This is a genomic window from Arsenicicoccus sp. UBA7492, from assembly GCF_002479615.1.
Taxonomy (GTDB): Bacteria; Actinomycetota; Actinomycetes; order Actinomycetales; family Dermatophilaceae; genus Arsenicicoccus; species Arsenicicoccus bolidensis.
This window is the reverse complement of the sequence record NZ_DLOE01000012.1, coordinates 1-56,379: the sequence shown is the minus strand read 5'-3', so window position 1 is coordinate 56,379 and position 56,379 is coordinate 1. Positions and strand designations below refer to the sequence as shown.

Annotated in this window: 50 protein-coding genes and 1 riboswitch (1 of these 51 only partly in view); of the genes, 31 read left to right on the top strand and 19 right to left on the bottom strand. The window is 72.5% G+C overall.

Features of this window, described 5'->3' with window-relative positions; all coding sequences use genetic code 11:
- From B4E97_RS03640 to B4E97_RS03620, 5 genes are all read left to right on the top strand, one after another.
- On the top strand, window positions 1–1,019 hold the 3' portion of the coding sequence (locus B4E97_RS03640) for a cysteine desulfurase (RefSeq protein ID WP_286958731.1). It extends 307 nt beyond the left edge of the window; only the last 1,019 of its 1,326 coding nucleotides appear in the window; the start codon falls outside the window, past its left edge; it ends in the stop codon at window positions 1,017–1,019.
- Window positions 1,019–1,507, top strand: coding sequence for a Fe-S cluster assembly sulfur transfer protein SufU (sufU, locus tag B4E97_RS03635; protein ID WP_019284803.1), 489 nt, complete (start codon window positions 1,019–1,021; stop codon window positions 1,505–1,507). Before B4E97_RS03640 ends, sufU begins: the two co-directional genes overlap by 1 nt.
- Window positions 1,504–1,836 carry a metal-sulfur cluster assembly factor gene (locus tag B4E97_RS03630; RefSeq protein ID WP_019284804.1) on the top strand — a complete coding sequence of 111 codons (333 nt, stop codon included), beginning with the start codon at window positions 1,504–1,506 and terminating at the stop codon, window positions 1,834–1,836. Before sufU ends, B4E97_RS03630 begins: the two co-directional genes overlap by 4 nt.
- Before the next feature lie 72 nt (window positions 1,837–1,908).
- Window positions 1,909–2,397 carry a phosphoribosyltransferase gene (locus B4E97_RS03625; RefSeq protein WP_019284805.1) on the top strand — a complete coding sequence of 163 codons (489 nt, stop codon included), beginning with the start codon at window positions 1,909–1,911 and terminating at the stop codon, window positions 2,395–2,397.
- Window positions 2,398–2,425: 28 nt separating this feature from the next.
- On the top strand, window positions 2,426–3,844 hold the full coding sequence (locus B4E97_RS03620) for an acVLRF1 family peptidyl-tRNA hydrolase (RefSeq protein ID WP_286958730.1): 1,419 nt from the start codon (window positions 2,426–2,428) through the stop codon (window positions 3,842–3,844).
- A 28-nt stretch (window positions 3,845–3,872) separates the two neighbouring features.
- Here B4E97_RS03620 and ribH read toward each other — a convergent pair whose 3' ends face one another.
- Genes ribH through ribD form a run of 3 tightly spaced genes read right to left on the bottom strand, consistent with a single transcriptional unit; the run spans window position 3,873 to window position 6,800 of the window.
- The gene (gene ribH, locus B4E97_RS03615) at window positions 3,873–4,364 is read right to left on the bottom strand and encodes a 6,7-dimethyl-8-ribityllumazine synthase (RefSeq protein ID WP_286958729.1); all 492 of its coding nucleotides are present in this window, start codon (window positions 4,362–4,364) and stop codon (window positions 3,873–3,875) included.
- Window position 4,365: 1 nt separating this feature from the next.
- Window positions 4,366–5,625, bottom strand: coding sequence for a 3,4-dihydroxy-2-butanone-4-phosphate synthase (gene ribB / locus B4E97_RS03610; RefSeq protein ID WP_286958728.1), 1,260 nt, complete (start codon window positions 5,623–5,625; stop codon window positions 4,366–4,368).
- Window positions 5,625–6,800: a bifunctional diaminohydroxyphosphoribosylaminopyrimidine deaminase/5-amino-6-(5-phosphoribosylamino)uracil reductase RibD gene (gene ribD / locus B4E97_RS03605; protein ID WP_239264820.1), complete on the bottom strand. Its 1,176-nt coding sequence runs from the start codon at window positions 6,798–6,800 to the stop codon at window positions 5,625–5,627. The genes ribB and ribD overlap by 1 nt, the downstream gene beginning before the upstream one ends.
- A 126-nt stretch (window positions 6,801–6,926) precedes the next feature.
- Window positions 6,927–7,060: riboswitch (FMN riboswitch) on the bottom strand.
- A 248-nt stretch (window positions 7,061–7,308) separates the two neighbouring features.
- Here ribD and B4E97_RS03600 point away from each other — a divergent pair.
- Window positions 7,309–9,225, top strand: coding sequence for an HNH endonuclease signature motif containing protein (locus B4E97_RS03600; RefSeq protein ID WP_286958727.1), 1,917 nt, complete (start codon window positions 7,309–7,311; stop codon window positions 9,223–9,225).
- Between the two features lie 109 nt (window positions 9,226–9,334).
- Window positions 9,335–11,071 carry a hypothetical protein gene (locus B4E97_RS03595; RefSeq protein WP_286958726.1) on the top strand — a complete coding sequence of 579 codons (1,737 nt, stop codon included), beginning with the start codon at window positions 9,335–9,337 and terminating at the stop codon, window positions 11,069–11,071.
- A gap of 96 nt (window positions 11,072–11,167) precedes the next feature.
- Here B4E97_RS03595 and B4E97_RS03590 read toward each other — a convergent pair whose 3' ends face one another.
- A complete protein-coding gene (locus tag B4E97_RS03590) occupies window positions 11,168–11,785 on the bottom strand; it encodes an HAD family hydrolase (RefSeq protein WP_019284814.1) in 618 nt (205 codons plus the stop codon).
- A gap of 36 nt (window positions 11,786–11,821) precedes the next feature.
- Between B4E97_RS03590 and B4E97_RS03585 the strand changes: the two genes are divergently transcribed.
- Window positions 11,822–13,528 carry an alpha-glucosidase gene (locus tag B4E97_RS03585; protein ID WP_286958725.1) on the top strand — a complete coding sequence of 569 codons (1,707 nt, stop codon included), beginning with the start codon at window positions 11,822–11,824 and terminating at the stop codon, window positions 13,526–13,528.
- Between the two features lie 11 nt (window positions 13,529–13,539).
- On the opposite strand, the gene ypfJ is transcribed toward B4E97_RS03585, so the two are convergent.
- Entirely contained in the window at window positions 13,540–14,466 is a 927-nt protein-coding gene (gene ypfJ / locus B4E97_RS03580) for a KPN_02809 family neutral zinc metallopeptidase (protein ID WP_029210061.1), read from the bottom strand.
- A gap of 175 nt (window positions 14,467–14,641) precedes the next feature.
- Here ypfJ and B4E97_RS03575 point away from each other — a divergent pair, with 175 nt between their 5' ends.
- From B4E97_RS03575 to B4E97_RS03550, 6 genes are all read left to right on the top strand, one after another.
- Complete coding sequence (locus B4E97_RS03575) at window positions 14,642–16,240, top strand: ABC-F family ATP-binding cassette domain-containing protein (protein ID WP_286955560.1); 1,599 nt, start codon at window positions 14,642–14,644, stop codon at window positions 16,238–16,240.
- Between the two features lie 69 nt (window positions 16,241–16,309).
- Window positions 16,310–17,488, top strand: coding sequence for an NYN domain-containing protein (locus tag B4E97_RS03570; RefSeq protein ID WP_286958724.1), 1,179 nt, complete (start codon window positions 16,310–16,312; stop codon window positions 17,486–17,488).
- On the top strand, window positions 17,485–18,750 hold the full coding sequence (locus B4E97_RS03565) for a DUF480 domain-containing protein (protein WP_286958723.1): 1,266 nt from the start codon (window positions 17,485–17,487) through the stop codon (window positions 18,748–18,750). The genes B4E97_RS03570 and B4E97_RS03565 overlap by 4 nt, the downstream gene beginning before the upstream one ends.
- A 34-nt stretch (window positions 18,751–18,784) precedes the next feature.
- Window positions 18,785–19,069 (top strand): hypothetical protein, encoded by a 285-nt coding sequence (locus tag B4E97_RS03560; protein ID WP_286958722.1) that lies wholly within the window; start codon window positions 18,785–18,787, stop codon window positions 19,067–19,069.
- 57 nt (window positions 19,070–19,126) lie between these two features.
- Window positions 19,127–19,906: an enoyl-CoA hydratase/isomerase family protein gene (locus B4E97_RS03555; RefSeq protein ID WP_286955564.1), complete on the top strand. Its 780-nt coding sequence runs from the start codon at window positions 19,127–19,129 to the stop codon at window positions 19,904–19,906.
- Window positions 19,907–20,020: 114 nt separating this feature from the next.
- The gene (locus B4E97_RS03550) at window positions 20,021–21,889 is read left to right on the top strand and encodes an ABC transporter ATP-binding protein (protein ID WP_286955565.1); all 1,869 of its coding nucleotides are present in this window, start codon (window positions 20,021–20,023) and stop codon (window positions 21,887–21,889) included.
- Window positions 21,890–21,920: 31 nt separating this feature from the next.
- Here B4E97_RS03550 and B4E97_RS03545 read toward each other — a convergent pair whose 3' ends face one another.
- Together B4E97_RS03545 and B4E97_RS03540 are read right to left on the bottom strand one after the other, a co-directional pair.
- Window positions 21,921–22,754: a class I SAM-dependent methyltransferase gene (locus B4E97_RS03545; RefSeq protein ID WP_286958721.1), complete on the bottom strand. Its 834-nt coding sequence runs from the start codon at window positions 22,752–22,754 to the stop codon at window positions 21,921–21,923.
- On the bottom strand, window positions 22,751–23,680 hold the full coding sequence (locus B4E97_RS03540; RefSeq protein ID WP_286958720.1) for an SURF1 family protein: 930 nt from the start codon (window positions 23,678–23,680) through the stop codon (window positions 22,751–22,753). Before B4E97_RS03540 ends, B4E97_RS03545 begins: the two co-directional genes overlap by 4 nt.
- Before the next feature lie 56 nt (window positions 23,681–23,736).
- Here B4E97_RS03540 and moaA point away from each other — a divergent pair, with 56 nt between their 5' ends.
- A complete protein-coding gene (gene moaA, locus B4E97_RS03535) occupies window positions 23,737–24,774 on the top strand; it encodes a GTP 3',8-cyclase MoaA (protein ID WP_051273946.1) in 1,038 nt (345 codons plus the stop codon).
- 43 nt (window positions 24,775–24,817) lie between these two features.
- On the opposite strand, the gene B4E97_RS03530 is transcribed toward moaA, so the two are convergent.
- Both B4E97_RS03530 and B4E97_RS03525 read right to left on the bottom strand, forming a co-directional pair.
- Complete coding sequence (locus B4E97_RS03530; protein WP_029210071.1) at window positions 24,818–25,018, bottom strand: hypothetical protein; 201 nt, start codon at window positions 25,016–25,018, stop codon at window positions 24,818–24,820.
- Window positions 25,015–25,446 (bottom strand): DUF3099 domain-containing protein, encoded by a 432-nt coding sequence (locus B4E97_RS03525; protein WP_084412305.1) that lies wholly within the window; start codon window positions 25,444–25,446, stop codon window positions 25,015–25,017. Before B4E97_RS03525 ends, B4E97_RS03530 begins: the two co-directional genes overlap by 4 nt.
- A gap of 120 nt (window positions 25,447–25,566) precedes the next feature.
- Between B4E97_RS03525 and fabG the strand changes: the two genes are divergently transcribed.
- Both fabG and fabI read left to right on the top strand, forming a co-directional pair.
- A complete protein-coding gene (fabG, locus tag B4E97_RS03520; protein WP_286958719.1) occupies window positions 25,567–26,292 on the top strand; it encodes a 3-oxoacyl-ACP reductase FabG in 726 nt (241 codons plus the stop codon).
- A 76-nt stretch (window positions 26,293–26,368) separates the two neighbouring features.
- On the top strand, window positions 26,369–27,130 hold the full coding sequence (fabI, locus tag B4E97_RS03515) for an enoyl-ACP reductase FabI (RefSeq protein ID WP_029210074.1): 762 nt from the start codon (window positions 26,369–26,371) through the stop codon (window positions 27,128–27,130).
- 81 nt (window positions 27,131–27,211) lie between these two features.
- Here the strand turns inward: fabI and B4E97_RS03510 are convergent, their stop codons facing one another.
- The gene (locus tag B4E97_RS03510; protein WP_286958718.1) at window positions 27,212–28,990 is read right to left on the bottom strand and encodes an ABC-F family ATP-binding cassette domain-containing protein; all 1,779 of its coding nucleotides are present in this window, start codon (window positions 28,988–28,990) and stop codon (window positions 27,212–27,214) included.
- A gap of 238 nt (window positions 28,991–29,228) precedes the next feature.
- Between B4E97_RS03510 and B4E97_RS03505 the strand changes: the two genes are divergently transcribed.
- Window positions 29,229–31,481, top strand: coding sequence for a tetratricopeptide repeat protein (locus B4E97_RS03505; protein ID WP_286958716.1), 2,253 nt, complete (start codon window positions 29,229–29,231; stop codon window positions 31,479–31,481).
- Window positions 31,482–31,943: 462 nt separating this feature from the next.
- Here B4E97_RS03505 and cphA read toward each other — a convergent pair whose 3' ends face one another.
- From cphA to glgC, 4 genes are all read right to left on the bottom strand, one after another.
- Window positions 31,944–34,757 carry a cyanophycin synthetase gene (cphA, locus tag B4E97_RS03500; RefSeq protein WP_286955572.1) on the bottom strand — a complete coding sequence of 938 codons (2,814 nt, stop codon included), beginning with the start codon at window positions 34,755–34,757 and terminating at the stop codon, window positions 31,944–31,946.
- Between the two features lie 184 nt (window positions 34,758–34,941).
- Window positions 34,942–35,838 carry a cyanophycinase gene (locus B4E97_RS03495; RefSeq protein WP_019284835.1) on the bottom strand — a complete coding sequence of 299 codons (897 nt, stop codon included), beginning with the start codon at window positions 35,836–35,838 and terminating at the stop codon, window positions 34,942–34,944.
- Between the two features lie 194 nt (window positions 35,839–36,032).
- Window positions 36,033–36,800 (bottom strand): phosphoserine phosphatase SerB, encoded by a 768-nt coding sequence (serB, locus tag B4E97_RS03490; protein ID WP_286958715.1) that lies wholly within the window; start codon window positions 36,798–36,800, stop codon window positions 36,033–36,035.
- A 26-nt stretch (window positions 36,801–36,826) separates the two neighbouring features.
- Window positions 36,827–38,080 carry a glucose-1-phosphate adenylyltransferase gene (gene glgC, locus B4E97_RS03485; RefSeq protein ID WP_029210079.1) on the bottom strand — a complete coding sequence of 418 codons (1,254 nt, stop codon included), beginning with the start codon at window positions 38,078–38,080 and terminating at the stop codon, window positions 36,827–36,829.
- A gap of 171 nt (window positions 38,081–38,251) precedes the next feature.
- Here glgC and glgA point away from each other — a divergent pair, with 171 nt between their 5' ends.
- Window positions 38,252–39,445: a glycogen synthase gene (gene glgA / locus B4E97_RS03480; RefSeq protein ID WP_019284838.1), complete on the top strand. Its 1,194-nt coding sequence runs from the start codon at window positions 38,252–38,254 to the stop codon at window positions 39,443–39,445.
- A 238-nt stretch (window positions 39,446–39,683) separates the two neighbouring features.
- On the opposite strand, the gene B4E97_RS03475 is transcribed toward glgA, so the two are convergent.
- Window positions 39,684–40,658 (bottom strand): MerR family transcriptional regulator, encoded by a 975-nt coding sequence (locus B4E97_RS03475; protein ID WP_029210082.1) that lies wholly within the window; start codon window positions 40,656–40,658, stop codon window positions 39,684–39,686.
- A gap of 155 nt (window positions 40,659–40,813) precedes the next feature.
- Window positions 40,814–41,575, bottom strand: coding sequence for a hypothetical protein (locus tag B4E97_RS03470; RefSeq protein WP_286958714.1), 762 nt, complete (start codon window positions 41,573–41,575; stop codon window positions 40,814–40,816).
- Between the two features lie 41 nt (window positions 41,576–41,616).
- Here B4E97_RS03470 and B4E97_RS03465 point away from each other — a divergent pair, with 41 nt between their 5' ends.
- The 7 genes from B4E97_RS03465 to B4E97_RS03435 all read left to right on the top strand — a co-directional run bounded on the left by B4E97_RS03465 (window position 41,617) and on the right by B4E97_RS03435 (window position 48,156).
- Window positions 41,617–42,411, top strand: a complete 795-nt coding sequence (locus tag B4E97_RS03465) for an ABC transporter ATP-binding protein (protein WP_029210084.1) — start codon at window positions 41,617–41,619, stop codon at window positions 42,409–42,411.
- A gap of 138 nt (window positions 42,412–42,549) precedes the next feature.
- The gene (locus B4E97_RS03460) at window positions 42,550–43,014 is read left to right on the top strand and encodes an NfeD family protein (RefSeq protein ID WP_019284843.1); all 465 of its coding nucleotides are present in this window, start codon (window positions 42,550–42,552) and stop codon (window positions 43,012–43,014) included.
- 3 nt (window positions 43,015–43,017) lie between these two features.
- Complete coding sequence (locus tag B4E97_RS03455) at window positions 43,018–44,286, top strand: SPFH domain-containing protein (protein WP_286958712.1); 1,269 nt, start codon at window positions 43,018–43,020, stop codon at window positions 44,284–44,286.
- Window positions 44,287–44,366: 80 nt separating this feature from the next.
- The gene (locus B4E97_RS03450; protein ID WP_286955578.1) at window positions 44,367–45,134 is read left to right on the top strand and encodes a sulfite exporter TauE/SafE family protein; all 768 of its coding nucleotides are present in this window, start codon (window positions 44,367–44,369) and stop codon (window positions 45,132–45,134) included.
- Between the two features lie 13 nt (window positions 45,135–45,147).
- Window positions 45,148–45,960 (top strand): TrmH family RNA methyltransferase, encoded by an 813-nt coding sequence (locus tag B4E97_RS03445; RefSeq protein WP_286955579.1) that lies wholly within the window; start codon window positions 45,148–45,150, stop codon window positions 45,958–45,960.
- Window positions 45,961–46,084: 124 nt separating this feature from the next.
- Window positions 46,085–47,494: a sugar porter family MFS transporter gene (locus B4E97_RS03440; protein ID WP_286958711.1), complete on the top strand. Its 1,410-nt coding sequence runs from the start codon at window positions 46,085–46,087 to the stop codon at window positions 47,492–47,494.
- Window positions 47,495–47,613: 119 nt separating this feature from the next.
- Window positions 47,614–48,156 (top strand): isochorismatase family protein, encoded by a 543-nt coding sequence (locus tag B4E97_RS03435; RefSeq protein ID WP_286958710.1) that lies wholly within the window; start codon window positions 47,614–47,616, stop codon window positions 48,154–48,156.
- 24 nt (window positions 48,157–48,180) lie between these two features.
- On the opposite strand, the gene B4E97_RS03430 is transcribed toward B4E97_RS03435, so the two are convergent.
- Window positions 48,181–49,617, bottom strand: coding sequence for a GuaB1 family IMP dehydrogenase-related protein (locus B4E97_RS03430; RefSeq protein ID WP_286958709.1), 1,437 nt, complete (start codon window positions 49,615–49,617; stop codon window positions 48,181–48,183).
- A gap of 111 nt (window positions 49,618–49,728) precedes the next feature.
- The gene (locus tag B4E97_RS03425) at window positions 49,729–50,292 is read right to left on the bottom strand and encodes a YbhB/YbcL family Raf kinase inhibitor-like protein (protein WP_239266004.1); all 564 of its coding nucleotides are present in this window, start codon (window positions 50,290–50,292) and stop codon (window positions 49,729–49,731) included.
- 140 nt (window positions 50,293–50,432) lie between these two features.
- Between B4E97_RS03425 and B4E97_RS03420 the strand changes: the two genes are divergently transcribed.
- The 4 genes from B4E97_RS03420 (at window position 50,433) to B4E97_RS03405 (ending at window position 55,418) form a co-directional block, all read left to right on the top strand.
- Window positions 50,433–53,903, top strand: coding sequence for an ATP-binding cassette domain-containing protein (locus B4E97_RS03420; RefSeq protein ID WP_286958708.1), 3,471 nt, complete (start codon window positions 50,433–50,435; stop codon window positions 53,901–53,903).
- A gap of 400 nt (window positions 53,904–54,303) precedes the next feature.
- On the top strand, window positions 54,304–54,483 hold the full coding sequence (locus B4E97_RS03415) for a hypothetical protein (RefSeq protein ID WP_286955585.1): 180 nt from the start codon (window positions 54,304–54,306) through the stop codon (window positions 54,481–54,483).
- 405 nt (window positions 54,484–54,888) lie between these two features.
- The gene (locus B4E97_RS03410; RefSeq protein WP_029210098.1) at window positions 54,889–55,095 is read left to right on the top strand and encodes an antitoxin MazE-like protein; all 207 of its coding nucleotides are present in this window, start codon (window positions 54,889–54,891) and stop codon (window positions 55,093–55,095) included.
- Window positions 55,092–55,418, top strand: a complete 327-nt coding sequence (locus B4E97_RS03405) for a type II toxin-antitoxin system PemK/MazF family toxin (protein ID WP_286958707.1) — start codon at window positions 55,092–55,094, stop codon at window positions 55,416–55,418. Before B4E97_RS03410 ends, B4E97_RS03405 begins: the two co-directional genes overlap by 4 nt.
- 56 nt (window positions 55,419–55,474) lie before the next feature.
- On the opposite strand, the gene B4E97_RS03400 is transcribed toward B4E97_RS03405, so the two are convergent.
- Window positions 55,475–55,600 (bottom strand): hypothetical protein, encoded by a 126-nt coding sequence (locus tag B4E97_RS03400; RefSeq protein ID WP_286958706.1) that lies wholly within the window; start codon window positions 55,598–55,600, stop codon window positions 55,475–55,477.
- An 86-nt stretch (window positions 55,601–55,686) separates the two neighbouring features.
- Here B4E97_RS03400 and B4E97_RS03395 point away from each other — a divergent pair, with 86 nt between their 5' ends.
- Window positions 55,687–56,250, top strand: coding sequence for a nucleotidyltransferase family protein (locus tag B4E97_RS03395; RefSeq protein ID WP_286958704.1), 564 nt, complete (start codon window positions 55,687–55,689; stop codon window positions 56,248–56,250).
- The last annotated feature ends 129 nt before the right edge of the window (window positions 56,251–56,379 follow it).

Below are 56,379 nucleotides of genomic sequence, written 5' to 3'. Positions count from 1 at the left end.
CGCTCAACCTCGTGGCCTACGCCTTCAGCAACGCCGGCTTCGACGGCGCGATGGACGGCGCGGACCCCGCTGTGGCGCAGCGGTTCTCGATGGGTCCCGGAGACGAGATCTGCATCACCGAGATGGAGCACCACGCCAACCTCGTGCCCTGGCAGGAGCTGGCCCGACGCACCGGCGCCACCCTGCGCTGGCTCGGCGTGACGGACGACGGCCGGCTCGACCTGAGCAACCTCGACGAGGTCGTCAACGAGCGCACCAAGGTGCTGGCGTTCACCCACGTGTCCAACGTCCTCGGCACCATCAACCCGGTGCACACCCTCGTGGCCCGCGCCCGCGAGGTCGGCGCGATCACCGTGCTCGACGCCTGCCAGAGCGTCCCGCACCTGGGCGTCGACGTGCAGGAGCTCGGGGTCGACCTGGCCGCGTTCAGCGGTCACAAGATGCTCGGCCCCACCGGGGTCGGTGTCCTGTGGGGACGCACCGAGCTACTCGCCGCGATGCCGCCCTTCATCACCGGTGGCTCGATGATCGCCGTGGTGCGCATGGAGCAGACCACGTATGCCGCTCCGCCGCTGCGCTTCGAGGCCGGCTCGATGAACGTCGCGCAGGTCGTCGGCCTGGCCGCGGCGTGCGACTACCTCGACGAGCTCGGCATCGGCCGCGTCCACGCCCACGAGACGATGCTCGCCGAGCGGCTCCTCGCCGGTCTCGCGCAGCGTCCGTGGGTGCGGGTCGTCGGCCCCACGACCCTGGAGGACCGCGGCTCCACCGTGGCCTTCGTCGTCGACGGCGCCCACGCCCACGACGTCGGTCAGGTCCTGGACGACCAGGGCGTCGAGGTGCGGGTCGGTCACCACTGTGCCTGGCCGCTGCACCGGCGGATGCGCGTGGCGGCGACCACGCGGGCGAGCTTCGCGCCATACAACACCGTGGACGAGGTCGACGCGCTGCTGTCGGCCCTCGACAGGGTCCCCGCGATCTTCGGGCTCGACGTCGCGCAGGAGCAGGAGGCGAGCTGATGGACCTGTACCAGGAGCTCATCCTCGACCACTCCAAGCGCCCCCGGCACCCGGGGCTGCGCGAGCCCTACGAGGCCGAGGTGCACCACGTCAACCCGACCTGCGGCGACGAGGTGACGCTGCGCGTCCACGTCGACCGCACCGCGGGCTCGCCGGACCAGATCACCCTCGAGGACGTGTCCTACGACGCGCTCGGGTGCTCGATCTCGATGGCGTCGACGTCGGTCCTTGCCGAGGAGTGCATCGGCCGCCCGCTGTCCGAGGTCTTCGAGACCTTCGGGGCGATGCGGCACATGCTCACCAGCAAGGGTGCCGACCACGGGGACGAGGAGGTCATCGGCGACGGCGTGGCCTTCGCCGGCGTCGCGCAGTACCCCGCCCGCGTCAAGTGCGCCCTCCTCGGATGGACCGCCATGGTCGACGCCCTCGCCCAGGCCGGCGTCGACATCTCCAGCACCAGCCAGACCAGCAAGGAGTCACGAGCATGAGCGACCAGACCACCACCCTGCCGCCCAACGTCGCGGACGTCGAGGAGGCCATGCGCGACGTCGTCGACCCCGAGCTCGGCATCAACGTCGTCGACCTCGGCCTCGTCTACGGCATCACCGTCGACCCGCAGTCCAACGCGGTCATCGACATGACGCTGACGTCGGCGGCCTGCCCACTGACGGACGTCATCGAGGACCAGACCGCGCAGGCCCTCGAGGGCCTCGTCGCCGACCACCGCATCAACTGGGTGTGGATGCCGCCGTGGGGCCCGGACAAGATCACCCCCGACGGCCGCGAGCAGCTGCGCGCCCTCGGCTTCAACGTCTGACCGTCGACGCACCGCACGAGGCCCCCTCGCTCGACTCGGAGCGAGGGGGCCTCGTGCGGTTCAATGGGCCGTATGACGACGCCCCCCGCCGACCGCGAGATCCTCACCTACGCCGACTTCGGGCGGTCCATGCGCGAGCTGGCGCAGGCGATCGTCGACGACGGCTACGAGGTCGACGTGGTCCTGTCGATCGCCCGGGGCGGCCTGCTGATCGGTGGGGCGCTCGGCTACGCCCTCGGGGTCAAGAACTGCTCGGTCATGAACGTCGAGTTCTACACCGGGGTCGACGAGCGGCTCGAGATGCCGGTCATGCTGCCGCCGACCCCCAAGGCCATCGACCTGTCCGGCATGAAGGTCCTCATCGCCGACGACGTCGCCGACACCGGCCGCACGCTCGAGCTGGTGCACGAGTTCTGCCGCGACCACGTCGCCGAGTCGCGCACCGCCGTGATCTACGAGAAGCCGCACTCGATCATCAAGCCCGACTACGCGTGGAAGCGCACCGACGCCTGGATCGACTTCCCCTGGTCGGTCGAGCCGCCCGTCACCCGCAGCGCCTGAGCTGGGTGTCGTGCCCACCGGCGGTGTCGTGCCTCGCAACGCTGCCGGGGCGTCCCGTGCGCTCCCTCAGGACGGCGCCGACCACCACCTCCACCACGTTCACGGCCCCCACGACGTCCACGTCGACCCGGCGCGCCTGACCTCGTGGGTCGGCGGCTTCCTCGACCGGCACGGCCCCGCCCGCTGGGGCCACGACCGGGGCAGCGTCGTCGTGCGGGCGGCGGACGGTGCGGTCGCCCGCCTCGACGCGCTGGACCCCACGGGCAGCGAGGCGGTCTCGTCCCTGCGCACCCTGGTCGGCTGGCCGGGCCCGCAGCCGCGCCTCGCCCTGGTCCTGCTGCGACGAGGCCGATATGCCGTGGGCCTCGCGGACGCCACCGACCTCGTGGCGCACACGGCGGGGAGCCGCTATGTCCAGTCCCGCACGGCGGCAGGAGGGTGGTCGCAGCAGCGCTACCAGAGGCGGCGTCGCAATCAGGCGGAGGCCCTGGTGCGGCACGTGGCCGATGAGGTCGTCCGCATCTGCTCGGGGGCTGGACCCGCAGGGGATCGGGGCGGTGGGGGAGGAGCGCGCGGTGGGCGAGGAGCACCGAGCGGGGTAGGAGCGCCTGGTGGATCGGTCTCGCTCGGTGGCGCCGAGGCGCTCGTGCTCGGCGGTGACCGCGGGCTGGTCGAGCGGGTGCTCGAGGACCCTCGGCTCGCCGCCTGGCGGGGGCTGCCGAGGCGGGAGGCGTTCGGCATACCGGACCCGACCCACGCGATCCTGCGCGAGGAGCTGAGACGGGCCCGGGCCGTCCGCGTGACCATCCACGAGCCGACCTCCACGGGAGCGCGCCGGGGTGGCATGGTGGAGGGCATGACCGGAGAGACGATGTCCGATGCCCGCGAGCTGATCCCCGCCGCTGCCGCTGCGGTGACCGACCTCGTCGAGCGCATCCCCGCCGACGCGTGGGGCCGCCAGAGCCCCTGCGAGGACTGGACGGTCCGCGACGTCCTCAACCACCTGACCAGCGAGCACCTCTGGGCGCCACGGCTGCTCGGCGGCGAGACGGTCGAGCAGGTGGGCGACGCCTACGACGGCGACGTGCTCGGTGACGACCCCGTGGCGGCCTGGCGGTCGGCGCAGACGCGCTCGGTGCTGGCCTTCGGGGCGGTGGAGGACGACGACCAGGAGGTGTCGGTGAGCTCGGGGAGGATCCCGGTGCGGGAGTACGCCTCGCAGATGCTCGTCGACCTCACCGTGCACGCCTGGGACCTCGCGCGGGGTGCCGGGGTGCCGGTGACGCTCGTGCCCGAGGCGGTCGACGCGTGCCTCGGCTATGCCAACCGCGTGACCTCGGGCGGCGGCGTGGAGGGGATCTTCGGCGCGCCGGTGTCGACGAGCTCCCGCGATCGTGTCGACCAGCTCGTGGCGCTGCTGGGCCGCGACCCCGCCTGGCGGGACTGAGCTCGACGGACCTCGACGGACTGGGTCGTCAGGTGGTCTGCCGGCGACCCTGCGGAGCGAGCTCGCGCAGCGTATTCGCCGTCGCGACGGCCGCCGTCGCCGCCTCGTGACCCTTGTCCTCACGGGACCCGGGCAGCCCGGCGCGGTCCAGCGCCTGCGCGTCGTCGTCGCATGTGAGCAGCCCGAACCCGATCGGCACCCCGGTCGTCACGGCGACCCGGGTGATGCCGTCGGTGGCGGCGCTGCACACGTAGTCGAAGTGCGGTGTGCCCCCGCGGATCACGACGCCGAGGACGACCAGGGCGTCATACGAGGGTGCCAGGCGCGCGCAGGCCACCGGCAGCTCGAAGGACCCGGGCACGCGCACGAGGTCCACGTCGGTGACACCGGCCTGATCGAGGGCTCGATGGGCGCCGTCGACCAGTCCGTCCATGACGGTGTCGTGCCAGGACGACGCGATGATCGCGACGCGCAGGCCGCTGCCGTCGACGGTGAGGGTGGGGGAGCCGTGGCCGGCCATGTCATGCCTCCTGGGCGAGGGTCGGGTGGGCGAGTGGGGTGCCGTCGACGGGGTTGGCATCGAGGGGGAGCGTGTGGCCGAGGCGGTCGCGCTTGGTGCGCAGGTAGGCCGCGTTGGCGGGGTTGGGCGGGACATGGGAGGGCTCGGTCGCGGCGACCTCGATGCCGGCGTCGGTGAGGGCGTCGACCTTGCGAGGGTTGTTGGTGATCAGGCGGACTCGCGTCAGACCCAGGTCGTGGAGGATGGCCGCCGCGCCGGCGTACTCGCGGGCGTCCACGGGCAGGCCGAGCAGCTCCTGCGCCTCGACGGTGTCGGCGCCGGCGTCCTGCTCGTGATAGGCGGCGAGCTTGGCCAGCAGCCCCACGCCGCGGCCTTCGTGCCCGCGGACGTAGACCACGGCCCCGCCCTCGGCCGCCACCCGCGCGAGGGCGTGCTCGAGCTGCGGCCCGCAGTCGCACCGCAGCGACCCGAACGCGTCGCCCGTCAGGCACTCGGAGTGGACGCGCACCAGCGGCGTCGCGTCGGCGTCGGTCCCGCGAGGGCTGACCAGGGCCACGTGCTCGGCCCCGGTGACCAGGTCGTGATAGCCGTATGCCGAGAACAGCCCGTGCCGCGTGGGCACCGTGGTCCCGGCCGCGAGGCTCACGCGGTCGTGCACCTGGCGGTGACGGACCAGCGCGGCGATGGTGATGACCGGCAGGTCGTGCTGGGCGCCGAGGGCCACGACGTCGGGCGTCCGCATCATCTCCCCGGTGTCGTGGACGAGCTCGCCGATGGCGCCGACGGGGGACAGGCCGGCGAGACGGCACAGGTCGACGGCGGCCTCCGTGTGTCCGGCGCGGGTGAGGACGCCGCCGTCACGAGCGCGCAGCGGCACGACGTGGCCCGGCCGGATCAGGTCGGTCGGTCGCGCGTCGGCATCGGCGAGGGTGCGCAGGGTCGTGGCCCGGTCGGCGGCGCTGATGCCGGTCGTGACCCCGGCCGCGGCGTCGACGGTCACGGTGTAGGCCGTCCGCAGGCTGTCCTCGTTTCGCTCGACCATGAGGGGAAGGTCGAGCCGGTCGGCCCAGGCGTCGGGCATGGGCGCGCAGACGTAGCCGGACGAGTGCCGGATCGTCCACGCCAGCCACTCGGTGGTCATGGTCTGCGCGGCGAGGACGACGTCGCCCTCGTTCTCCCGGTCGACGTCGTCGAGGACGAGGACCGGCCGACCCTCCCGCAGCGCCCGCAGGGCGTCCTGGATGGGTGGCTCGAGGAACATCACTGTCCTCCTGGGTGATCGACGCGATGGTGCACCGGTTGGGGCCGGAGGGTGATCCGGACGTCGCCGTCGAGGACGGCCACGTCGGTGGTCGTGAGGCGGTGCGCGTCGGCGATGGTGGCGACCCCGAGATCCCCCACCGCGGCCGCGCCGGCGCCGAGCAGCGCGGGTGCGACATACGCCACGACCCGGTCGACCACCCCGGCCCGCAGCCAGGCGGCGGCCGTCGTGGGGCCGCCCTCGAGCCACACGTGACGGACGTCCAGCTCGTGCAGGGTGGCGAGGACCAGGTGCGGGTCGCGCTCGCGGACGAGCAGGCTCGGGGCGCCGTCGTCGAGCACCCGGGCCGTGGGCGGTATGTCGCGACGGCCCACCACCACGCGCACCGGCTGCCGCTCGTGGTGGGACCCGTCGGCGTCGCGCACCGTCAGGCGGGGATCGTCGGCGAGCACGGTGCCGGTGCCGACCACGACCGCTCCGGCGGTGGCTCGCAGCCGGTGCACGTCGGCGCGGGCCGCAGGGCCGGTGATCCACTGGCTGCTGCCGTCGCTCGCCGCCGAGCGGCCGTCGATCGTGGCGGCGAGCTTCCAGGTGACGAAGGGCCGGCCGTGGGTCACGGCGTGCACGAAGGCCTCGACCAGCGTGGCGGCCCCCTCGACCGGCACCAGGTCGCACCGGACACCGGCCGCGCGGAGGGTGTCGGCGCCCCCGACGGCCACGGGGTTGGGGTCGGGCAGGGCATAGGCGACTCGTCGGACCCCCGCCTCGACCAGGGCCTCGGCGCACGGGCCCGTGCGTCCGGTGTGGTTGCAGGGCTCCAGCGAGACGTAGGCGGTGCCGCCGCGGACGTCGTGGCCTCCGGCCCTGGCCTGGGCGAGCGCGGCCAGCTCGGCGTGCGGCGTGCCGGCGCCGCGGTGCCAGCCCTCGCCGACGACCTCGCCGTCGCTGCCCAGCAGGACGCAGCCGACGCGCGGGTTGGCGTCAGCCGCCGGGCCGTTGGCGGCCAGGGCTACGGCGCGGTGCAGGAGCACGAGGTCGCGCTCGCGCTGCTCACGGTCTCCGTGGCTGTGCTGCTCGTCGTGCTGGTCGTGTCTGTCGTGCTCGGCGTGCTTGTGGTGGTGGCCGTGTCGGTCGTGCTCGCCCCGGTCGTCGTCGGCGGCGGTCTGGCCGGTCATCTCGTCCCTCTCGCTCGCTGCTGGTGCGCGAGCTCCGGGGAATGACGGCGACGGACACCCTGGCCGGCCGGGCCGACATACGGCCTGCCGCAGGGTGCCCTGCGTCGAGGCACCCTCTCGGGCACCTCTCGTGCTGACTCCCATCCGGACTTTCACCGTCGGTCCTGGAGTTCCACCAGGTCAACCGCCCACCTCGAGAGGTGGTCGGGTCGCGGACTGTCACCGCCGGCTCGGAATTGCACCGACCCCGGAGCACGTGCCGCCGACTATGCCACAACGGCCTGTGGGCCCACCTCGACGTCCGTCGCAGCCTCGGAGGGGCGGGTCACGGTGCGCCTCGGATTCGCCGCCCTCGCCCGGGGCCTGCACGGCACGCGACATCGACCGGGCTGCACCGGCTCTGACCTGCGGAAACACCTATCCAGACCCTTCCCTCGACCGGCCTCAGGCGGTATCCTAGGACCAGGTCCCACGGTGGGGCGTTGAGGTTGGGGAAGGGGCGGTTAACATGATCATCGACACCCGCTCTCTCGGTCTGCCCGACGTGATCGTCGAGGCGTTGGAGACGATCCTGGTCGCCACCACCGACACACCCCCTGGAGCCGAGCCGCGCCCTGACTCAGAGGTGCTGGAACAGCTGGCCCTGGCTCGCGTGGTGGCTGTCCAACGCCTGACCGGACACCTGCACGCCCTGGCCATCTCCGCCCACGCGGAGCTGCAGGACAGCATCGCCACCGAGCTGGGCGCGCTCGCGGGTCCCGACCCGTGCCCGAGCCGCGCCGCCAAGGCCGTCGCGGAGGGCCATCGGGTGGCCAACGCCGAGATCGTCACCGCCACAGGCCTGGCCTTGCACGAGGTGCAGCGGCGCTCGCGCCTGGCCGCCTCGCCACGCGAGTTCCTGGGGGCGCTGCTGAGCGCGCTGACCCATGGCCGCACCACCCTCGAACGCGCCACCGCCGTGCGCGACGACACGGCCGCCCTGCCCGACGAGGCGGCGGAGCGCGTCCTCGACCGGGTCCTCGCGCCCAAGCACGGGCACGCCCCCGACGACCTCTCGCCCGAGGCGACGCTGAGCCACGCGCGCTTCCTGCGCCGGCTGCGCGAGCGGGTGGTCCACGAGACGGCACGGGTGCGCACCGCCGAGGAGGAGCGCACCCGGCGCCTCGAGGAGCGTGACGTGTGGAGCCGGGTCGACGACCACGGCGTGGCCCAGCTCGGCCTCTCCGGGCACCCGGATCAGGTGGCGGCGGCCAAGGGCCGGATCGACCAGCTCGCCCGGGCCGCCAAGCAGGGCGGCGACTCACGTCGGCTGGCGCAGCTGCGTGCTGACATCGCTCTGGCCCTGCTCACGCACGGGACGACCACGGCCCGGCCAGGGACCGGAGACGTGATCCAGCCGGAGACCAGGGATCTCCTCCCACCGACGTCCGGCGCAGCCGCGCCGCAGGGAGCCGATCGGCCGTGGGCACCGGGACCCGGGGGTGGCGATCTCGGCACCCTGGCGGCCAGGTCGGCCCCCGATGTGGTTGCCGCAGCGGGCAGCTCGGGTGCCGACGTCACCCCTGCGGCTCCGGACCCGTGGGTGCACCCAGACCCCGGATCTCCGTTCGCCGACCTCATCCTCCGCGACCACGAGGAGCAGGTCGCCTCCGAGCTGCATCAGCAGGAGGAGCTGGCCGCCGCGGACAGCGAGCGCGCGCGTGCCGCACAGGCTGCGGCCGCGCAGATCGCCCGCACCGCCGCGGCGCTGGCTGACCTGCGTGCCCCTGCCCACGTCGACGTGCGGGTCGACCTGCTGACCCTGCTCGGCCTGCGCGACGACCCGGGATACCTGGATGGCATCGGTCCGATCCCTGCCAAGACCGCGCGCGAGATCGCCCTGCGCACCGACAGCAGGTGGCACCGGCTTGTCCACGACCCCGTGACGGGCATCCTCTACGACCGCCGCACGGTCTCCTACCACCCCACACCGACGATGCGCGACGACGTCGTGGCCCGTGACCTCACCTGCCGCGCACCCGGCTGCACCCGCCCCGCCCAGGTGTGCGACCTCGACCACGTGACCCCCTACCCCACGGGTCCGACGAGCCCGGCCAACCTCGTGGCCCTGTGCCGCTACCACCACCAGCTCAAGACCCGAGGCCACTGGGACTACCGGCTCGACGGCGAGGGCCGGCTCCACGTGACGACCCGCACGGGACAGCGCGTCGAGGGCGGCGCGCACGAGCACCGGGACGCCGACCGTGCTGCCGCTGAGGTGCGTCCAGCACCCGGGCTGGACGAGTGGTCCGGCGGCGAGGGGCCGCGAGGGAGTCTGCCCGGACTGCTCGTTCCTGATCTGGCGACATGGCGACACCTCGACCTCGACAAGGTGCGCGCGCTCCGCGCTCGCGGCTTCATCGTCGTCCTGACGCTGGCAGCCTGAAGCGGGGTCCGGATTCACAGGTGACGTCCACCAACCATGGAGATAGGTGCGGCGTCGGAGGGGGTGCAACCGCGTTCCACGCACCACTCAGCCCCGAAAGGCCCCTGCCATGTCGTCGTCCGACACCCCCGCGTCGCGTCGCTCCACCTCGACGCGATCGATCGCGTCCTCCGCCCTGGTGTCCTCGTCCGTCGTCGCGACCCTGCTCGCGGGCACGTTCGCTGCCGCACCCGTGGCCCAGGCCTCGTCCCAGGTCGAGCAGGCCCGCCTCCCGCGCGCAGCCGCCGCCGCACCGGTCGTCGACGGCGAGAACGACGGCCCGCACTCGCCCGTCAACCGCAAGCGCGCCGCCACCACCACCGTCCGGCGGGCCGGTGCGGTCATCCGCGACGTCGACCTGGGTGACGTGGAGCTGGGCGAGCGCAAGGGACAGTTCCGGTCCCCGGTCCGCGGTGTCCTGGTGACCCCGGACCGTCCGCGCGCCAACGCGCCCCTGGTGATCATGTCCCACCTCCGCTCGCCCGGCTGCGCCGGTGACGTCAGCGCCTTCCCGTGCCCAGGCAAGGACGTGCGATACGACCGCGGCATGACCCACCTGGGGGAGTCGCTCGCCAAGCAGGGCTACAGCGTGCTCATCCCTGACCTGGCACCGCTGTTCATCGGCATCGGCATGGCCCAGCCCTACGACCAGCAGGCCGGCTACCGCACGATCGTGGGGCGGCTGCGCGACGAGACGGTGGCCGCCAGCGCGGGGCGCGCGACCGCTTTCGGCAAGGGGCTGAACGGCGCCATCGATGCCCGTCGCACCGCCTTGATCGTCCACTCCCGCTCGGCCTACGTTGCCGGCCCGCTGGTGCAGGCCTGGTCGCGCAGCAGCTCCCCGATCGTCTCGGTCATGGCCTACGGCGGCGCGTTCGACGCCCCCGACGACCACGGGCGGTTCACACCGATGATCCCGGACGTCCCGTTCCTCGGGATCGTGGATGACCGGGACAAGGACACGAAGTTCACGGGCCAGCTCTGGCTCACGCAGCACGCCGGCGCGAGCCGTCGCACCCCGGCCCTGATGAGCGTGGTGCCCGGTCTCGGTCACAACTACGTCAACCGCGCCCTGTCCTCCACGCGACTCGACGACCGTGCCGGGTGCGACGCCACCTGCCCGGGACCGGCGGCGCACGAGCGCTTCCTCAGCTCGGCCGCCCGCCTGTGGCTCGACGCCACCGTGCGCCGCACGCGCACGACGCTACCCATGACGGCCGCCGCCCCCCTCCCCGCCACCCTCGGTGGCCTGCCCGCTCGCTGGCTGGCGGTCACCAACGCTCCCCGCGTCAACGCCTACCTCGGCGGGATGCGCGGCTCGATGCGCCCGATCGGCCGCGGCGGCTCGGTGCGGCCCTGCCTGTACGTCGACCCGATGAATCCTGCCAAGCCCGCCAACGCCTGCCCCGAGCCGCAGCGCGGAGACGTCCAGAACGCGAGCCGCGTCGCTCGCGTCACCGTCACCCCCTCCGGTGGCGTGCGGGTGGCCGCCAGGACCAGGGGTGTGCGCGAGCTCGTCCTGCAGCTGAGCCCCAACGACGATCGGGCCGACCGACGCGCCGGCTCCCCGCTGCGGGTGACCGTCCGCACCGCGTCCGGGCGCCCCACCGTCATCGACGTCCCGGCCACCCACCCGGCGCTGCGCAACCGCGCCGGCGCGGACGCCAACGGCACCTACGCGATCGGCACGGTCCGCCTGATGATGCCGCGCTCCGTGACTGCGTCGACCGTCACCGGCATCGACCTCACCGGTGGGAGGGCCTCGAGCAGCCTCGACATCCGGGCGGTGGACCTGGTCACCGGCTGACCTGTCAGTGGCTGAACCGTCACTGGCTGAGTCCGCCACGCCCCCTCACCGGCCGCAGCCCTGACCCGCTGACCCCAGCAGGGGGGAGCCAGCGGGTCAGTCCAGCAGGCGCTCGATGGTGGCGGGCAGGGCGGCGAGGCTCGGTATGACGCTCGCCGCTCCCGCCTCCCGCAGCGCTCGGGTGTCGTGGGCCCCGGACACGACGGCGATGCCCAGGACCCCCGCGAGCGACGCGGCGTGCATGTCGGCCACGTGGTCGCCGACGTAGAACGCCGCGTCCTCCTCGCGCAACGGGATGGCCTTCTGCTCCCCGAAGTGGTCGCCGTAGTACGCGTCCACCAGGTCGCGCAGGCCCGCGTCGACCAGCGCCACGTCGACGACGGGGTGGTGCTTGGCGGACACGACCACCGTCCGGAACCCGTTGTCGCGCAGCCATTCCAGGGCGTCGCGCGCCCCGGGCATCGGCCCGGCCTCGCCCGGCCGCTCCTCGTCGTACGCGCGCCGGTAGAGCGGCACGAACTCGGCGGGGTCGGTGCCGGGGGCCACGCGCTGCAGGATCTCCTCCAGGGGGTAGCCGAACCACGGTGTGAACGCGGTGGGCTGGACGTCGGCGATCCGCATGGTGCGGAAGGCCGAGCGGAAGGACTCCACGATGCGTTCGGTGGAGTCCACCAGGGTCTGGTCGAGGTCGAAGCCGACGGTGCGGGTCGTCATACCCTGATCCTCTCGCACCCGACCGACGGAGGACGCATGCTGCAGACCGACCTGCCCCGCGACTGGTGGGCCTCGGCCGTGGTCTACCAGATCTATCCCCGCAGCTTCGCCGACAGCGACGGCGACGGCGTGGGCGACCTGCGCGGCATCATCGGCCGGCTCGACCACCTGCAGCGCCTGGGCGTCGACGTCCTGTGGCTCAGCCCCGTCTATCGCTCGCCCATGGACGACAACGGCTACGACATCAGCGACTACCAGGACGTCGACCCGGTGTTCGGGACGTTGGCGGACCTGGACGAGCTGATCGCGGCGGCCCACGAGCGCGGCATACGGCTGCTCATGGACCTGGTGGTCAACCACACGAGCGACGACCACCCCTGGTTCGTCGAGAGCCGCGCGTCCCGCCAGTCGGACAAGCGCGACTGGTACGTCTGGCGCGACGAGCCCAACAACTGGGAGTCCTTCTTCTCCGGGTCGGCCTGGGAGCTGGACGAGGCGACGGGTCAGTACTACCTGCACCTGTTCAGCCGCAAGCAGCCGGACCTCAACTGGGAGAACCCGCAGGTCCGCGAGGCGGTCTACGCGATGATGCGGTGGTGGCTCGCCCGAGGCGTCGACGGCTTCCGGATGGACGTCATCAACCTGATCTCCAAGGTGCCCGGCCTGCCGGACGGCGAGCAGGCGCCGGGCGAGCCCTTCGGCAACGGCTTCCCGCTCGTCGCGTGCGGCCCCCGCCTGGAGGAGTTCCTGCGGGAGATGAACCGGGAGGTCTTCGCCGCGCACCCGGACGCCTACCTGACGGTGGGGGAGATGCCGGGGGTGACCGTCGAGCAGGCCCGGTCCTACACCGATCCCGCCAACGCCGAGGTCGACATGGTCTTCCAGTTCGAGCACGTCGACCTCGACGGTGGACCGGGCGGCAAGTTCGACGTGCAGCCGCTCGACATGGCGCGGCTGCGCGAGTCCCTCATGCGCTGGCAGGTGGGCCTCGCCGAGACCGGCTGGAACTCGCTCTACTGGGACAACCACGACCAGCCCCGCGCCGTCTCCCGGTTCGGGGACGACGATCCCGTATGGCGGGAGCGGTCCGCCAAGACGCTGGCCACCGTCCTGCACCTGCTCCGGGGCACGCCGTACATCTACCAGGGCGAGGAGCTGGGCATGACCAACAGCCCCTTCGCGACCATCGCCGACTTCCGCGACATCGAGTCGCTCAACTACTTCGAGGCGACCCAGCATGGGCACGTCGACCCCGAGGCGCTCCTCGAGGGGCTGCGCTACAAGGGCCGCGACAACGCCCGCACCCCGATGCAGTGGGACGACTCGCCGCACGCCGGCTTCACGACCGGCACGCCGTGGATCGAGGCCAACCCCGGCTACACCGAGATCAACGCGGCGGCGCAGGTCGACGACCCCACCTCGGTCTTCGCGCACTACCAGCGCCTGATCGCCCTGCGCCACGCCGACCCCCTGGTCGCGCACGGGTCGATCGAGCCGCTGGCCATGGATCACCCTGACCTGTGGGCCTACTCGCGGTCGTATGACGGCGCGCAGCTGCTCGTCCTGGCGTCGTTCACGCGCGCGCCGCTGCGCGTCCCGGCCGAGCTGCTCGACGGGTGGGGCGGCCTCGAGGACCTGGACCCGGTGCTGGCCACGAGCGCCGAGGCCCTCGTGCGTGACCCCGACGGGTCCGCCACCCTCGCGGGGTGGGAGTCAGTCGTCCTGCGCCGCGAGGTGCGCTGAGGCTCCCCGGGTCACTCCACCCGGTCGACCGCGAAGGTGTTGCAGGCCTGCAGGCTGCCCTTGGTGTAGCCGGTCATGAACCAGCGCTGGCGCGCCTCGGACGAGCCGTGCGTCCAGGACTCGGGGTTGACCTGGCCGGAGCCCATCTTGGACTGGATGTTGTCGTCACCGACCGACTTGGCCGCGGACAGGGCCGAGTCGATGTCGTCCTGCGTCAGCGGCTTCAGGAAGGGCTGACCGTTGGCACCGGGCACGGTCGAGGCGTCCTTGGCCCACATCCCCGCGAGGCAGTCGGCCATGAGCTCGACGCGGACGCCGCCGGACTGCGGACCCTGGGGGTCCTGCTGGGCCTTCTGCAGCAGGCCGAGCTGGTTCTGGATGTGGTGGCCGTACTCGTGGGCGACGACGTACTCCTGGGCCAGGGCTCCGCTGTCGGCGCCGAAGTCGCGGGTGAGCGTGTTGAAGAAGGACGCGTCGATGTAGACCTTGCGGTCCGACGGGCAGTAGAAGGGCCCGACCTGGTTGGACGCCGTGCCGCACGCCGACTGGGTGCGACCGTTGTAGAGGCTCATGTTGGCGGTCGTGTAGTTGCGGCCGGCCTGCTCGGGCAGGACCTTCTTCCAGTACGCCTCGACGGAGTTCTTGGTGCCGATGACGCGGCACTGCACGTCGTTGTTGGCGTCGGCGCCGGTCTTGCACTTGGCGAAGGCGTCGTCGCTGCCGGACGCCTGGGTCTGCTGGGGGCCGGGCTGGGCACCCATCGAGCCGGGATCGATGTTGGCGCCGCCGCACATGTTGAGCAGCAGCACGACGATCAGACCCAGCAGACCGAGGCCACCGCCACCGCCGATGATCATGCCGCCCGGGCTCATGCCCCCGCCGCCGCTGCCCGAGTCGACGCCGGAGGTGTCGAGCTGGGATCCCTCGTTGAAGCTCATCCTTGCTCCTGACTCGTGATCGTCCGCCGCCCTGACGTGGGGGATCGCGTTGGGGGCGGGCCGAAACCTGCCCGTAGACTAACCCGGTTGCCCCGCGGAGACGGGGCGTTCGGGGGCGGTTCACCGCCGACCTGATACCCACCACCGCACCACCTATCCCGAGGGGCCCTGCCACGTGATCGCCGCGACCGACATCGAGCTGCGGGCCGGTGCCCGCATCCTCATCGAGAGCGCCTCGTTCCGCGTGGGTGCCGGGGACCGGATCGGCCTGGTCGGTCGCAACGGCGCCGGCAAGACCACGCTCACCAAGGTGCTGGCGGGGGAGGGGCAGCCGGCGGCCGGATCCGTGACCCGCTCCGGCACGGTGGGCTACCTCCCGCAGGACCCCCGCACCGGCGACCTCACCGTCCTGGCTCGCGACCGCATCCTCTCCGCGCGGGGGCTCGACGAGCTCGTGCGCAAGCTCCGCGAGACGGAGGGGGCGATGGCCAGCGCCGACGTCGAGACGCACGAGGCCGCGATGGAGCGCTATCCCAAGCTGCAGGCGCGCTTCGAGGCCGCGGGTGGGTATGCCGCGGAGTCCGAGGCCGCCACCATCGCGTCGGCCCTCGGCCTGGACCAGCGCATCCTCGGGCAGCCCCTGTTGACCCTGTCCGGTGGCCAGCGCCGCCGCGTGGAGCTGTCGCGGATCCTGTTCTCCGGCAACGAGACCCTGCTGCTCGACGAGCCGACCAACCACCTCGACGCCGACTCGATCATCTGGCTGCGCGACTACCTCAAGGGTTACAAGGGTGGGCTTATCGTGATCAGTCACGACGTCGACCTGCTCGACCAGGTGGTCAACAAGGTGTTCCACCTCGACGCCAACCGCGCCGCGATCGACCAGTACTCCCTCGGCTGGAAGGCCTACCTCGCCCAGCGCGAGACCGACGAGAAGCGCCGCAAGCGCGAGCGCGCCAACGTCGAGAAGAAGGCCTCGACCCTCCTGACCCAGGCCGCCAAGATGGGCGCCAAGGCGACCAAGGCGACCGCCGCCCACAACATGGCCCGCCGCGCGGAGCGGATGCTGAGCGGCCTGGAGGGGGAGCGGCAGCAGGACAAGGTCGCTCACCTGCGCTTCCCCGACCCCTCGCCCTGCGGCAAGACGCCGCTGATGGCCCGGGGCCTGTCCCGCAGCTACGGCTCGCTCGAGGTGTTCACCGACGTCGACCTGGCCATCGACCGCGGGTCCAAGGTCGTCGTCCTCGGCCTCAACGGCGCCGGCAAGACCACCCTGCTGCGCATGCTCGCGGGGGTCGACGAGGCGGACACGGGGGAGATCCTGCCCGGGCACGGCCTCAAGATCGGCTACTACGCCCAGGAGCACGAGAACCTCGACACCTCCCGCACCGTCCTGGAGAACATGAAGTCCGCCGCCCCCGACCTCGGCGAGACCGACGTCCGCAAGGTCCTCGGGTCCTTCCTGTTCAGCGGCGAGGACGTCGACAAGCCCGCGGGCGTCCTGTCCGGTGGCGAGAAGACCCGCCTGTCCCTGGCCCTCCTCGTCGTGTCCAGCGCCAACGTCCTGCTCCTCGACGAGCCCACCAACAACCTCGACCCGGCCTCCCGCGAGGAGATCCTCGGGGCCCTGCGGACGTTCACCGGAGCCGTGGTGCTCGTGTCCCACGACGAGGGCGCTGTCGAGGCGCTCGAGCCCGAGCGGGTGCTCGTCCTGCCCGACGGCGTCGAGGACCTCTGGGGCCCGGAGTACCTCGAGCTCATCTCCCTCGCCTGAGCCGAGGGCGGCTCGCGCGCGTCGGCCCGGTCCGTGCGGTCGACCGCCGGGCCTGCGACCATCGGGGACATGCGTTCCTACTGCGCCCTGTATGTCGACGCCGGCTACCTGCTCTCCTCCAGCGCGACGCGCGTCACCGGCACCTCGCTGCGGGGAGGCGTCCGCGTCGACCACCAGGCGCTCATCGAGCGGTTGCTGGCGCAGGTCGAGGACGACAGCGGGCTCCCGCTCCTGCGCGTCAACTGGTACGACTCCGGCGGGAACGTCAACGGCGCCCCCAGCTCGTCGCAGCTCGCCATCGGCATGCTGCCGCGGGTCAAGCTGCGGCTCGGGCGGCTGTCGCCGGCGGGAGAGCAGAAGGGCGTCGACCTGCGCCTCGGCCTGGACCTGGTGACGCACGCCCGCAACCGGATCGTCGACGTGATGTATCTCCTCTGCGGTGACGACGACCTGACCGAGGCCGTCGAGGAGGCCCAGGGGCACGGGGTGCAGGTCATCCTCGTCGGGGTGCCGGACGCGGAGGGTCGCCCGCACGCGGTGGCCCGGCACCTGCAGCGCGAGGCCGACGGCCTGATCCTCGTGGACACCGCCGCGATCGACGACACCGTCCATCGGGCCCCGCCGTTCGAGCCCCGACCGGCGGCCGCGGGGCCGGTCCTTGATCCGATCCTTGATCCGATCCATGATCCGACCCCCGGCCCGATCCCCGGCCCTGGTCACGTCCCCGACCAGGTCGCCGCCGCGACGGAGGCCCCCTGCCCCTCGCCGGCCGACCTCGCCGCGCGCCCCCGGCCCGCCGGCGGGACAGCTCCGAGCCACACCTCCACGTCCTCGAGCTCCTCGACGTCCACGGCCTCTCCGATGTCTTCGACGTCTCCGACGTCCCCCACGTCCCCGACGCCTTCGCGAGCGGCGTCCCCCGACGTGGCCCGCTCGTCCCTCGTCTACTCCTCGACCACGGGGCGGTCCTCCGAGCCGCACCTCCCCGCGCCCCTGGAGGCGACCCCGGAGCAGATCGAGGAGGTATGCCGCAGCGTCATCCGCACCTGGCGCGCCTCCGCCACCGAGGCCCAGCACCAGGCGTTGTTCGCGGGGCGGCCGACCATCCCCTCCGACGTCGACCGGGCGCTGCTCATGGACCTGTCCGCCCGGCTCGGCGTCTACGAGATCATCGAGTCCGACCGGCTCACCCTGAGGCACCGCTTCTGGGACGTCGCCGAGGAGCTGGTCGGGAGGACGACCTCATGACCGAGCTGCCCACCCTCGACGCCCTGGACCAGCGCATCCTCGGCAGCCTGCTCGAGAAGCAGGTCACCGTCCCCGCCGGCTACCCGCTGACCCTCAACGCGCTGCGCGGCGCCTGCAACCAGTCGAGCAGCCGCGACCCCGTGACCGACTACGACGACCCGACCCTCGAGGAGCGGATCCGCGAGCTCAAGGGCCGCGGGCTGGTGCGGGTCGTCTGGGCCGGCAAGGGCTCCCGCACCCTGAAGCACCACGAGCTGCTGAGCGAGGTGCACGGGCTCGCCCCGGACGAGCGCGCCCTCGTCACGGTCCTGCTGCTGCGCGGGCCGCAGGCGGCGGGCGAGCTGCGGACCCGCACCGAGCGCCTGCACCCCTTCGCCGACCGCACGGAGGTGGAGGAGTGCCTCGCGCGACTGTCCCGCCGGCCCGAGCCGCTCGTCGCCCAGCTGGAGCGTCGGCCGGGGCAGCACGACCCGCGGTGGACGCACCTGCTGGGCCCGGCCCCCACCGCTGTAGCCACGCCCCCGAGCTCGCCCGGGGACGACGCCATACGGGGGAGCGGTCGCGGGACCGCGGGCCCGGCCCAGGCCGCGGTCGACCTGGAGGTGGTCCTGCGGGACGGCCGCGAGGCGCGGGACGCACGCGTGCTCGCCGCCTACGATGACGTCGCGGAGGACTACGCGCGCGAGCTCTCCGACGAGCTCGCCCACAAGCCGTTCGACCGCTGGCTGCTGGCGCGCATCGGCGAGGAGGCCGACGGCGGACCGGTGCTCGACGTCGGCTGCGGCCCGGGGCACGTCACCGCGGCCCTCGCCGTGGCCGGCGCGCAGGCCCACGGGCTGGACGTCTCGCCGCGCATGGTCGAGCTGGCCCGGGACGCGCACCCCGACCTGACCTTCGACGTCGGCGACCTCAGGCGCGTCCTGCGCCCGCCGGCCGCCGACGGCTGGGCCGCCGTCGTGGCGTGGTACTCCCTCGTCCACCTCGCGCCCTCCGAGCTGCCGGACGCCCTCGGCGGCCTGGCCCGGACCCTGCGTCCCGGCGGGCTGCTCGCCCTCGCGACCCACGTGGGCGTCGAGGTGCGCCACCACGACGAGTGGTGGGGCCACCCGGTCGACCTGGACTTCGCGCTCCACGACCCGGGCCGTGTCCTCGCGGCGGTGCAGGCCGCCGGGCTGCGCGTCGAGGAGCGCTATGTGCGAGGCCCGCTGGCCGACGTGGAGGTCGGCACCGACCGCCTCTACGTCCTCGCCCGCCGCACCTGACCCTCTGACCCTCTGGCCCAGCCGATGGGCATCAATGGCGATCGAGCTCCTGTCCGTCGTGCGCGGATGGTCGGCGAGTGGCCAGCTGCCCGCGGCCCGAGCCGGCGCGGCCGTCGATCGGCTGCGTGCCCTCCCCATCACCTACGTCGACCTGCCGCCCCTGGCTTCGGCCGTGTGGCAGGTCCGTCACGACGTGACCCCGTACGCCGCGGCGTTCGTCGTCGTTGCGGCGGGGGCGGCGGCCGCCCCGCTGGTGACGGCCGACCGACGGGTGGCCCGGGCCGTCGGCTCGCAGGTCGACGTGATCGTCGTCGAGTGACCGACGGCCGGCTGAGATCCCACCGAGGTGGCCAGGTGCCAGCGCTAGGGTCTGGGCATGACTGATCACCCGCACCTACGCGTCACCGTCGACGACAGCCGGCAGGTCCTCACCGTCACCCTGGCCAACGCCGAGGAGCGCAACGCGCAGACACCGTCCCTGTGGCGCGCCCTGGCGGCGGCGGGGGAGGCGGTGGGCGACGACATACGGGTCGTCGTGCTGCGGGCCGAGGGCACCAGCTTCTCCGCGGGGCTGCACCGGGGCATGCTCTCCCCGGCCGGTATGCCGGGCGAGCCGCACCTCGTGGCCACCGCCACGAGCGCTCCCGCCGACACGGCGGAGATGATCGCGGGCTTCCAGCGGGCGTTCCGGGTGTGGCAGGAGATGCCGCAGGTCGTCGTCGCAGCGGTGCAGGGGCACGCCATCGGGGCGGGGTTCCAGCTGGCCCTGGCCGCCGACCTGCGGGTGCTCGCCGACGACGCCCAGCTGGCCATGCGGGAGACGAGCCTCGGCCTGGTGCCGGACCTCGCGGGCACGCGACCGCTGGTGGCCTGCGTCGGCTACGCTCGGGCGCTGGAGATCTGCGCCACCGGGCGGTTCGTGGGGGCGGCCGAGGCGACCGCGATCGGCCTGGCCACCGTGGCCGTGCCGCGCGCCGAGCTCGACGCCACCACCGACGACCTCGTCCAGGCCCTGCTCGAGGCCCCGGCCGGCGCCCTGCGCGAGCTCAAGCCCCTGCTGCGGTCCGCGACCGAGGGATCGGCGCAGGACCAGCTGCGGCACGAGCGCGAGGCGCAGGTCCGGCGGCTCGGGGCCCTGGCGCAGGGGCAGGAGTGAGGACACCTGGTACGACTGCTGTGACGATTGCTGCGAGCAAGGGGGACCTGGCCGCAGCCAGACCTGACCGGCGGGCGCCGGCCTGACCGACCACCGACACGAGAGGACCGGCGCATGAGCGGACCCGGCATGGGCAACTGGCAGATGATGCGGTCCCTCACCAAGGACTCCTCGGTCAAGGACCGCCGCCTCGCGCCCGGCACCGCCCGTCGCGTCCTCGGCTACGCCGACCGCTACCGCGGCCAGATCGCTGTCTTCCTCGTCCTCATCCTCATCGACGCGGCCCTCGTGGTCGCGACCCCGTTGCTGCTCGGCAAGGTCGTCGACGACGGCGTCATCCCGGGCAACCGCTCGGTCGTGATCACCATCGCGATCGTCCTCGCCGGCCTCGCCCTCGTCGACGCCGCGCTGGCCCTGGTGCAGCGGTGGTTCTCGGCCCGCATCGGCGAGGGCCTCATCTACGACCTGCGCACCCAGGTGTTCGGGCACGTCCTGGACCAGCCGATCGCGTTCTTCACCCGCGCCCAGACCGGCGCCCTCGTCACCCGGCTCAACTCCGACGTCATCGGCGCGCAGTCGGCGTTCACCTCGATCCTGTCGACGACCGTGAGCAACCTCGTGTCGGTCGTCTTCATCGTCGCCGCCATGGCCTCGAAGTCCTGGGTCCTCACCCTCGCCGCCCTCGCCCTGCTCCCGGTCTTCATGCTGCCCGCGCGGGTGATGGGGCGCCGGCTGGCCGGGCTGCAGCACGAGTCGATGGGGCTCAACGCCGAGCTGGGCACACGCATGACCGAGCGGTTCAACGTCGCCGGGGCCCTGCTGGTCAAGCTGTTCGGCCGCCCGCGGGACGAGTCGCAGCAGTATGCCGACCGCGCCGCCCAGGTCCGCGACATCGGCATCCGCATCGCGCTCAACCGCACGTTCTTCTTCACCGGGCTGACCTTCGTCGCGGCCCTGGCCACGGCCGTCGTCTACGGCATCGGCGGGCTCATGGCCATCGACGGCTCGCTGTCCGTGGGCGCCCTGCTCGCCCTCGCGGCGCTGCTGAGCCGGCTCTACGGCCCCCTCACCCAGCTGTCCAACGTCCGCGTCGACGTCATGACCGCCCTGGTCAGCTTCGAGCGCGTCTTCGAGGTCCTCGACCTGCAGCCCCTCGTGCGCGAGGTCGAGCACCCGCGGGCCATCCCCGACGAGGCGGTGTCGGTGGAGCTCGACGACGTCGTCTTCCGCTACCCCTCGGCCGACGAGATCTCCCTGGAGTCGCTCGAGCAGGGCGGCGCGACGGGCGACCGGGCCTCGGGCGGGCCTGTCCTGCAAGGCGTCTCGTTCCGGGTCGAGCCCGGCCAGCTGGTCGCCCTCGTCGGGCCCAGCGGCGCCGGCAAGACGACGATCACGTCGCTGGTCGCCCGTCTCTACGACCCCACGACGGGCACCGTGCGGATCGGGGGCATCGACCTGCGCGAGGCGTCCTTCGACTCCCTGCACGACGTCGTCGGCATGGTCACCCAGGAGGCCCACCTCTTCCACGACACCATCCGCGCCAACCTCGACTACGCCCGCCCCGGCGTGACCGACGACGACGTATGGCGCGCCCTGCGGGCGGCCCAGGTCGCCTCGCTGGTGGAGTCCCTGCCGGAGGGTCTGGACACGGTGGTCGGCGACCGCGGCCACCGCCTCTCCGGTGGGGAGAAGCAGCGCCTCGCCATCGCCCGCCTGCTGCTCAAGGGCCCCGGCCTCGTGATCCTGGACGAGGCCACCGCCCACCTGGACAGCGAGTCCGAGGCCGCCGTGCAGCGAGCCCTCGACAGCGCGCTGCACGGCCGCACCGCCATGGTCATCGCGCACCGCCTCTCGACCGTGCGCGGCGCCGACCTGATCCTCGTCGTCGACGGCGGCCGCATCGTCCAGCAGGGCACCCACGCCGAGCTCCTCGCGCGCGGTGGGCTCTACGCCGAGCTCTATCGCACCCAGTTCACCGACTGACGCCGCCGGCACCGATCGCGACGGCGTCCGGTCAGAGGCGCGGGAAGCGGTAGACGTCGCACACGTGCGGCACCGTGACCGGCCGCTCGTCGAGCCCGCCGCAGTGCGCCTCGACGTACTCCGCCACGCGCCTCGCCAGCTCCGCGCGGCGGTCGGCGTCCAGCGCCAGGTAGTACGACCGCGTCGTGACCTGCCCGGCCAGGCCGCGCGCCGTCGTCTCGAAGCCCCAGGGATGGTCGTGGTGCTCACCCTCGCCGAAGGCCGCACGTGATACGAGCGCCGCCGACTCCGACCGCGGCTCGTAGCCGCCCTCCATCGAGTGCATCGTCTGGTTGAGCCCCGCCACCCAGGGCACCCGCAGGTCCATGACGTTCCACACGAGCATCAGCCGTCCACCGGGTCGCAGCAGGCGCGCGGCCTCGCGCGACGCCGCCTCCGGATCCACCCAGTGCCACGCCGCGGCATACGTGACCACGTCGGCGCACGCGTCCGGCAGACCGGTCGCCTCTCCCGTGCCCACCCTGGCCTCGACCTGCCCGTATGCCACCCGCAGCGGCCCCAGCATGTCCTCGCTGGGGTCGACGGCCACCACGTGGTGCCCGAGCCCGAGCATGACCTCGGTCAGCTTGCCGGTGCCGGCGCTCACGTCGACGACGTCGCACGGGGTCGTCCCCACGCCCCAGGCCACCGCCTCGCGGGGATACGCCGGCCGCAGCGAGGCATAGCGCGCCCCGCCCTCGGCAAAGGTCGCCCCCAGCCGCTCCCGGTGCGCCCTCGCCTCGGCGGCAGAGCCGTCGTTGCCGTCGGCACCATCGACAGCAGGCTCGGCACCAGGCTCGTCAGCAGCCGCGCGCCCGTCGTTCATTCGTCCTCCTCGTCCCAGATCCGGACCTTCTTGGGCTTCGGCGGCCTCGTCTGCCGCGCGCGTCCGGACCGGTTGACCTGGGACGATCCTGACGTCACGACCGCGTCATCGACCGCGTCGACCTTCCCCGTCCTGTCGCCGGTCCCGCCGTCGGTCCCACCGTCTGCCCCGGTGCCGCGCGCTGCCTGCTCCTCCAGGTGCTCGCGGCGGGCGGCATACAGGACCATCCCGATCGCCACGAGGCCGAAGAGCCACCACTGGCCGAAGTAGGAGACGTTGTTCCAGCCCTCGTCGCGGTCCGGGCCGTTGGGCGCGGCGAGCCCGGTCGAGGGGTCGCCCGCCTTGACCGAGCCCTCGGACCCGAGCACCAGGTAGGCGTGGTTGACCGTCCCGCCGATCTCGCGCTGCGCCACCGTGTAGTTGATGGACGCGAGCTGCCCCTTGGCCGGGGACTTGTCGAGGTCCTGCTCGCCCCACCGCAACCACCCGGTCACGGCGACCTGACCCTTGGGCGCCGGCGGGATCGTCGGCAGGTCCGCCGCCGCGCCGCTGCCGGCCGAGAGCCAGCCGCGGTCCACGAGCAGCGTCGACCCGTCCGGCAGCCGCAACGGCCAGACGACCTCGTAGCCGCGGTCCCCGGCGCGGGGACGGTTCCGCACGAGGAGGGGGGCCGCGCCGTCATACGTGCCGGTCATCGTCACCGACCGCCACAGGGTGTCCTCGGTGACGCCGCTGGTGGGCGTCGGGAGGATGGTCCGCAGCGGCACCGGGTCCGCCGCGTAGTTGCGGTCGATCGCCGCGACCGTCGCCTGCTTGTGCTCGTAGCGCCCGAGCTGCCACTGCCCGAGCCAGATGCAGGCGAGCATGAAGACGAAGGCTCCGGCCAGGGCCTTGAGCCACCGGGGCTTGCGGAGGGTCTGGATCACTGAATACTTCCCGTGGTAATTCCGTGGCGGCACGTCGGACGCCTACTGTGGAGCCTATGACGACTCTGCCGGATCCCCGCGTGCGCCCGGCGCTCGCCGACGGATTCGGCCGCGTCGCACAGGATCTGCGGGTCTCGGTCACCGACCGGTGCAACCTTCGCTGCACCTACTGCATGCCCGCCGAGGGCCTGCCGTGGATGCCCAAGCCCGAGATGCTGACGGACGACGAGCTGGTCCGACTGGTGCGCGTCTTCGTCGAGCTGGGGGTCACCAAGGTCCGGCTGACCGGGGGAGAGCCGCTGCTGCGCCGGTCGATCGTGGACGTGGTGCGCCGCATCGCAGCCCTCGAGCCGCGCCCCCAGATCGCCATGACCACCAACGGGGTCGGCCTCGCCCGCGTCGCCGCGGACCTCGCGGAGGCCGGCCTGGACCGCGTCAACGTCAGCCTCGACACGATCGACGAGCAGGTCTTTCGCGACCTCACCCGCCGCGACCGGCTGGCCGACGTCGAGGGCGGTATGACGGCCGCTGCCGCGGCGGGGCTGACCCCCGTCAAGGTCAACGCCGTCGCCATGCGGGGCATCAACGACGAGGGCGTCGCCGACGTGCTGGGCTGGTGCCTGGACCGGGGCTACGGGCTGCGGTTCATCGAGCAGATGCCCCTGGACGCCCAGCACGGCTGGGAACGGGCGCAGATGGTGACCGCGGAGGAACTGATCGCGCGGTTGTCGGAGCGGTTCGAGCTGCGGGCCCGCCCGGAGACGGCGCGGGGGAGCGCCCCGGCCGAGCTCTACGACGTGGTCGGCTACGAGGACCTCGAGGGGCAGCAGGCCACCGTCGGGATCATCGCCAGCGTCACGCGGCCGTTCTGCGGCGACTGCGACCGCACCCGGCTCACCGCCGACGGTCAGGTCCGCAACTGCCTGTTCTCCCGCACCGAGACCGACCTGCGCGGCCCGATGCGCGACGGCGCCTCCGACGACGACCTCGCGGCGCTGATCACGGGGGAGATGCGGGTCAAGCGGCGCGGCCACGGCATCGGCGACCCCGACTTCGAGCAGCCCGACCGGCCCATGTCCGCCATCGGCGGCTGAACCCCCACCCCGCCGACCGGTCAGTTCCCACCCCGCCGACTGGTCAGTTCCCGAGCGGCTCGTGCGGCTCGACCTCGCGCAGGAAGCCCCGCATCGACAGGAACTCCGACAGCGACACCTTGTGCTCGTCGCAGGCCAGCCACACCTTGCGGCGGTCCGGGGCGTGCAGCGACGGGTTGTTCCAGCGCAGCTGCCAGGTCCCGTCGGCCCTGCATCCCTTGGCCGAGCAGCGGTCACCCGTCATACGGCACCGTCCTGCGACCGGTCGCGGCGCTCGTCCGACTGGCCCTCTGCCGGGCGTGCCGATCCGCCCTCTGCCGAGCCCTTGTCAGAGCCCTTGTCAGCGCCCTCGACCGAGCCCTCGATCGCGCCCTCCGACCAGGTGCCCGGCGGCAGCATCCGCTGCTGGTGGTCCACGGCCTCCAGCTGGCCCTCGCCGCTGCGGTCGACGGCGTTGGCCAGGACGACCGCGATGTAGGGCAGGAACACCGCCCCGATCACGAACACCCACCGCATCGGGTGGTCGACCACCACGAACAGCACGAAGCAGACGGTGCGGATCGACATCGAGATCAGGTAGCGGCGGGTGCGCTCGGCCCGGTCCTGCGCGAGGGACTTCTGCACCGACGTGACGGTGTGCACCGTCGGGTGAGAGGGGGATGAGCTGGCCACCGACCAAGCCTACGCTCGTTCGCCGAGCCTCCGGCCGATGAGCAGCGTTCGATGAGCGCTACCGCGGGGTAGTCCGCTAGCGTCGGCGGGAACCCGCAGGCCCCACTGGTGAGGAGCACCATGACCACCGACCGTCCCGAGCCACGCACCGTCCTCGTCACCGGAGGCAACCGCGGCATCGGCCTCGCGATCGCGCGGGCCTTCGCGGCCCAGGGGGACAAGGTCGTCGTCACGAGCCGGTCCGGCGAGGCGCCCGAGGGTCTGCAGGCCGTCCAGGGCGACGTGACGAGCACCGAGTCCGTGGACGCGGCGTTCACGGCGGCCGAGGAGCTGCTGGGCGGGCCGATCGAGGTGGTCGTCGCCAACGCCGGCGTCACCAAGGACACGCTGCTGATGCGCATGTCGGACGAGGACTTCGACCAGGTCATCGACACCAACCTCGCCGGCGCCTTCCGCTGCGCCCGCCGCGCCTCCAAGGGCATGATCCGGCTGCGCCGCGGGCGCCTGATCTTCGTCTCCAGCGTCGTGGGGCTCTACGGCAGCCCGGGCCAGTCCAACTACGCCGCCTCCAAGTCCGGCCTCGTCGGCCTGGCGCGCTCCATCACCCGTGAGCTCGGCGGCCGCGGCATCACCGCCAACGTCGTCGCCCCCGGCTTCGTCGAGACCGACATGACCGCGGTCCTGCCTGAGGACACCGTCGCCGGCTACAAGAAGGCCATCCCCGCCGGCCGCCTCGGCTCCACCGACGAGATCGCCTCCGTCGTCACCTTCCTCGCCTCGCCCGGCGCGTCCTACATCTCCGGCGCCGTGATCCCGGTCGACGGTGGCCTGGGCATGGGCCACTGACCACGCCTGCGGCGACCACCACGGCCGGCCCCGACACCCGGCAACCCCTCATCCGTCATACGAAAGGACCTGTCCCATGGGCATGCTCGACGGCAAGAAGCTCCTCGTCACCGGCGTCCTGATGGACTCCTCCATCGCCTTCCACGTGGCGCGCATCGCGCAGGAGGAGGGCGCCGAGGTCATCCTCACGAGCTTCGGCCGCACGATGAAGATCACCCAGACGATCGCCAAGCGTCTCCCGCAGACCCCGCCGGTGATCGAGCTCGACGTGTCCGACCAGGAGCACCTCGACACCTTGGCCGAGCGCCTCGGCGAGCACACCGACCGGCTCGACGGCGTGCTGCACTCCATCGGCTTCGCGCCGCAGGGGGCCTTCAGCTTTCTCGACGCCACGTGGGAGGACGTGTCCACGGCGCTGCAGATCTCGGCCTACTCGCTGAAGTCGCTCGCCGTCGCCTGCGAGCCGCTGATGGCCGAGGGCGGCTCGGTCGTGGGCCTCACCTTCGACGCGAAGTTCGCCTGGCCCGTCTACGACTGGATGGGCGTCGCCAAGGCCGCGTTCGAGTCCACCAACCGCTACCTCGCCCGCGACCTGGGCCCCAAGGGCATCCGCTGCAACCTGGTGGCGGCCGGCCCGATCCGCACCACCGCGGCCAAGTCGATCCCGGGCTTCGAGCAGTTCGAGCGAGTGTGGGACGACCGTGCGCCCCTCGGCTGGGACGTCAAGGACGCCGAGCCCGCGGCCAAGGCCTGCGCGGTCCTGCTGTCCGACTGGTTCCCGGCCACGACGGGCGAGATCGTGCACGTCGACGGCGGCGTCCACGCGATGGGGCAGTGACCACCTGACCGCCTGACCGCTGGCGCGTCGGCGAGGTGACGTGATGAGGGCTGGTGCCCGGGGACTGCTGGTCCCCGGGCATCAGTCGTATGCCGGACCGCCCGCCTCGTCTTCGAGCCGCAGACGCTCGCCGGACCATCCCGCGCTCAGCCACCGGTCGTGGCTGGCGATCACGACGGCGCCCGGGTAGTCGAGAAGCGCCCGCTCGAGCTCGGTCACCAGCAGCAGCGACAGGTGGTTGGTGGGCTCGTCGAGCAGGAGCACGTCCGGCGGGTCCGCGAGCACGGTGGCGAGGTCCAGGCGTCGGCGCTGACCGACGCTGAGCGCCCCCACGGGACGGTCGGCGTCGCGCCCCGCCACCAGACCGTGGGTCGACAGGGGCACGCGCTCCGCCAGCGCCTCGCCCACCGCGGCGGCGTAGGCCGCCCGGACGCTCAGGCCCGGGTCCACGACGGGTGGCTCCTGGGCGAGCAGTCCGATGCGCAGCCGTGAGTCGCGCGTGAGGGCGCCGGCGTCCGGGGCGAGGACGTCGGCGAGGACCGCCAGCAGCGTGGACTTGCCCGAGCCGTTGGGACCCGTCACGAGGAGGCGGGAGCGCGCGCCCAGCGACAGGCTGGTCGGCGCGAGGCGGCCCGTCACGGCGACCCCGGTGGCCGTGAGGACCGGCCCGCTGCCCTGAGGCCCGCTGCGCTGCGGCCCACCGACCCGCCCCCCGGACGAGGCCGGATCCCGAAATCCCCTGAAGCGCAGCCGCGCCGGGGGCCGGCGCACCTGCTCGGCCTCCAGCCGCTCCAGGGCGGTCGAGGCGTCGTTGACGCGGCGCGAGACGACCTTGGCGTTGCGGTCGGAGTAGAACTTCTTGGACCCGCGGGCCTCGGTGCGGGGGCCGCGGGACGGGTTGCCGACCGTGTGGTCCTCGCGGACGCGCGCCCGCAGCCGGTTCAGCTCGTCCTGCTCGTCGCGGTAGCGGCGCGCCCAGCGCTCCAGCTCCTCGCGCCGCGACGCCAGGTAGTCGGTGTAGCTGCCACCGAACCGCGTCACCCCGAATCCCGAGCCGGGGGAACCCTGGTCGTGGGCCACCGCGGCGTGAGCCACCGGGGCCGGGTCGAGGTCCAGCAGCGTGGTCGCGGCCTCGTCGATGAACGCCCGGTCGTGGCTCGCCACCAGGACGGGCCCCGACCACGTCCGCAGCAGCTCCACCAGCAGCTCGGTCGCCGCCGCGTCCAGGTGGTTGGTCGGCTCGTCGAGCAGCAGCGTGTCGGGGGAGCGCAGCAGCAGCCAGGCCAGGCTCAGGCGCGACACCTGCCCGCCCGACAGCTCGCTCGCGCGACGGTCCCGCGGCAGGTGCCCGATCCCCAGGCCGGCCACGACCCGGTCGACGCGGTGGTCGAGGTCCCAGGCGTGGTGGCGGTGCGCGTCCTCGATCGCGGCGTCGAGTCGCGCGGCGGCGCCCTGGTCGCCGTCCGCCAGGGCCAGGCCCTCGCGCTCCACCCGGGCGGCCATCGCGCGCACCGGTGCCGTGGCGTCCCGCAGCACCTGGTCGACCGTGAGGTCCAGCGGATAGGGCGGCTCCTGGTGGTAGAGGCCGACGGTTCCGGGGGCCTGGACGGACCCCGCATCCGGCCGGTCGAGCCCGGCGAGGATCCGCAGCAGGGTGGACTTGCCCGAGCCGTTCTCGCCGATGACGCAGGCGATCTCGCCCGAGCTCACGACGAACGAGACGTCGGTCAGGACGCGGCGGTCGGGATAGGTGCGGGAGACGCCGTCGACGCGCAGGTGGTCGGCGCCGGACGCGGCAGCGCTCTGGAGAGGATGCAGGGGTTGTGACAAGGCGTGCTCCTGGACGGTCTGGTGCGCCACGCGGGGCCGAGCCTCGGCGCGTGGCAGGGCGACGTCGTCAGGAGATGTCCACGTCGCCCAGGCTAGAGGGATCCGCCGTCCGGCTCAACCACGTTCCGCTCGGTGATGGCCTGCGACGATGGCCTGCGACGCCGGCGGCGAGGCCGTCGCGGCCGTCGAGGCCAATCCTGAGACGGGTGCCGCCCACCCCTGCGGCACCGGCAGGACCGGGCCGTGACCTGCCCTTAGGATCGGCCCCATGACTGACGCCGCCGTGACGCCCATCACCGTGACCGAGGTGCGGGTCCTCGAGGGACCCAACCTCTACTTCACGCGTCCGGCCATGAAGGTCGTGCTGGAGGTGCCCGGCATCCTCGAGCTCCGCCGACCCCAGGCCCGGCGCCTCGCGGCGCGGCTGGGGCTGCGGCAGGCCGACCCCGGTGGCGCCCACACCCTGGAGCGTCAGGCGATGGCGCTGCGCCTCGCGCGACGGCTGGTCCGTCGCCTGGGGGCGGGCGCCGGCATACGAGGCCTGTCGACCAAGACGCGTGCGGGCAACCGTCCGCAGGAGATCATCGTCGCGTTCCCGTGGAGCCGCCGTGGCCGCGGCGTCGCGATGGCCGAGGCCCTCGGCCCGGTCCTGTCGGCCCTGCTGACCGGCGACGACGACGAGGCCAGGCAGGCCATGGACGAGGCGACCCGCCAGATCGCCACGGCCCCGGCCGGCGCCCGACCGACCACGATCACCCCCAAGATCCCCGTCGCCTCCATCACCGGCACCAACGGCAAGACCACCACCACCCGCCTCGTCGCCCACATCGCCATGACCGCCGGCCTGCGGACAGGGTGGTCGAGCACGTCCGGGGTCTACGCCCAGGGCGAGGAGATCGAGGAGGGCGACTACTCCGGGCCGGCCGGCGCGTCGGCCGTGCTGCACCAGCCCGGCGTCGAGATCGGCATCCTCGAGACCGCCCGCGGCGGCATGCTGCTCAAGGGCATCGGCGTCACCCACAACGACGTCTCCGTCGTCACCAACGTCACCGCGGACCACCTCGGGATGCAGGGCGTGGACACGGTCGACCAGCTCGCCGAGGTCAAGGCCATCGTCACCAAGGTCACCCGCCCCGACGGGTGGGCCGTCCTCAACGGCGACGACCCCCGCGTGTGGGCCATGCGCGCCGGCACCGAGGCGCGGCCCTGGGCGTTCAGCACCGACCCGTCCTCGCCCGCGCTGCGCGAGGCCGTGGACGACGGCGGTCGGGGCATCACGGTGCTCGACGACGCCATCGCGGTGCTGGAGCGCAACGGCGAGGTCGACCGGCTGCTGCCGCTGACCGACGTGCCGATGACCATGGCCGGGCTGTCCCGCCACAACACCGCCAACGCCCTCGCCGCCGCTGCGACCGCCCTCGGTCTCGGTCTGCCGCGGGAGGCCGTCGTCGAGGGGCTGCGCACCTTTGCCCCCGACGGGGAGCACAACCCGGGCCGCCTCAACACCTACACCGTGCGCGCGCCGTCCGGCGGCGCCGCGACCGTCATCCTCGACATGGCGCACAACGAGGACGGCCTCCAGGCCCTCATCGAGGTCGCCCGCGGGCTCACGCGACCAGGCGCCCGCTTCCACCTCGGGGTGGGCACCGGCGGGGACCGCACCGACGAGATCCTCGAGTCCATGGGCGCCATGGCCGGGTCGAGCGCCGACGTCGTGCACGTCGTCCACAAGGAGCGCTACCTGCGCAACCGCACCCGCGAGGACCTCGAGGCCCACCTGCGGATCGGGCTGTCCCGCGTCGGCGTGGCCGAGGTCGACTCCTATCCCTCCGAGCTCGAGGGACTGCAGGGCATCCTCGGCCAGGCCGGCAACGGCGACGTCGTCGCGGTCATGGTGCACGCCGACTGGCCGGAGCTCAACGCCTGGCTGCTCGAGCAGGGCGCCCGCCCCGACACCGCCTCCTCGATCCGGGCCAAGGTCAAGCGTGCTCGTGGCGAGCACGAGCACGAGGAGACCCTCCGCGCGCTCCGCGCCGACACCGCGGCCACCATCGCCGAGCGGGTGGCGACCATCGAGGGTCTGCTGGCCAAGTCGCCGTCCGACGGCCGGCTGCTCTTCGAGCTCGCGGCCTATCGCAACCGGGGCGACGAGGAGTCGGCCGCCATCGAGCTCTTCCGGCAGGCCCGCGAGGCCGGGCTCGACGAGCCGTGGCGCACCCGCTCCCTGATCAGCGAGGCGTCGGCCGTGCGCCGCCAGGGGCAACCCGCCGAGGCGCTCGCGATGCTCGAGTCCGTGGACGTCCGGCGCCAGGACAGCGGCGCGTACGTCGCCTTCCGCGCCCTCGCCCAGATCGACGCCGGGCACGCCCAGGAAGCGGTGGCCTCGCTCATCGACGCTCTGCTGCGGCGTGCGGCGACGCCGGACGACGACTACTACCGCGACGGGCTGCACCGCCGCGTGGAGATCATGCGCGAGCAGGACGCCGCCGCCTCGAGGGACACCTCCGTCAGCGCGTCCTGAGCTCCCAGCTCACCATGTGTCGCCCACGCGCCTTCCCGGCACCTCCAGGCGACCCAAACTGAGCTCCCAGCTCACGACGTGCCGCCCACGCCCCTCCCGGACGCCTCCAGGCGACCCAAACTGAGCTCCCAGCTCACGACGTGCCGCCCACGCGACTCCCCGACGCCTCCGGACGACCCGAACTGAGCTCCCAGCTCACGACGTGTCGCCCACGCCCCTCCCGGACGCCTCCAGGCGACCCGAACTGAGCTCCCAGCTCACGACGTGTCGCCCACGCCCCTCCCGGACGCCTCCAGCCGATCCTTCGTGGGCTCCCAGCTCACAAAGTGCTGACGTGGACGCCTCCAGCCACTCCTTCATGGGCTCCCAGCTCATAAACTGCGGTCCGCGGTTGCCACCGCACGCGACGAGCGCGCCGCCCCGCGATCGGGGTGGCGCGCTCGCTGCGAAGGACGCGGGTGCTCAGGCGGTCTCGGCCTCCGCGGCGTCCTTGTCGAGCACGAAGTCGGGGTCGTACGCCCGGCCGTCCTGCTCGTTGTCGCCACGCGGGGTCGCGACCTTGGTCCGCTGCTCGAGGCGCTCCATGACCTGCGCGTGCTTGTCGACGCAGAGCACGACGAGGTCGCCGGGCTCGGCGATCTCCAGCGCCCGGTCGGTGGCGTCGAGCTCGTTGAGCACGACCTCCACCTCGGTGCACCGGGCCCGCCCGGCCTCCTGCGACTGCCGTATGCCGCGCGCCACGTGCTCGGCCTGCTCGCCCGGGGCGCGCCCGCGCAGGTGGGCGTCGTCGCGCACGATGATGCTGTCGAAGTACTCGGCGGCGACGGCGCCGAGCTCGGCCATGTCGTCGTCCCGGCGGTCGCCGGCGGTCGCGACCAGGCCGATGCGGCGCACCGTGCCGCCGGCCCCGCGTTCCTCCTGGCGGTCGGCATACCGCTGGGCGAAGTCACCCAGCATCCGCATCCCGGCCGCGTTGTGGCAGTAGTCGACGATGATCTGGCGGCCGGTGACGGTGAGGAGGTTCATGCGGCCGGGGGAGAGGTAGTAGCTCGTGGTGAAGGTGCGCAGCCCCTGGCGGATGTCCTGCAGCGGCGCGCCGAGGGCGAAGGCCGCACCGGCGGCGGCGAGGGCGTTGGCGACGTTCATGCGCGCGGTGCCCTCGAAGGTCGACGGCAGCAGGTGGGTGAACGCCAGCTGCATGGTGCGCCGACCCTGCCGGATGACGATCATCTCGCCGCGCTCGGTCTCCTCGAGCACCACGGCGCGACCACCGCGGCGGCAGTGCTCGTCGATCATGGTGCGCTCGTCGGACCCGGGTGCCTTGAGCGAGAACCACACGACCGAGCCGGAGCAGCGGCGGCGCATGGCGCGGACGTTGGGGTCGTCCGCGTTGAGGACGGCGTAGCCGCTGCGGGGGACCGCCTCGACCACCACGCGCTTGACGGCCGCGAGCTGCTCGAGGGTGTCGATCCCCTTGAGCCCCAGGTGGTCTGCCGCGACGTTGGTGACGACGGCGACGTCGTTGCGGTCGTAGCCGAGGCCCTCGCGGATGATGCCTCCGCGGGCGACCTCCATGACGGCGAGGTCGACGCGGGGGTTCTGCAGGACCATGCGCGCCGAGCGCGGGCCGGACGCGTCCGCCTTGATGACGAGGCGCTCGTCGATGACGACGCCGTCGGTGGAGGTCATGCCGACCTTGCGCCCGAGCCCCTTGAAGATGTGGGAGATCATCCGGCTGGTCGTCGTCTTGCCGTTGGTGCCGGTCACGGCGATGATCGGCACCCGAGAGGGGGAGCCGGGCGGGAACAGCAGGTCGACGACCGGCTTGGCGATGAACTGCGGCTCGCCGACCGTGGGGTGCGTGTGCATGCGGAAGCCGGGCGCCGCGTTGACCTCGCAGATCGCGCCGCCGGTCTCGCGCACCGGCTCGGTGATGTCCGGGCAGATGAAGTCGATGCCCGCGACGTCCAGCCCGATGAGCCGGGCGGCCTCCTCGGCGACGTCGACGTTGTCGGGGTGCGCGTCCCAGGTGCGGTCGATCGAGATCCCGCCGGTGGACATGTTGGCGGTGAGGGCGAGCTTGACCATCTCGCCGCTCGGCACCACCGCGTCCATCGCGTAGCCCTGCGACTGGACGAGCTCGACGGCAGCCTCGTCAACCTTGATCTTGGTGAGGACCTTCTCATGGCCGACGCCGCGCCGCGGGTCCTCGTTGGTGATGTCGACGAGCTCGGCGACGGTGTGCTCGCCGTCCCCGACGACGTGCGCGGGGACTCGCTCGGCGATGGCCTGCATGCGGCCGCCGATGATCAGGCAGCGGTAGTCCTTGCCGGTCACGAAGGACTCGACCATGACCGACCCGCGCCGGGACTGGTCCTGGGCGATGGGGAAGGACTCTCGCACGTCCTGCTCGTCGCGCAGGTCGAGGCAGACGCCGCGACCGTGGTTGCCGTCGAGCGGCTTGACGACGACGGGGTAGCCGATGCGGCGGGCCGCGGCCACCGCGTCGTCGACGTCGCGCACCAGCTCGCTCTTGGGCACCGGCAGGCCGGCGGAGGCCAGCAGCTGCGCGGTGAGGTCCTTGTCCGAGGCGATGTCGACGGCCAGGGCACCGGTGAGCGAGGTCATCGTGGCCCGGAACCGCTTGGCGTGGACGCCCTGGCCGAGCTGGACGAGCGAGCCGCGGTTGAGGCGCTGCCACGGGATGTCGCGGCTGACGGCCTCCTCGAGGATGGCCATCGTGGACGGGCCGTAGGCCTGACGCTGCGCGAGCCGGAGGAAGGCGTCCAGCTCGGCCTCGAAGTCGAAGGCCTCGTCGTGCTCGACCAGGTCGTTGACGAGGCGGACGGCCAGCTCGCAGGCGGCCAGGGCGACGGTCTCGTCGATGTAGCCCAGGATCACGTTGTACTGGCCGGCCTTGCCGCGCACGGAGCGCGTCTTGCCGCGGCGCAGGTCGTGCCCGGCCTCCTGCTGCAGCTGGAGCGCGACGTGCTCGGCCACGTGACCCAGCCAGGTGCCGTCCTGCATCCGCTGGACGAAGCCCCCCGGTGTGCCGATCGAGCAGGTGTGCCGCTGCAGCCCCGGCAGCAGCTCGACCAGGCGCTCGGTGAAGCCCGGGAGCAGGTCGGTCGGGTACTCCTCCAGGATGCCGAGGTCCACGACGAGGTGGATCGCCTGCTCGTAGGACCAGACGTTGGGCCCGCGGTAGACCCGCTGGGACAGGACCCGCAGGTCGGGTCGGGCCGGCCCGGAGGGGCTGGGACGTGCGCTATCCATGGAGACCTCCTGGCTGGGGATGCGGCCCCCACGTTAGCGGCACCCGACCTCCCTGTCCCTTTCGTCCGTGCTGGGAGGGGGTGAGACGGGGTGAGCAGGCTGCGCCCGAGGTCGAGCAGGTGAGACCAGCGGCCGTATGCCGGGACCGCCGCCTCGACGGGCCGCCCTCTCGCTCGGAGACGGCTCAGGCGACGGGCGAGGACCCGTCCGGGTGCTCGCGCTCGGAGCGGCGCACGTCGACGTCGGGGTGCATCTCGGAGAAGCTCATGAGGGTGGCCGTCTGCAGGTCGAAGGTCGACCCGGCCGGCAGCGTGTGGACGACGGCGCCGCTGACCAGCAGCGGTGCGTCCTCGGCGGCCTCGTAGGCGTCGGTGACGGCCCGTCGGGCGTCGGCGATGAAGACGCCGCCGTCGCCTATGACGGTGAGGACGCGGCCGTCGGTGATCTCGGCCGCGGTGTCCTCGTCGATGCCCATGCCGAGCAGCGCGGGGGACCCGGCCACGAGGGACAGCAGCCGTCCGTAGCGCGTGCGCTGCGCGAAGTGCTGGTCGACGATGACGTCGGGCAGCAGGTCGAGCCCGGCCGTGAGCTGGCTGGAGCGCTGCCGCGGGGTGATGCCCTCGTCACCCATGGAGATCATGAAGCGACTCATGATCGAGGCGCCGGCCGACGTGCCGGCGATGACGGCGCCCCGCTCGTAGGCCCGGTGGATCGCCCGGCCGACCTCGGTGCCGCCGATGAGCTGGGCGAGCTTGAGCTGGTTGCCGCCGGTCATGAAGATGCCGGTGGCCTCGTCGATGGCAGCGGCCCCGCAGCCCTCGTCGGTGCGGTCGGCCTCGGCGCGGCTCTGGATGTCGACGGTGACCGTGCGCTCCGCCCCCAGCCGGGCGAAGACGTCGGCGTAGACCTCGGCGGCCTCGTCGGCGAACGCGGAGGCGGAGGGGATCACGACCATGCGTGCCCGCTCGCCGCCGGCCAGCCGCACGAAGCGCCGCAGCACCGTCGCCCGGCCCATCTTGTCCTCGGCGCCGCCGATGATGAGCAGCGAACGATGGATGGTCGGCTCCGGCTGGGCGGACATGTGCGGATCAACTCCCGGTGTCATGGCAGCGCACGGACCACGGCGCGCTCGGGCCACCCTAGGCCGCTGCTGCGGGAGCCCGGGGTCGCCGCGCCGCAGAGCGAGACGATCCCGTCCACCGTGCGACGGGTGCGGGCCGGTCCGTCAGGGTCGGTCGCGAGGTGCTCGTCCGGCTGCCTCATCTCAGCCGGAGGTCAGGCGCGGGGGAGTCCCAGGAGCTCGATCAGGTCGTCGAGGCGGGGGCCGGGCAGGCACACGTCGGCGCGGTCGGCCAGCGCGGGCTTGGCGGCGAAGGCCACGCCGAGCCCGGCAGCCTCCAGCATGTCCAGGTCGTTGGCGCCGTCGCCCACCGCGATCGTCCGCTCCATCGGGATGCCGTGCCGCTCGGCCAGCTCCCGCAGCACCCGGGCCTTGACGGCGCGGTCCACCACCTCGCCGGTCACGCGCCCGGTCAGGCGTCCGTCGCTCACCTCGAGGGTGTTGGCGACCGCGTGGTGGATCCGCATCGTCTCCGCGAGCGGGCCGACGACCTCGACGAACCCGCCCGACACGACGCCCACCACGCCGCCCGCGGCCGTCACGGCGTCGACGAGCTCCTGCGCGCCGGGCGTCACCCGCACCGCGGCCCGCACCGCCTCGACGACCGTGACGGGCAGCCCCTCGAGGACCGCCACGCGGGCGTGCAGGCTCTGCGCGAAGTCGAGCTCGCCCCGCATGGCGGCCTCGGTCACCGCCCGCACCTCGGGCTCCTTGCCCGCGTGCGCGGCGAGCAGCTCGATGACCTCGTCCCCGATGAGGGTGGAGTCGACGTCGGTGAGCAGCAGCGGCGGCCCCTCGGTCAGCGCGACCCGCGTGCGCTCGAGCACCTCGGGGCGGCGGACCAGAGGAGCGGCGGGGGTGTCGTCGGGCACGGTGCCCAGCCTAGAGACGGCGACGTCGTATGCCGGTGGGCTGTCCGGCATACGACGTCGTGGTCATGGCTCCTTGCTCAAGGAACGATCTGGACTCCCTTGCCCACCACCGTGATCCCGGACTCCGTCACGTAGTAGCCGCGGGCCCGGTCGTGCTCCTTGTCCACGCCGACCATCGCGCCCTCGGGGACGTCGACGCCCTTGTCGAGGACGGCCTTGTGGACCGTGGCGTTGCGGTGGACCACCACGTCGTCGAAGAGCACCGAGCCCTCGACGGTGGAGTAGGAGTTGAGCTTGACGCCGGGCGACAGCACGGAGGTCGTGACCTCGGAGCCGGACACCACCACGCCGGGGCAGACGGTGGAGTTGGTGACCTTGGCGGCGCGCGACGCCATCCCGGTGACGAACTTGGCCGGGGGCAGCGACTCCATCTGCGTGAAGATCGGCCACTCCATGTTGTAGAGGTTGAAGACCGGGTTGAGCGACACGAGCTCCATGTGGGCGTCGTAGTAGGAGTCCATCGTGCCGACGTCGCGCCAGTAGCCGTGGTCGCGCTCGGTCTCGCCCGGGACGATGTTGTCCTTGAAGTCGTAGACATAGGCGTCACCGGCGTCGACGAAGGCCGGGACGATGTCGCCTCCCATGTCGTGCTTGGTGTCGTCGCGCGCGTTGTCGCTCTCGAGCGCCTCGACCAGGGCGTCCTTGGTGAAGACGTAGTTGCCCATGGACGCGAGGATCTCGTCGGGGGAGTCCGGCAGGCCGGCCGGGTCGGTGGGCTTCTCGAGGAACTCGCGGATCTTGGAGGGGTTGCTCGGCTCGACGTCGATGACGCCGAACTGGTCCGCCATCGACCGCGGCTGACGGATCGCGGCGACGGTGCACGCGGCGTCGGTGTCGATGTGCTGGGCGACCATCTGCGAGAAGTCCATGCGATAGACGTGGTCGGCACCCACGACGACGATGATGTCCGGGTCCTCGTCACGGATGAGGTTCATGGACTGGTAGATCGCGTCGGCGGACCCGCGGTACCACTCCTTGCCGATGCGCTGCTGCGCCGGCACGTTGGTGACGTAGTTGCCGAGCATCTGCGACATGCGCCAGGTGCGGGACACGTGCCGGTCGAGGCTGTGCGACTTGTACTGCGTCAGCACGACGACCTTGAGGAAGCCGCTGTTGACGACGTTGGACAGCGCGAAGTCGATGAGCCGGTAGTTGCCGCCGAACGGGACGGCCGGCTTGGCGCGGTCGGCGGTGAGGGGCATGAGTCGCTTGCCCTCTCCACCTGCGAGGACGATGGCGAGGACCTTCTTGTGGCCGCGGCGGTTGTACATGCCCTCACCCTAAGGTCGTCGGGATCGGCCTGCCACGGGAGGGATCGGCCGTGGCGGGGAATCGTGGCGGGCCCGGAATTCGACTCCGGGCTCGACGGCGAATTCGACTCCGGCAGACGCGTCGTCGGCGCTGGACGAGCGGCCCGCCCCGTCGCCGGATAGGTTCGTCCCGTGCGAGTCGACATCGTGAGCAAGGAATACCCGCCCCAGGTCTACGGCGGCGCCGGGGTGCACGTCACCGAGCTCGTCCGGGCCCTGCGGTCCCGCGGCGACATCGACGTCCAGGTGCGCTGCTTCGGCGGCCCCCGGGACGAGGAGGGGACGACCGGGTATGCCGACCTGCCCGAGCTCTCCGGGGCCAACGCAGCCCTCGTGACGATGGGCACGGACTTGCGGATCGCGGCCGACGTGGCAGGGGCAGACCTGGTGCACTCGCACACGTGGTACGCCAACTTCGGCGGGCACGTCGCGTCGCTGCTCAACGGCATCCCGCACGTCATCTCGGCCCACTCGCTGGAGCCGCTGCGCCCGTGGAAGGCCGAGCAGCTCGGTGGCGGTTACGCGCTCTCGTCCTTCGTGGAGCGGTCGGCCTACGAGGCCGCGGCGGGCGTCATCGCCGTCTCGGCGGGCATGCGCGAGGACATCCTGCGGTGCTACCCAGCGCTCGATCCCGCGCGGGTCCACGTGGTGCACAACGGGATCGACTCCGAGGACTGGAAGCCCGGGCCGGACCCGGCGGTGCTCGAGAAGTACGGCATCGACCCGGACCGGCCGTTCGTCTGCTTCGTGGGCCGCATCACCCGGCAGAAGGGGCTGCCCTATCTCATCAAGGCCGCCGCCCGCCTGCCCGAGGGCGTGCAGCTGGTGCTGGCCGCCGGAGCCCCCGACACCCCGGAGATCAAGGCCGAGGTCACGGCCCTCATCGACGACCTCAAGACGCGCCGCGACGGCGTCGTCTGGATCGCCGAGCACCTGCCCCGCAACGAGATCGTGGCGCTGGAGTCGGCGTGCACGGTGTTCGCGTGCCCCTCGATCTACGAGCCGCTCGGCATCGTCAACCTCGAGGCGATGGCCTGCGAGGCGGCCGTGGTCGCCACGGCCACCGGCGGCATCCCGGAGGTCGTCGTCGACGGCGAGACGGGCTGGCTCGTCCCCATCGAGCAGGTGCAGGACGGCTCCGGCACCCCGCTGGACGAGGAGACGTTCGTCGCCGACCTGGCCGCCGCTCTCACCGACGCGGTGTCCGACGTCGAGCGGGCGCGCGAGATGGGCCGCGCCGGTCGACGCCGCGCGGTCGAGCACTTCTCGTGGGCGGCGATCGGCGACAAGACCCTCGAGGTCTATCGCGCCGTCCTCGACGCCTGACGGCAGCGGTCGCAGTCGCAGAGCCGTATGGCGTGCATGGTGCCCGCGTTGCGGAGGGCGCCCGGCTCCCACAGGGGCTCGGGCTCGGAGCGCCAGGTCCTCGTCTCCCGCAGCGTCGGCTCCGGGTCGCGGTCGGGACGCCCGGCCCGGCAGCACCCGCACCTGGTGTAGCCCGCCTCCCGCGGCTCGTGCCACACCACGTCGTGCCCGCACGTGCGGCACCGGTGGACGAGGACGCTCACGCTCCCTCGCGGTCCGGGTCGGAGGAGATGGTGTCGTCACGGATCGGCATGAGCAGCGTCCAGGTGCTGCCGTCATGCGGGTCGCGCAGGGCGATCGGGGCGAGCGGCCCGTCGAGCTCGAGCATGAGCTGATCTCCCGGCAACGCCTCGACCGCCTCCCGGAGCAGCTCGCCGTCCAGCAGGAGGTGCTCGAGCCGCACCCGACCGGGCTCGGCGTCGACCAGCAGCTCCGGGAGGGCGGCTCGGTCCACCACGCGGTGTCGCCCCTGCCCGAGGTAGGTCCGCATCCGCTCCACGTCCGGATAGTCCCCGTCGACGGTCGGCAGGTCGGGCCGGAGCCGCACCTCGCCGTCCGCCTGGTCCTCGAGCGCCTGCCGGAGCAGCGCCGGCGCCAGGGTGGCCCCCCAGTCCGCCTGAGACACAGGGCAGGTCGTGGTGGCCAGGCGATAGCGGTCGGTCGCCACCCACGTGCAGACCCCGCCTGCGGCGCGCAGGTGTATGCCGCCCAGCGCCCCCGCCTCGTCGTGGGTCGCCACGGCGAACTCCACCCGACGCAGGGCGTGCTCGAACCCGCTGGCCGGGAAACGTAGCTCGGGCTGCGGCGGGAGCACAGGCACTCCTGGGACGTCGTCGTCAGAGCCGAGCAGGCGCAGCAGCCGTGCCACCTCGAGGCGGGCGCCGGCCACGCCCGCCTCGAGGTGGGTGAGGTGCGCGTGGAGGATGCCGGCGACCTGCTCGGCGTCGTCGAGCCGCTCCAGCACCGTGGGCATCTCGGCGACGGGCAGGCCGATACGCCGCAGCCCGGCGATGACGCGGGCCGCGACGACCTGGTCGACGGCATACCGCCGGTAGCCCGTCCGCTCGTCGACCACCGCCGGCACCAGGACGGCATGGGTGTCGTAGAAGCGCAGCGCGGACACGGTCAGCCCGCTCGCCTGGGCGAGCTCACCGATCCCGAGGAGGTCTGTCATGCGCCGAGCCTGGACCCTCGACCTGGTGGAGGGTCAATCCCCAGGGCTGACCCCAGCCCCGAGATCGTGAGTGTTCGGTCCAAGGATGTTGGAGGAAACACTCACGATCGTGGGAGGGGGCGGGGGAGCGCGAACAACGGGACGTGGAGGCGGGGTCAGGGGAGGCGGTCGGCGGGGAGGTAGCCCGCGATCGCCAGCGCCGCCACGTTGGTGGCCGTCTCCAGCGCCTCGTCCGCCGCCCGCTGGAGCCGGCGCAGCGCCTGGAGCCGGCGTCCGGCCTCGCCCGCGACGAGCGACGGGTCGGCCGCCTCGAGCCCCAGGTCGGCGATGCGCCCGACCGTCGCGGCCAGGGTGATCATCGACACCGCGCGGACGGGCAGGTCGGGCGGCAGGCCCCAGCGCTGCGAGCCCAGCGCCTCGTCGGCCACGTCCCGCGCGGCAGCGCCCCACACCGCGCCCAGCGACGCGAGATTCTCCGTCGCCGAGGCGATCTCGGCCCGCAGGGCCCGTTCCGCCTCGCGGACCGACAGCATCTCTAGCCGGTGGGTCGGCACCGGGTCGCAGTCGTATGCCGTGAACCGCGCCGCCCACCCGACGTCCCCCGCAGGCCCGAACGGCTCGACGGTCGGGACCAGCGCCACGCCCAGCGCGGGGGAGTAGCAGCACTCGCCCGCCCCGGCCGCCGCCCCCGCCAGCTCCGGGTTGCCGCGCGGCACCGAGGCGGTGGCTCCGGCGCGGGGCAGGGCCACCGCCACGACGCGCTCGCCGAGGGCGCTCCAGTCCTGCACGCGCTCGGCTCCGGAGACGTGGTCCAGCTCGGCCGCCGCGGCCACCAGGGCGCGATCGAGGGGCAGGCGGCCGGCATACGCGCTCGTCACCCACAGGGACAGCCGACACGACAGGGGCAGCTCGGACATCCCGTCCATCGTAGGCGCGCGAGGTGCCATAGGGTCGGAGCATGAGCGACGTCCTCGAGTTCGACGATGTCACGGTCCGCCGTGGCGACACCACGCTGGTCGAGGGGATCGACTGGGAGATCGAGGAGGGGCAGCGCTGGGTCGTGCTGGGCCCCAACGGTGCTGGCAAGTCGACGCTGCTGCAGCTGGCCGCCGCGCGCATGCACCCGACGAGCGGATCGGCGAGCATCCTCGGCGAGACCCTGGGCGCGGTCGACGTCTTCGAGCTGCGTCCCCGCATCGGCATCGCCAGCGCCGCCACGGCCGAGCGCGTCCCCCTCTCGGAGCGGGTGCGCGACGTGGTGCTGACGGCGACCTACGCAGTGATCGGGCGCTGGCGCGAGAGCTATGACGAGCTGGACGAGGAGCGCGCCGACGAACTGCTCGGCACCCTCGGCGTGGCGCACCTGGCGGACCGGACCTTCGGGACCCTGAGCGAGGGGGAGCGCAAGCGCGTCCAGATCGCCCGCGCCCTCATGGCCGACCCCGAGCTGATGCTCCTCGACGAGCCCGCCGCCGGCCTCGACCTCGGGGGCCGCGAGGACCTGGTGCGTCGCCTCGGCGAGCTGGCCCAGGACGTCATGTCACCGGCCCTGGTCCTGGTCACCCACCACGTCGAGGAGATCCCGCCGGGCTTCACCGACGTGCTGCTCCTGCGCGACGGCATGGTCGTGGCCGCCGGGCCGCTCGAGCTCACTCTCACCGAGGACAACCTGTCCGAGACCTTCGGCCTGCCCCTGGTCCTCGAGCAGCACGGCGAGCGGTATGCCGCCCGCGCCCGCCCGGACGGGGAGTGACCGTCCCCGCGCGGATCACCCCCACGACGATGACCCACGCGGGGAACCGCAGGGGCGCGGGGGGCGTCATACAAGTGTCCGCGCCGCAGGCGCACCCCGTGGTGCCCGGCGTGCTGGAGACGAGGAGAGTAGGACGACATGGAGTGGTTCGCTGACAACGGCTGGCTGGCCTGGGTGGGACTGGCCCTGATCCTGGGGGCCATCGAGGCGGCCAGCGTCGACTTCTTCTGGCTGATGCTGGCGGGAGGCTCCCTGGCGGGAGCCGTCACGGCCGCGCTGGGCGGCGGGTTCGCGGTGCAGGTCGTCGTCGCCGTCGTGGTCGCCCTGCTGCTCGTCCTCCTGGTGCGGCCCATGGTCAAGCGGCGGTTCACCGTCGCGCCGGACACCAGCATCGGTGCTGGTGCCAACATCGGGCGCGCAGCCCTGGTCACCGAGACGGTGACCACCACGAGCGGGCTGATCAAGCTCGCGGGGGAGACGTGGACGGCGCGCACCCAGGCGGGGCAACCCGCCATACCCCCGGGCCAGGAGGTCCGGGTGGTGTCCATCGAGGGGGCTACCGCCGTCGTTGCCGACGCTGCGGACAGCCGGGAAGGCATCTGACCCATGGAGACCCTGATCGTCCTCGGCATCCTGGTTCTCTTCGCGGTGATCGTCATCGCCAAGACCATCAAGATCGTGCCGCAGCAGACCGCCCTGATCATCGAACGGCTGGGCGGCTACTCGCGGACGCTGACGGCAGGCCTGCACCTGCTCGTCCCGTTCTTCGACAAGGTGCGCGCCAACATCGACCTGCGCGAGCAGGTGGTGTCCTTCCCGCCGCAGCCCGTGATCACGAGCGACAACCTGGTCGTCTCCATCGACACGGTCATCTACTACTCGGTGATCGACGCCAAGTCCGCCGTCTACGAGATCGCCAACTTCATCCAGGGCATCGAGCAGCTGACGGTCACCACGCTCCGCAACGTCATCGGATCCCTCGACCTCGAGCAGACGTTGACCTCGCGCGACCAGATCAACGCCCAGCTGCGCGGCGTCCTCGACGAGGCCACCGGCAAGTGGGGCATCCGCGTCAACCGCGTCGAGCTCAAGGCCATCGACCCGCCGCACTCCGTGCAGGACTCGATGGAGAAGCAGATGCGCGCCGAGCGTGACCGTCGCGCCGCGATCCTCACGGCCGAGGGCGTCAAGCAGTCCCAGATCCTGACCGCCGAGGGCGAGAAGCAGTCCTCGATCCTGCGCGCCGAGGGCTCGGCCCAGGCCCGCATCCTCGAGGCGCAGGGTCAGTCCCGCGCCATCACCCAGGTCTTCGACGCCATCCACCGCGGCAAGCCCGACCAGAAGCTCCTCGCCTACCAGTACCTCCAGGTCCTGCCGCAGCTCGCCCGCGGCGACGCCAACAAGCTGTGGGTCATCCCGTCCGAGCTCACCGAGGCGCTCAAGGGCATCGGCTCCGCGCTCGGCGGCACCGACACCAAGGGCGGCGGCTGGGGCAGCGACGCGTCCGACCCCTACACGCCGGCGGACGCCGAGCTGTCCCGCGCGGCCTTCGACGACGTGCAGCTGCAGGACCCGGCCGAGGCCCTGCGCGAGGCCCGCAGCCAGGCGCAGGCCACCGAGCGCGAGGCCGAGGACCACGCCCAGGACCGCCGTCGCGGCGGGGCCTCCGCGTCCATGCCGTCGGCAGCGGCCCCCGCGGCGGACCCGGTCACCACGCCCGGGCAGCCCGACCTGGCCCCGGACGTGACCACGGACCCCGCCGGTATGCCGACGGCGCCGACCCAGGCGATGCCGGCCGCCGAGCCGCCGGCCGCGCCCCACGTCGAGCCGCCCGCCGGCCCGACCCCGCCGCCGCCTGGCAGCGAGCCGCGCTGACGGCGGGCGCACGGCATACGGCCTGATCAGCATGTGCCCCGTCGGGGCACGCACACCCGGTCACCACCTATGGTGGCCGGGTGTCGCTGTGGGAAGCCCTGGTCATCGTCCTCGCCGGTCTCGGCGCCGGGACCATCAACACCGTCGTCGGGTCAGGCACGCTGATCACCTTCCCGACGCTGCTGCTGCTCGGGATCCCGCCGGTCTCGGCCAACATCTCCAACAGCCTCGGGCTGTGCGCCGCCGCCATCACGAGCATCCCGGGCTTCCGCTCGCTGCTGTCCGGCCTCGGCGACCTGCTGCGGCGCTTCCTGCCCGCCGCGTGCGTCGGCGCCGTGACCGGGGCCGTCCTGCTGCTGGTACTGCCGGCCGAGGCGTTCCGGGTGATCGTGCCCGTGCTCATCGCGCTGGCGCTGGTGCTCGTCGTGCTCGGGCCGCGCATCAACCGGTGGACCAAGGCCGTGCACCAGGACGTGGTCAGCCCCCGGCGGACGCGGCTGGCGGTGGCGGCCGTGGGGGCGACGAGCGTCTACGGCGGCTACTTCGGCGCCGCGCAGGGGATCATCCTCATCTCGCTGCTGAGCCTGCTCCTGCCGCACCCGCTGCAGCAGGTCAACGCCGTCAAGGTCGTCCTGTCCAACCTGACCAACCTCGTCGCGGCGATCGTCTTCATCGTCGTCGCCCGCGACCAGATGCGCTGGGACGTGGCGGCGCTCATCGCCCTCGGTGCCCTCGGTGGCGGCTGGCTCGGCGCCCGGATCGGGACCCGCATCTCGGCCGCGGCGCTGCGCGCGGTGATCGTCGTCGTGGGCGTTGCCGCGATCGTCAAGCTCGTCGTCTTTCCCTGACTAGGCTTGCTCGGTGCCCATCGCGATCACCGACCCCGCCGACCCCCGACTGCTCGACTACGTGGGGCTGACCGACGTCGCGCTGCGGCGCCGGACCGAGCCGGAGCGCGGGCTCTACATCGCCGAGAGCGACAAGGTCATCCGCCGCGCGCTGGCCGCCGGGCACCGGCCGCGCTCCTTCCTGATGGCCGAGCGTTGGCTCACCGACCTCGCCGACCTCGTCACCTGGGCCGAGTCCTGCGACATCCCGGTGTATGTCGGCACCCACCCCATCATCGAGGACCTCACGGGCTTCCACCTGCACCGTGGTGCGCTGGCGTCGATGCAGCGCCCCGACCTGCCGACGGTGGGCTCGGTGCTGGAGGCTGCGCGGCGCGTGGTCGTCCTGGAGGACATCGTCGACCACACCAACGTCGGCGCGATCTTCCGCTCGGCCGCGGCGCTCGGGGTCGACGCCGTCCTGGTGACGCCGCGGTGCGCCGATCCCCTCTATCGACGTTCGATCCGGGTGTCGATGGGCACGGTCTTCCAGGTCCCGTGGACCCGCATCGACCCCTGGCCTGCCGGCGTGGACCTGCTGCGGGACAACGGTTTCCACGTCGCCGCGATGGCGCTGAGCGACGACTCGGTGTCCCTGGACGAGCTGGCCGCCGCGCCGCCGGAGCGGCTCGCGGTCGTGATGGGCACCGAGGGCGACGGCCTGTCCGCGCGGACCGTCGCGTCGGCGGACTCGGTGGTGCGCATCCCGATGGCCGGGGGAGTGGACTCGCTCAACGTCGCGGCGGCCTCGGCGGTGGCCATGTGGGCGCTGCGGGTAGGGGTCTGACCAGCCGGGCGACCGCCCGATTGACGGCCCGGTAGGTATCGCTCGGGTCACGATCGTCGAAACCGCGTCCCTGCACCATTTTTCGGCGCGCGATGCGGGGTCGGTGGGGGCAGGATCATGCGCCATGAAGCCACTTGTCCTGCGCAGCGCTCTCGTCGCATCGCTCGGTGGTCTGATCTTCGGATTCGACACCGCAGTCATCTCCGGCACCACCGAGGCCCTCAAGGCCCAGTTCTCCCTGTCGGACTCGGCGCTGGGCTGGGCCGTGGGCGTCGCCCTCCTCGGCACGATCCTCGGAGCGCTGACGGCGGGTCAGCCCGCGGACAAGTTCGGCCGCAAGAAGGTCCTGTTCGTCATCGGCATCCTCTACGTCCTGGGCGCCCTCGGCACGGCCTTCGCGCCCAACATCCTGATCCTGTCGATCTTCCGCTTCCTCGGGGGCATCGGCGTCGGCGCGGCCTCCGTGTGCGCCCCGATCTACACCGCCGAGATCGCCCCGGCCAAGGTCCGCGGTCGCCTCGTCGGGCTGGTGCAGTTCAACATCGTGCTGGGCATCCTGCTCGCCTACCTGTCCAACTACCTCATCCGCATCATCATCAACGACGAGGCCACCGACTGGCGCTGGATGTTCGGCGTCATGGCCGTCCCCGCCGTGATCTTCCTGATCATGCTGACGGCCGTCCCCGAGACGCCGCGCTGGCTCATGGCCAACGGCCGCGACGAGGAGGGCCGCGAGGTCATCGGCCGGCTCACCCAGACGCGCGAGGAGGCCGACCTCCAGATCCAGGAGATCAACTCATCGCTCGCGTCCGCGGCCAACGCGCCCTCCGTGCCGTTCTTCGTCAAGGAGCACCGCAAGGTCATCCTGCTCGCGTTCACCATCGCGATGTTCAACCAGATGTCCGGCATCAACGCGATCCTCTATTACGCCCCCGAGGTCATGAAGAAGGCCGGCGCCTCCACGGACGCGGCCTTCCTGATGTCGGTGGCCGTCGGCTTCATGAACCTCGTCGCCACCATGACCGCCCTCACCGTGATCGACAAGATCGGCCGCAAGCGCCTCATGCTGATCGGCTCCGTGGGCTACCTGATCAGCCTCGGCTTCCTGTCCGGCCTGATGTTCTACTACGAGAAGGGCAAGGGCGGGGCCTTCGACTCCACCTCGAGCATCCTGGTGCTGATCGGCCTGCTGGTCTTCATCGCGGCGCACGCGTTCGGCCAGGGCGCGGTCATCTGGGTCTTCATCTCCGAGATCTTCCCCAACCGCATCCGCGGCCGCGGCCAGTCGCTCGGCTCGCTGACCCACTGGGTGTTCGCGTGGCTGACCTCGACCTTCTTCCCGCCCATCATCGGCGCCCTCGGCGGCGGCGTGGCGTTCGCGATCTTCCTGGTGTTCATGGTCGGTCAGCTCTTCTGGGTCCTCAAGGTCATGCCCGAGACCAAGGGCGTGCCGCTCGAGGAGATGGAGGCCAAGCTCGGCCTCACCCACGACCCCCGCGACTCGGCCGGTGGCCCCACCCCGGTCATGCACTGACGGTCGTATGACGGGCCGCCGCCTCGCGGGGTGCGGCCAGGTGCTGGACGTCTGCGGCTCGTTGCGGACGGGACGGTCTCAGGACTGATTCCGTCCGCAACGGTCGCTAGCGTCGAGCCATGACCGACACCACAGCAGCCCTGCTCGTCGTCGACGTCCAGCGTGACGTCATGGCCCAGTCCATCAACAGCGACACCGTCATCGGCAACGTCCGTACCCTGGTCGACCGGGCGCGTGAGCGCTCGGTCCCCGTGATCTGGGTGCGGCACAACGCGGACCAGGAGCTGGTCCACGGCTCGGACGGGTGGCAGATCGTGAGCGAGCTCGACCCGGGCGAGGAGCCTGTCGTCGACAAGCGCTACGGCGACGCCTTCGCCGACACCGACCTCGAGGACCAGCTCCGGCAGGTCGGGGCGCAGGAGGTCGTCCTGTGCGGCGCCCAGACGGACGCCTGCATCCGCAGCACCTTCTACGGCGGGCTCTACCGCGGCTACCCCATGACCCTCGTCGCGGACGCCCACACCACGGGCGACCTGCGCCAGTGGGGCGCGGAGTACGCGCCCGAGCAGGCGATCAGCATGCTCAACCTGCACGCCGACAACACCGTCCTGCCAGGCGTCCGCGGCAGCGTCACGACCACGGCGGACGCCCTCGGCGGCTGACACAGCACGCTCACCGCGCAGGGGTCACCAGGACTGGTGCAGCGGCCGTCCCTCGGCGTAGCCGGACGAGCTCTGGATCCCCACCACCGCGCGGTCGTGGAACTCCGCGAGGGAGCGGGCGCCGGCATACGTGCAGGAGGAGCGCACCCCGGAGACGATCTCGTCGATCAGGTCCTCGACGGAGGGGCGGGCCGGGTCGACGTACATGCGCGCGGCCGAGATGCCCTCCTCGAACAGCGCCTTGCGGGCGCGGTCGTAGCTCGACTCCGCGGCCGTGCGGTTGGCGACGGCGCGCTTGGACGCCATCCCGAAGGACTCCTTGTAGGCCCGGCCGTCGCTGCCGCGCTGCAGGTCGCCGGGCGACTCGAGCGTGCCGGCGAACCACGAGCCGATCATGACGTTGGACGCCCCGGCGGCCAGCGCGAGAGCCACGTCGCGGGGGTGACGGACGCCGCCGTCGGCCCAGACGTGCTTGCCGAGCTCGCGGGCCGCGGCGGCGCACTCGAGGACGGCGCTGAACTGCGGGCGACCGACGCCCGTCTGCATGCGGGTGGTGCACATGGCACCCGGGCCGACGCCGACCTTGATGATGTCCGCTCCGGCCTCGACCAGGTCGCGGACGCCGTCGGCGGAGACGATGTTGCCGGCGACGATCGGCACGTCGATGCCGGTGGAGCGCACCGCGCGCAGCGCCTCGATCATCTTGTCCTGGTGCCCGTGGGCCGTGTCGACCACGAGCAGGTCGGAGCCGGCCTCGACGAGAGCGGCGGCCTTGGCGGCGACGTCGCCGTTGATGCCGACGGCCGTGGCGATCCGCAGCCGGCCCTGGTCGTCGGTGGCGGGGGCGTAGAGCGAGGCGCGCAACGCGCCCTGACGCGTGACCAGACCGACGAGCCGGCCGTCGGCGTCCACGACGGGGGCGAGCTTGCGGTGGTGGTCGTGCAGCAGGGCGAAGGCGTCGCGCGGCGAGGTGTCCACCGGGACGGTGAGCAGCTCGGTGCTCATCACCTCGGACAGCTGGGTGAAGCGGTCGACGCCGACGAGGTCGTTCTCGGTGACGATGCCCACGGGCCGGTCGTCGACCTGCACGATCGCGGCGCCGTGCGCGCGCTTGGGGAGCAGGCCGAGCGCGTAGCCGCAGGTGTGGTGCGGCTTGACCGAGATGGGGGTGTCATAGACCAGGTGGCGCGATTTCACGTCCGCGATGACCTCGGCGACGATGTCGGTCGGGATGTCCTGGGGTATGACGACCAGCCCGCCTCGACGGGCCACCGTCTCGGCCATGCGACGCCCCGCGATGGCGGTCATGTTGGCCACCACGAGGGGGATCGTCGTGCCGCTGCCGTCGTCGGTGGACAGGTCGACGTCGAGGCGGGAGGTGACGGACGACCGGGATGGGACCATGAAGACGTCGTCGTAGGTCAGGTCGAAGCTCGGCTCCAGGCCGTTGAGAAAGCGCACTCGTCCGAGTCTACTGCGAGGACTGCCCGCACGAGCGGCCCGCCACGGGCGCAGCCCCGGGCTCGGACCGGGACTCGGACCGGGGCTCGGACTCCGGACTCAGGCGCCGCTTCAGGCGTCGTCGCCCGGCACCTCGCACATCCCGGTGATCACGGCGCGCGCCAGCGTGTGCGAGCCCAGCGTGAAGCCGGTCGCTGCGCCGCTCGCGGTGTCGTCGAGGCCGAGGTCGTCGGTGTCGAGGGCGTGCACGGCGAACATGTAGCGGTGCGGGCGGTCGCCGGCGGGCGGGGCGGCACCGCCGAACGCCTTGAGGCCGTAGTCGTTGGCCATCATGAACGCGCCCTTGGGCAGGTGCTTGCCACGCTCGGCGCCCGCGCCCTCGGGCAGCGAGGTGCAGTCGGCGGGCAGGCCGACGAGCAGCCAGTGCCAGAAGCCGCTCGGCGTGGGGGCGTCCGGGTCGAAGCAGGTGACGGCATACCCGCGGGTCTCGGCGGGAGCACCGGTCCAGCTCAGCTGGGGGGACCGGTTGTCGCCGGTCATCCCCCAGGAGTCGAAGAGCTGGGCGTCGGGCAGGTCCGCGCCGTCGTCGAAGGACTCGCTGGTGACGGTGAACGACGCCACCTGGGGGAGCAGCTCGTAGGGGTCCGGGGCCATGGGTCGGTCGAGGGAGCTCATGCTCCGACCCTATGCCGAGCCCTCCGAGCGCACCCAGCGTGGGGCACCGAAAGTCCGTGGTGGTCGGGCTCCTCGCTCGCGTAGGCTCGACCGCCGTGACTGTGTCCGGCCGCCGTGCTCGCCCCGCTGATCACCGCACCGTGACCTGGCACCGCCTCCGGAGCCCCACGGCCGGTGCGGCACTCCTGGCGCTCACCACCGGAGCCGTCGGCACGGCGCTCGGCACCGTGGTGGCGGGGCGGCTCGCCGACCAGGTCTCGTGGACCCTCCTGTGGGTGCTCGCCGCCTGCGTCATCGGGGGAGCCGCCGTCGACACCCTCGGCCGCTGGCTGTGGGCCGCCGTGTCCGACCGGGCCGAGGGGCGGCTGCGGGACGACCTGCTCGACGCCGCGCTGAGCCAGCCGCTCCCGACGCTGTCGGAGCAACCTGTGGGGGAGATCCTCGACCGCGTCGACGACGACACCCGCGAGGTCGGCTCCCTCGTGCGGATCCAGGTCTGGATGATGCTGCGCGCCATCGTCTCGATCGTCCCGATGCTCGTCGTCGCCGGCTTCACCTGGTGGCCGTCGGTGCTCCTGTTCCCGGTCTTCGCGGCGGCCGCCATCCTGTCCGTGCGCGGCCTCCTGGACGAGATCGCCCGGCGCAAGGTGGTGGAGGAGGCCGCGTGGACCGACCATGCCGCAGCCCTCGAGGAGGGCATCGCCGCCCAGGACGACCTGCGGACGAGCCTCGGCCAGGCGTTCGCCATACGCCGTCTGGCCGCTCTGTCCGCCGAGGTGCACCGGCGCTTCCACGAGGTCCTCTCCCTCGAGCGCGCGGTGACCCTGCGCACCGGGGTCATCCTGCACGCCCTGCTCGCCGCCGTCGCCGCCGTCGGGGTCATGCTGGCCACGACCGACCGGCTGTCCGTCCCCCAGCTCGTCACGCTGTTCCTCATCACCGCGACGTTCGTCGGCTACATCGGCCGCGTCGCCGACCAGCTGCCCGACCTGCAGGCGGGGCTCGGCGCGATCCTGCGCCTGCGCCAGATGATGGCCGTCGAGCCGGAGCCGGACGGCGGCGAGGAGCTGCCGCCTGGCCCGGTGACCCTGGAGTTCCGCCGCGCGACCTTCGCGTATGCCGAGGGCGCGTTCGCGCTGCGCGACGTCGACCTCACGCTGCCCGCGGGGCAGACCCTGGCCCTCGTCGGACGCACCGGGTCCGGCAAGTCGACGCTCGCCTCGCTGGTCTCGCGCGCGGTCGACCCGCGTCCGGGCGAGGTCTTCCTCGGCGGGATCGACGTCCTGGACCTCGACCTGCAGGAGCTCCGTCGCACCGTGGGTGTCGTCACGCAGCGCACCGAGATCCTGGCCGGCACCCTCGCGCAGAACATCTCGCTGTTCACCGACGCGCCCCGCGACCGGATCGAGGAGGTCGTGGCCGAGCTGGGGCTCGGGGACTGGGTCGCCGGTCTCGACGACGGCATCGACACCCTGCTGGGACCCGGCGGCACGGTGCTGTCCGCGGGGGAGGAGCAGCTGCTCGCCTTCGCCCGGCTGCTGATGCGGGACGTCCAGGTCGTCGTGCTGGACGAGGCGACCGCCCGCATGGATCCCCTCACCGAGGCCCGCGTCGTCGCCGCGTCCGAGCGGCTGCTGCACGGCCGCACCGGCATCCTCATCGCGCACCGGCTGTCGACGATCGCCCGGGCCGACCTCGTCGCCGTCCTCGCGGACGGCCGGGTCGTGCAGGCGGGGGAGCGGGCCCGGCTCGCCGCCGAGCCCGGCCCCTTCCTCACGCTCCTGGAGGCGGCGCGGGAGACGGACGTGCGCCCGGCCCCTCGGCCCGAGGGCGAGGCGACCCCGGTCGCCCGCGAGGGCAGCACCGCCGTCACCGCTCTGGGCACCGTCCGCCGGCGCGGCGAGCCCCCGAACCCCCGTGACCCGGGCACCGGATCGTCCCTGGCCCGAGGCATTCTCAACGTGCTCGCGGTGCGACCGACGTGGGGGTTGTTCGCCGCGTCGCTCTTTCTCGCGCAGTCGCTCGGTGGCGCGCTGGGCGCCATCACGGGCTATGCCTGGGGCCACACCGTGCAGGCCCTCCAGGGTGGCGCCTCCCCGTGGTGGTGGCTGGGCCTCGTCGTGGCCGTCACGCTCCTGGGCCCGGTGGCCCTCGCCTCGGCGGTCGTGCGCTACCCCCGCTGGTGGATCGAGGTCCTGCTCCGGGTACGCATGTCCGTGCTCGTCGGCCAGACCGGGCAGCGCCGCCTCGAGCGCGTCCCCGCCGGCGAGGTCGTGGCCCGGGCCATGGACTCCGACCGCTACGCGCGCTACGCCGACCGGTGGGTCGACTTCGTCAACGGCCTGCTGATCTGCCTGGTCACCGCGATCGCGGCCGGGACCTGGCTGGCCGGCCTCGTGCTGCTCGTCGTCATGGCCGCGTCCGCGACCGCCTCCGCGGTGGGTCGTCCCGTCGCGGGGCGGTCCGCGGCCCAGGCCTCGGCCACCCGAGCCCGCTTCGGCCGGGTCCTCGTGTCCGTGCTCGAGTCGGCCCGCACGGTCAAGCTCGCCGGCCGTATGCCGGAGGTGCGCCGCCACCTGCGCCACGTCGACGCAGGACGGGTGGCGGCCGCGGTGCGCGAGCACCGGGTCCAGGCCTTCCTCGACGGCGTGCCCACCGTCATGGTCCAGGCCGGCGCCGTCGCGGCGTGGGCCGGGGTCCTGACGGGCCGGTGGGGCCTGGCCACCGCGCTGCTGGTGGTCAGCGCGGTCAACGGGTTCGACTGGTTCGGCCGGGTCGCCGGCGCCGTAGTCACCGAGGCCCCGGGCACGCGCGCCTGGCAGGTGGCGACGAGCCGGATGGCGGGGGGCGCAGACCTCGTCGCCCTGCCGACGGACGTCGACCTGGTCGCCGGCACCGCCCCGGAGCCGGCCTCCACCCCCCGCGTGCCGCTGCGGCGCCTGTCGATGCGCGGGCTGTCCGCCGTGCACGAGGACGGCACGGTGGGCGTCGAGGACGTGGACCTCGACATCGACCGGGGCGAGCTCGTGCTGCTGGTCGGGCAGGTCGGCTCCGGTAAGTCGAGCCTGCTGCGCGCCGTCGCCGGGCTGGCCGACCACCGCGGCTCCCTGCGGTGGAACGGCGAGGAGATCACCGACCCCGAGGTCTTCCTGCGGCCGGGTCAGGTCGCGTATGTCGGACAGGTGCCCCGAGTGCTGTCGGGGACCTTCGACGAGAACGTCCGCCTCGGCTTCGACCGTGCCTTCGAGAGCCCCATCGGGGTGGCGCGGCTCGGACCGGACGTCGAGCAGGCCGGCGGGGCCCACTCGCTCGTCGGCCACCGCGGGGTCCGCCTGTCCGGCGGTCAGGTCCAGCGCCTGGCCCTGGCCCGAGCGGTCGCCGCCGACGCCGAGCTGCTGCTCGCCGACGACGTCTCCTCGGCGCTGGACGCGCGCACCGAGATCGAGCTGTGGCAGGCCCTGCGCGCCCGGTCGATGACCGTCGTCGGTGCCAGCTCCAAGCGCGCGGCGCTCGCGCAGGCGGACGTCGTCGTCGTGGTCGTGGACGGCCGCGTCGCCGAGGTCGGTCCCTGGTCCGACCTCGCCGGACGCTGGGGACACCTCGCCGGGTGAGCCAGGCCAGGTTGTGGGGTGTGCGGACCACGGTGCTCACCACTGACCGACTCCGACTGACCACCTGGGAGTCGACAGACCCGCGGGACCTGCCTGAGCTGCAGAACGATGTCCGCGTTCGCGGTGCACGACAACGCTGCGGCGGCGCGCCGGTCGGCGAGACGGTCGACCCGTGACCCTCTAGCCTCACCCTTATACTGCTGTCGTGCCCATGACCAGGTCTCGTCGTCACCTCGCCACCGCTCTTGGCACCGTCGCCGCGACGCTTTTGCTCTCAGCGTGCGAGACGGGCTCGTGGAGCAGTCGGTGCGACAGCAGCGGCAGTTGCCGCCTCGAGATCTCAGGCACCGAGTTCCACGACCTGCCGCGCTCGCTGAACTCGCAGGGCCGATTCAGGAGGGTGCGGGAGAAGATCAGGCTGGCCGAGGCCACCCAGGGCGGCACCGCCACGATCCAGGTCGGCGAAGGAGACAACGTGTGCGCGCAGGGGGAGGACTTCGTCCAGGGTGACATCACCTTCACGTGCACCGAGGTCGGCTCCACCTCGGTCGTGCTCGACACGGCGCGGGCTCAGCGCTGACCCGGCACCACCTCGATCCCTGTCTGTTGGTTCGAGGCTGGCGGTCCAGCAGGGTGGTCAGCTCGCCCCCGCGGCGGCCCCGCCACGGCATACGGCCCGCAGTGTCCCGAACCCGTCGCCCAGCGCGTCGACGCGCACCGTCGACGAAGCCCGCGTCCTGGTTGTGGAGCACGACCCCGCCGTGTGTCTGTTGGACAAGCTCGTGAGCCCAACGAGCACTGACGGGAACGTGATCGACATGGCGAAGACGCTCGACGACTTCCTCACGGACGTTGGTCGTCGAGCCATTCCGGTGGTCTGGCGTCAGGGTCGGAGCGTGGGTCGGGCTCGGAACGTCCGCTCATGCCGATGGCAGCGCGCTTCACCTATCGGTCCTGAACGCTTGTTACATGTAACGTGGTGGGCATGACGGTGAAGCATCGAGTCAGTGAGTACCGGCGCAGGATGCGTGCACGCGGCCTTCGGCCGGTGCAGATCTGGGTCCCTGACGTGCGCAGCGAGCGATTTGCGCAGGAGGCGCACCGTCAGGCAGGGATCGTCGCAGGCTCGGACGAGCTGGCCGATGACCAGCCGTTCGTCGAGGCGATCAGCGCGTCCTGGGACGAGGAGTGAGACGCGGCGAGCTGTGGACCGTGGCTGGGGGCGTGTACGCGTCCAAGCCCAGGCCTGCGCTGATCGTGCAGGACGACCTGTTCGCCGGTACCGCCTCGGTGACGGTCATGCCGCTGACGACGACCTTGGTCGATGCTCCTCTGCTACGCGTTCGCGTCGTCGCGGACGACCTCACCGGCCTGCAGCACGAGAGCCACGTCATGATCGACAAGATCACTACCGTTCGCCGCGAGAACGTCGGTACTCGTGTGGGTCGGCTGACTCCCGAAGGCCTCGTAGAGGTCAAACGGGCCCTGATGGCGTTCCTCGGTCTGGCCAGATAGGCCACCTAGCAGACCCGACGTCATCCGCTCTTGCCGCGCGTCGGACGTCAGAGGTTCTAGGCGGAGCGGGACAGCTCGTGCTCGACGGCTCGGCGGATCCACGCCGAGACCGAGCGGTCGTCGGCCTCCGCCGCTCGCTTGACGTCCTCGAGCAGCCCCCCCCATGCAAGCCAGGTGCCCATGGGCCCCAGTCTCGCGCCCGATGACCAGACGACCAAGCGCGAGGCCGACCCTGTGAGACGCTGACGCGGTGGGCCACTCCTCGGACGTGCACGATGAGATCGTGCTGGCGGCGGTGCTCGCCGACCCTGTGTGTGCCGCGGTCCTGGACCGCCTCCCATCATTGGGCCTGACGGAATGGTGGCTGACGGCGGGTGCGGTCTTTCAGAACGTCTGGAACTCCGTCGAGGGCAAGCCCGCCGGGTACGGCATCAAGGACTACGACGTCTTCTACCACGACGACTCCGACCTGAGCTGGGAGGCCGAGGACGTCGTCATCCGCGCCGCCGATGAGCTCATGGCGGACGTCCCAGCACCGCTCGAGGTCCGGAACCAGGCACGCGTGCACCTCTGGTACGAAGAGAAGTTCGGGAAGCCCTGCCCTCCCTTCAGCAGCGCCACCGACGCCATCCGGGCCTTCGCCTCAACGGCCTGCTGCGTCGGCGTCACCAGGGACGAGTCCGGGCTACGGCTTTATGCACCGTTCGGCCTCGACGATGTCCTCGGCATGCACCTCCGCCCGCACCGTCGCCTCGCGCCCAAGCAGGTCTATGACGCCAAAGCGTGCGAGTATGCCGCTCGGTGGCCCAGCCTCACCGTCGAGCCCTGGTAGCGACCAGAGTTCATGACAGCCCCTCGCACGGACGTCGGTCCGACCAGGGGGCGCCTCCCGTGGGTGCGCACGCCTGGGTGGCCACGGACGCCCTACAGCGCTCCAATTGTGGCTCTTCTGACGCTTCCG

What these genes read in the sequence shown, in the direction of transcription:
- B4E97_RS03400 (WP_286958706.1), bottom strand. Translation starts at nt 55,600, where the DNA reads ATGGGCACCTGGCTTGCATGGGGGGGGCTGCTCGAGGACGTCAAGCGA.
- B4E97_RS03435 (WP_286958710.1), top strand. Translation starts at nt 47,614, where the DNA reads ATGACCGACACCACAGCAGCCCTGCTCGTCGTCGACGTCCAGCGTGAC.
- B4E97_RS03590 (WP_019284814.1), bottom strand. Translation starts at nt 11,785, where the DNA reads ATGACGACCCGCACCGTCGGCTTCGACCTCGACCAGACCCTGGTGGAC.
- B4E97_RS03550 (WP_286955565.1), top strand. Translation starts at nt 20,021, where the DNA reads ATGAGCGGACCCGGCATGGGCAACTGGCAGATGATGCGGTCCCTCACC.
- B4E97_RS03625 (WP_019284805.1), top strand. Translation starts at nt 1,909, where the DNA reads ATGACGACGCCCCCCGCCGACCGCGAGATCCTCACCTACGCCGACTTC.
- ribD (WP_239264820.1), bottom strand. Translation starts at nt 6,800, where the DNA reads ATGACCGGCCAGACCGCCGCCGACGACGACCGGGGCGAGCACGACCGA.
- B4E97_RS03410 (WP_029210098.1), top strand. Translation starts at nt 54,889, where the DNA reads ATGACGGTGAAGCATCGAGTCAGTGAGTACCGGCGCAGGATGCGTGCA.
- B4E97_RS03505 (WP_286958716.1), top strand. Translation starts at nt 29,229, where the DNA reads ATGACTGACGCCGCCGTGACGCCCATCACCGTGACCGAGGTGCGGGTC.
- B4E97_RS03560 (WP_286958722.1), top strand. Translation starts at nt 18,785, where the DNA reads ATGGCGATCGAGCTCCTGTCCGTCGTGCGCGGATGGTCGGCGAGTGGC.
- B4E97_RS03425 (WP_239266004.1), bottom strand. Translation starts at nt 50,292, where the DNA reads ATGAGCTCCCTCGACCGACCCATGGCCCCGGACCCCTACGAGCTGCTC.
- B4E97_RS03495 (WP_019284835.1), bottom strand. Translation starts at nt 35,838, where the DNA reads ATGTCCGCCCAGCCGGAGCCGACCATCCATCGTTCGCTGCTCATCATC.
- glgC (WP_029210079.1), bottom strand. Translation starts at nt 38,080, where the DNA reads ATGTACAACCGCCGCGGCCACAAGAAGGTCCTCGCCATCGTCCTCGCA.
- B4E97_RS03630 (WP_019284804.1), top strand. Translation starts at nt 1,504, where the DNA reads ATGAGCGACCAGACCACCACCCTGCCGCCCAACGTCGCGGACGTCGAG.
- B4E97_RS03565 (WP_286958723.1), top strand. Translation starts at nt 17,485, where the DNA reads ATGACCGAGCTGCCCACCCTCGACGCCCTGGACCAGCGCATCCTCGGC.
- cphA (WP_286955572.1), bottom strand. Translation starts at nt 34,757, where the DNA reads ATGGATAGCGCACGTCCCAGCCCCTCCGGGCCGGCCCGACCCGACCTG.
- B4E97_RS03585 (WP_286958725.1), top strand. Translation starts at nt 11,822, where the DNA reads ATGCTGCAGACCGACCTGCCCCGCGACTGGTGGGCCTCGGCCGTGGTC.
- B4E97_RS03545 (WP_286958721.1), bottom strand. Translation starts at nt 22,754, where the DNA reads ATGAACGACGGGCGCGCGGCTGCTGACGAGCCTGGTGCCGAGCCTGCT.
- ribH (WP_286958729.1), bottom strand. Translation starts at nt 4,364, where the DNA reads ATGGCCGGCCACGGCTCCCCCACCCTCACCGTCGACGGCAGCGGCCTG.
- sufU (WP_019284803.1), top strand. Translation starts at nt 1,019, where the DNA reads ATGGACCTGTACCAGGAGCTCATCCTCGACCACTCCAAGCGCCCCCGG.
- fabG (WP_286958719.1), top strand. Translation starts at nt 25,567, where the DNA reads ATGACCACCGACCGTCCCGAGCCACGCACCGTCCTCGTCACCGGAGGC.
- B4E97_RS03460 (WP_019284843.1), top strand. Translation starts at nt 42,550, where the DNA reads ATGGAGTGGTTCGCTGACAACGGCTGGCTGGCCTGGGTGGGACTGGCC.
- ypfJ (WP_029210061.1), bottom strand. Translation starts at nt 14,466, where the DNA reads ATGAGCTTCAACGAGGGATCCCAGCTCGACACCTCCGGCGTCGACTCG.
- B4E97_RS03455 (WP_286958712.1), top strand. Translation starts at nt 43,018, where the DNA reads ATGGAGACCCTGATCGTCCTCGGCATCCTGGTTCTCTTCGCGGTGATC.
- B4E97_RS03570 (WP_286958724.1), top strand. Translation starts at nt 16,310, where the DNA reads ATGCGTTCCTACTGCGCCCTGTATGTCGACGCCGGCTACCTGCTCTCC.
- B4E97_RS03440 (WP_286958711.1), top strand. Translation starts at nt 46,085, where the DNA reads ATGAAGCCACTTGTCCTGCGCAGCGCTCTCGTCGCATCGCTCGGTGGT.
- B4E97_RS03475 (WP_029210082.1), bottom strand. Translation starts at nt 40,658, where the DNA reads ATGACAGACCTCCTCGGGATCGGTGAGCTCGCCCAGGCGAGCGGGCTG.
- B4E97_RS03465 (WP_029210084.1), top strand. Translation starts at nt 41,617, where the DNA reads ATGAGCGACGTCCTCGAGTTCGACGATGTCACGGTCCGCCGTGGCGAC.
- B4E97_RS03555 (WP_286955564.1), top strand. Translation starts at nt 19,127, where the DNA reads ATGACTGATCACCCGCACCTACGCGTCACCGTCGACGACAGCCGGCAG.
- B4E97_RS03595 (WP_286958726.1), top strand. Translation starts at nt 9,335, where the DNA reads ATGTCGTCGTCCGACACCCCCGCGTCGCGTCGCTCCACCTCGACGCGA.
- B4E97_RS03470 (WP_286958714.1), bottom strand. Translation starts at nt 41,575, where the DNA reads ATGTCCGAGCTGCCCCTGTCGTGTCGGCTGTCCCTGTGGGTGACGAGC.
- ribB (WP_286958728.1), bottom strand. Translation starts at nt 5,625, where the DNA reads ATGTTCCTCGAGCCACCCATCCAGGACGCCCTGCGGGCGCTGCGGGAG.
- moaA (WP_051273946.1), top strand. Translation starts at nt 23,737, where the DNA reads ATGACGACTCTGCCGGATCCCCGCGTGCGCCCGGCGCTCGCCGACGGA.
- B4E97_RS03600 (WP_286958727.1), top strand. Translation starts at nt 7,309, where the DNA reads ATGATCATCGACACCCGCTCTCTCGGTCTGCCCGACGTGATCGTCGAG.
- fabI (WP_029210074.1), top strand. Translation starts at nt 26,369, where the DNA reads ATGGGCATGCTCGACGGCAAGAAGCTCCTCGTCACCGGCGTCCTGATG.
- B4E97_RS03530 (WP_029210071.1), bottom strand. Translation starts at nt 25,018, where the DNA reads ATGACGGGTGACCGCTGCTCGGCCAAGGGATGCAGGGCCGACGGGACC.
- serB (WP_286958715.1), bottom strand. Translation starts at nt 36,800, where the DNA reads ATGCCGGACAGCCCACCGGCATACGACGTCGCCGTCTCTAGGCTGGGC.